General features: G+C 69.3%; 49 protein-coding genes and 1 pseudogene (1 of these 50 running past the window's edge). 30 read left to right on the top strand and 20 right to left on the bottom strand.

What is annotated here, in order from left to right; translation table 11 throughout:
- Together SPR02S_RS21905 and mshC are read left to right on the top strand one after the other, a co-directional pair.
- Positions 1-742, top strand: partial view of an SCO1664 family protein gene (locus SPR02S_RS21905; protein WP_174447561.1) — the 3' portion only. Its footprint begins 77 nt before the window's first position; only the last 742 of its 819 coding nucleotides appear in the window; its start codon lies off the left edge, out of view; its stop codon occupies positions 740-742.
- Positions 743-836: 94 nt separating this feature from the next.
- On the top strand, positions 837-2,066 hold the full coding sequence (gene mshC / locus SPR02S_RS21900) for a cysteine--1-D-myo-inosityl 2-amino-2-deoxy-alpha-D-glucopyranoside ligase (RefSeq protein WP_019059142.1): 1,230 nt from the start codon (positions 837-839) through the stop codon (positions 2,064-2,066).
- Between the two features lie 81 nt (positions 2,067-2,147).
- Here the strand turns inward: mshC and SPR02S_RS56075 are convergent, their stop codons facing one another.
- The 8 genes from SPR02S_RS56075 to SPR02S_RS21860 form a co-directional block, all read right to left on the bottom strand.
- Positions 2,148-3,176: a PAC2 family protein gene (locus SPR02S_RS56075; RefSeq protein ID WP_019059141.1), complete on the bottom strand. Its 1,029-nt coding sequence runs from the start codon at positions 3,174-3,176 to the stop codon at positions 2,148-2,150.
- A gap of 198 nt (positions 3,177-3,374) precedes the next feature.
- A complete protein-coding gene (locus tag SPR02S_RS21890) occupies positions 3,375-4,046 on the bottom strand; it encodes a FadR/GntR family transcriptional regulator (RefSeq protein WP_019059140.1) in 672 nt (223 codons plus the stop codon).
- An 85-nt stretch (positions 4,047-4,131) separates the two neighbouring features.
- Positions 4,132-5,427, bottom strand: coding sequence for an amidohydrolase (locus SPR02S_RS21885; RefSeq protein ID WP_019059139.1), 1,296 nt, complete (start codon positions 5,425-5,427; stop codon positions 4,132-4,134).
- Positions 5,424-6,182, bottom strand: a complete 759-nt coding sequence (locus SPR02S_RS21880; RefSeq protein ID WP_019059138.1) for a nucleoside phosphorylase — start codon at positions 6,180-6,182, stop codon at positions 5,424-5,426. The genes SPR02S_RS21885 and SPR02S_RS21880 overlap by 4 nt, the downstream gene beginning before the upstream one ends.
- On the bottom strand, positions 6,179-7,051 hold the full coding sequence (locus tag SPR02S_RS21875; protein WP_019059137.1) for an ABC transporter permease: 873 nt from the start codon (positions 7,049-7,051) through the stop codon (positions 6,179-6,181). Before SPR02S_RS21875 ends, SPR02S_RS21880 begins: the two co-directional genes overlap by 4 nt.
- Positions 7,051-8,136 (bottom strand): ABC transporter permease, encoded by a 1,086-nt coding sequence (locus SPR02S_RS21870; RefSeq protein ID WP_052347025.1) that lies wholly within the window; start codon positions 8,134-8,136, stop codon positions 7,051-7,053. The genes SPR02S_RS21875 and SPR02S_RS21870 overlap by 1 nt, the downstream gene beginning before the upstream one ends.
- 1 nt (position 8,137) lies before the next feature.
- The gene (locus tag SPR02S_RS21865) at positions 8,138-9,661 is read right to left on the bottom strand and encodes an ABC transporter ATP-binding protein (protein WP_019059135.1); all 1,524 of its coding nucleotides are present in this window, start codon (positions 9,659-9,661) and stop codon (positions 8,138-8,140) included.
- Complete coding sequence (locus SPR02S_RS21860) at positions 9,642-10,694, bottom strand: BMP family ABC transporter substrate-binding protein (RefSeq protein WP_019059134.1); 1,053 nt, start codon at positions 10,692-10,694, stop codon at positions 9,642-9,644. The genes SPR02S_RS21865 and SPR02S_RS21860 overlap by 20 nt, the downstream gene beginning before the upstream one ends.
- Before the next feature lie 309 nt (positions 10,695-11,003).
- Here SPR02S_RS21860 and mtnA point away from each other — a divergent pair, with 309 nt between their 5' ends.
- Positions 11,004-12,044, top strand: coding sequence for an S-methyl-5-thioribose-1-phosphate isomerase (gene mtnA, locus SPR02S_RS21855; RefSeq protein WP_019059133.1), 1,041 nt, complete (start codon positions 11,004-11,006; stop codon positions 12,042-12,044).
- A gap of 97 nt (positions 12,045-12,141) precedes the next feature.
- On the opposite strand, the gene mtnB is transcribed toward mtnA, so the two are convergent.
- The 3 genes from mtnB to SPR02S_RS21840 are packed head-to-tail and all read right to left on the bottom strand — an operon-like array spanning position 12,142 to position 14,080.
- Positions 12,142-12,762 (bottom strand): methylthioribulose 1-phosphate dehydratase, encoded by a 621-nt coding sequence (gene mtnB, locus SPR02S_RS21850; RefSeq protein ID WP_019059132.1) that lies wholly within the window; start codon positions 12,760-12,762, stop codon positions 12,142-12,144.
- Entirely contained in the window at positions 12,759-13,484 is a 726-nt protein-coding gene (gene mtnC, locus SPR02S_RS21845) for an acireductone synthase (RefSeq protein ID WP_019059131.1), read from the bottom strand. Before mtnC ends, mtnB begins: the two co-directional genes overlap by 4 nt.
- The gene (locus SPR02S_RS21840; RefSeq protein ID WP_019059130.1) at positions 13,481-14,080 is read right to left on the bottom strand and encodes a 1,2-dihydroxy-3-keto-5-methylthiopentene dioxygenase; all 600 of its coding nucleotides are present in this window, start codon (positions 14,078-14,080) and stop codon (positions 13,481-13,483) included. The genes mtnC and SPR02S_RS21840 overlap by 4 nt, the downstream gene beginning before the upstream one ends.
- A 541-nt stretch (positions 14,081-14,621) precedes the next feature.
- Between SPR02S_RS21840 and SPR02S_RS21835 the strand changes: the two genes are divergently transcribed.
- Genes SPR02S_RS21835 through mtnK form a run of 4 tightly spaced genes read left to right on the top strand, consistent with a single transcriptional unit; the run spans position 14,622 to position 19,505 of the window.
- Positions 14,622-15,719, top strand: coding sequence for a substrate-binding domain-containing protein (locus SPR02S_RS21835; protein WP_019059129.1), 1,098 nt, complete (start codon positions 14,622-14,624; stop codon positions 15,717-15,719).
- Positions 15,706-17,250 carry a sugar ABC transporter ATP-binding protein gene (locus SPR02S_RS21830; RefSeq protein ID WP_019059128.1) on the top strand — a complete coding sequence of 515 codons (1,545 nt, stop codon included), beginning with the start codon at positions 15,706-15,708 and terminating at the stop codon, positions 17,248-17,250. Before SPR02S_RS21835 ends, SPR02S_RS21830 begins: the two co-directional genes overlap by 14 nt.
- Before the next feature lie 25 nt (positions 17,251-17,275).
- Positions 17,276-18,322, top strand: a complete 1,047-nt coding sequence (locus SPR02S_RS21825; protein ID WP_019059127.1) for an ABC transporter permease — start codon at positions 17,276-17,278, stop codon at positions 18,320-18,322.
- Positions 18,323-18,344: 22 nt separating this feature from the next.
- The gene (mtnK, locus tag SPR02S_RS21820) at positions 18,345-19,505 is read left to right on the top strand and encodes an S-methyl-5-thioribose kinase (protein WP_019059126.1); all 1,161 of its coding nucleotides are present in this window, start codon (positions 18,345-18,347) and stop codon (positions 19,503-19,505) included.
- On the opposite strand, the gene SPR02S_RS21815 is transcribed toward mtnK, so the two are convergent.
- The 5 genes from SPR02S_RS21815 to SPR02S_RS21795 form a co-directional block, all read right to left on the bottom strand.
- Positions 19,476-20,006, bottom strand: coding sequence for a hypothetical protein (locus tag SPR02S_RS21815; protein ID WP_026150760.1), 531 nt, complete (start codon positions 20,004-20,006; stop codon positions 19,476-19,478). The two genes, mtnK and SPR02S_RS21815, sit on opposite strands and share 30 nt — an antisense overlap.
- A 132-nt stretch (positions 20,007-20,138) precedes the next feature.
- Positions 20,139-21,755 (bottom strand): glycerol-3-phosphate dehydrogenase/oxidase, encoded by a 1,617-nt coding sequence (locus SPR02S_RS21810; protein WP_019059124.1) that lies wholly within the window; start codon positions 21,753-21,755, stop codon positions 20,139-20,141.
- A gap of 9 nt (positions 21,756-21,764) precedes the next feature.
- On the bottom strand, positions 21,765-23,303 hold the full coding sequence (gene glpK, locus SPR02S_RS21805) for a glycerol kinase GlpK (RefSeq protein WP_019059123.1): 1,539 nt from the start codon (positions 23,301-23,303) through the stop codon (positions 21,765-21,767).
- A gap of 83 nt (positions 23,304-23,386) precedes the next feature.
- Complete coding sequence (locus SPR02S_RS21800) at positions 23,387-24,166, bottom strand: MIP/aquaporin family protein (protein WP_019059122.1); 780 nt, start codon at positions 24,164-24,166, stop codon at positions 23,387-23,389.
- A 410-nt stretch (positions 24,167-24,576) separates the two neighbouring features.
- On the bottom strand, positions 24,577-25,350 hold the full coding sequence (locus SPR02S_RS21795) for an IclR family transcriptional regulator (RefSeq protein WP_020684194.1): 774 nt from the start codon (positions 25,348-25,350) through the stop codon (positions 24,577-24,579).
- 341 nt (positions 25,351-25,691) lie between these two features.
- On the opposite strand from SPR02S_RS21795, the gene metH reads away from it, so the two are divergent.
- The 3 genes from metH (at position 25,692) to SPR02S_RS21780 (ending at position 32,088) form a co-directional block, all read left to right on the top strand.
- Positions 25,692-29,210 carry a methionine synthase gene (gene metH / locus SPR02S_RS21790; RefSeq protein WP_026150759.1) on the top strand — a complete coding sequence of 1,173 codons (3,519 nt, stop codon included), beginning with the start codon at positions 25,692-25,694 and terminating at the stop codon, positions 29,208-29,210.
- 150 nt (positions 29,211-29,360) lie between these two features.
- Positions 29,361-30,056 carry an HAD family hydrolase gene (locus tag SPR02S_RS21785; RefSeq protein ID WP_019059119.1) on the top strand — a complete coding sequence of 232 codons (696 nt, stop codon included), beginning with the start codon at positions 29,361-29,363 and terminating at the stop codon, positions 30,054-30,056.
- 427 nt (positions 30,057-30,483) lie between these two features.
- Positions 30,484-32,088, top strand: coding sequence for an ABC transporter substrate-binding protein (locus tag SPR02S_RS21780; protein WP_019059118.1), 1,605 nt, complete (start codon positions 30,484-30,486; stop codon positions 32,086-32,088).
- A 199-nt stretch (positions 32,089-32,287) separates the two neighbouring features.
- On the opposite strand, the gene SPR02S_RS21775 is transcribed toward SPR02S_RS21780, so the two are convergent.
- Positions 32,288-32,959: a response regulator gene (locus SPR02S_RS21775; protein WP_019059117.1), complete on the bottom strand. Its 672-nt coding sequence runs from the start codon at positions 32,957-32,959 to the stop codon at positions 32,288-32,290.
- A 609-nt stretch (positions 32,960-33,568) separates the two neighbouring features.
- Complete coding sequence (locus tag SPR02S_RS56070; RefSeq protein ID WP_019059116.1) at positions 33,569-34,678, bottom strand: RecB family exonuclease; 1,110 nt, start codon at positions 34,676-34,678, stop codon at positions 33,569-33,571.
- A 175-nt stretch (positions 34,679-34,853) separates the two neighbouring features.
- On the opposite strand from SPR02S_RS56070, the gene SPR02S_RS21765 reads away from it, so the two are divergent.
- The 3 genes from SPR02S_RS21765 (at position 34,854) to SPR02S_RS21755 (ending at position 38,383) form a co-directional block, all read left to right on the top strand.
- Entirely contained in the window at positions 34,854-36,608 is a 1,755-nt protein-coding gene (locus tag SPR02S_RS21765) for a site-2 protease family protein (protein ID WP_019059115.1), read from the top strand.
- A 50-nt stretch (positions 36,609-36,658) separates the two neighbouring features.
- Entirely contained in the window at positions 36,659-37,567 is a 909-nt protein-coding gene (locus SPR02S_RS21760; protein ID WP_019059114.1) for a tRNA (adenine-N1)-methyltransferase, read from the top strand.
- 234 nt (positions 37,568-37,801) lie between these two features.
- Positions 37,802-38,383 (top strand): hypothetical protein, encoded by a 582-nt coding sequence (locus SPR02S_RS21755; protein ID WP_019059113.1) that lies wholly within the window; start codon positions 37,802-37,804, stop codon positions 38,381-38,383.
- 17 nt (positions 38,384-38,400) lie between these two features.
- Here the strand turns inward: SPR02S_RS21755 and SPR02S_RS21750 are convergent, their stop codons facing one another.
- Complete coding sequence (locus SPR02S_RS21750) at positions 38,401-38,706, bottom strand: ferredoxin (protein ID WP_026150758.1); 306 nt, start codon at positions 38,704-38,706, stop codon at positions 38,401-38,403.
- 386 nt (positions 38,707-39,092) lie between these two features.
- Here SPR02S_RS21750 and arc point away from each other — a divergent pair, with 386 nt between their 5' ends.
- The 6 genes and pseudogenes from arc to prcA all read left to right on the top strand — a co-directional run bounded on the left by arc (position 39,093) and on the right by prcA (position 44,970).
- Entirely contained in the window at positions 39,093-40,859 is a 1,767-nt protein-coding gene (gene arc / locus SPR02S_RS21745) for a proteasome ATPase (protein ID WP_019059111.1), read from the top strand.
- A 243-nt stretch (positions 40,860-41,102) separates the two neighbouring features.
- Positions 41,103-42,614 carry a depupylase/deamidase Dop gene (dop, locus tag SPR02S_RS21740; protein WP_174447560.1) on the top strand — a complete coding sequence of 504 codons (1,512 nt, stop codon included), beginning with the start codon at positions 41,103-41,105 and terminating at the stop codon, positions 42,612-42,614.
- A gap of 155 nt (positions 42,615-42,769) precedes the next feature.
- A complete protein-coding gene (locus tag SPR02S_RS21735; RefSeq protein ID WP_019059109.1) occupies positions 42,770-42,988 on the top strand; it encodes a ubiquitin-like protein Pup in 219 nt (72 codons plus the stop codon).
- A 173-nt stretch (positions 42,989-43,161) separates the two neighbouring features.
- Positions 43,162-43,353, top strand: a pseudogene (locus tag SPR02S_RS62285) (endonuclease VII domain-containing protein); the annotation flags it as partial.
- Positions 43,305-44,150 carry a proteasome subunit beta gene (gene prcB, locus SPR02S_RS21725; RefSeq protein ID WP_026150757.1) on the top strand — a complete coding sequence of 282 codons (846 nt, stop codon included), beginning with the start codon at positions 43,305-43,307 and terminating at the stop codon, positions 44,148-44,150. The pseudogene SPR02S_RS62285 and the gene prcB, both read left to right, overlap by 49 nt.
- 70 nt (positions 44,151-44,220) lie before the next feature.
- Positions 44,221-44,970, top strand: coding sequence for a proteasome subunit alpha (gene prcA, locus SPR02S_RS21720; protein WP_019059107.1), 750 nt, complete (start codon positions 44,221-44,223; stop codon positions 44,968-44,970).
- Positions 44,971-45,040: 70 nt separating this feature from the next.
- On the opposite strand, the gene SPR02S_RS21715 is transcribed toward prcA, so the two are convergent.
- Positions 45,041-46,057 carry a LacI family DNA-binding transcriptional regulator gene (locus SPR02S_RS21715; RefSeq protein WP_019059106.1) on the bottom strand — a complete coding sequence of 339 codons (1,017 nt, stop codon included), beginning with the start codon at positions 46,055-46,057 and terminating at the stop codon, positions 45,041-45,043.
- A 135-nt stretch (positions 46,058-46,192) separates the two neighbouring features.
- On the opposite strand from SPR02S_RS21715, the gene SPR02S_RS21710 reads away from it, so the two are divergent.
- The 11 genes from SPR02S_RS21710 (at position 46,193) to SPR02S_RS21660 (ending at position 57,622) form a co-directional block, all read left to right on the top strand.
- Positions 46,193-47,446 carry an MFS transporter gene (locus SPR02S_RS21710; RefSeq protein ID WP_019059105.1) on the top strand — a complete coding sequence of 418 codons (1,254 nt, stop codon included), beginning with the start codon at positions 46,193-46,195 and terminating at the stop codon, positions 47,444-47,446.
- Positions 47,447-47,455: 9 nt separating this feature from the next.
- Complete coding sequence (pafA, locus tag SPR02S_RS21705) at positions 47,456-48,817, top strand: Pup--protein ligase (RefSeq protein WP_019059104.1); 1,362 nt, start codon at positions 47,456-47,458, stop codon at positions 48,815-48,817.
- A gap of 141 nt (positions 48,818-48,958) precedes the next feature.
- On the top strand, positions 48,959-49,978 hold the full coding sequence (locus SPR02S_RS21700) for an FKBP-type peptidyl-prolyl cis-trans isomerase (protein WP_026150756.1): 1,020 nt from the start codon (positions 48,959-48,961) through the stop codon (positions 49,976-49,978).
- 93 nt (positions 49,979-50,071) lie between these two features.
- Positions 50,072-50,452, top strand: a complete 381-nt coding sequence (locus SPR02S_RS21695; RefSeq protein WP_019059102.1) for an FKBP-type peptidyl-prolyl cis-trans isomerase — start codon at positions 50,072-50,074, stop codon at positions 50,450-50,452.
- 129 nt (positions 50,453-50,581) lie between these two features.
- Positions 50,582-51,535 (top strand): helix-turn-helix transcriptional regulator, encoded by a 954-nt coding sequence (locus SPR02S_RS21690; RefSeq protein WP_019059101.1) that lies wholly within the window; start codon positions 50,582-50,584, stop codon positions 51,533-51,535.
- A gap of 19 nt (positions 51,536-51,554) precedes the next feature.
- Entirely contained in the window at positions 51,555-52,580 is a 1,026-nt protein-coding gene (locus SPR02S_RS21685) for a helix-turn-helix transcriptional regulator (protein WP_019059100.1), read from the top strand.
- A gap of 11 nt (positions 52,581-52,591) precedes the next feature.
- The gene (locus SPR02S_RS21680) at positions 52,592-52,906 is read left to right on the top strand and encodes a hypothetical protein (protein ID WP_052347026.1); all 315 of its coding nucleotides are present in this window, start codon (positions 52,592-52,594) and stop codon (positions 52,904-52,906) included.
- Positions 52,907-52,925: 19 nt separating this feature from the next.
- On the top strand, positions 52,926-53,120 hold the full coding sequence (locus SPR02S_RS21675; RefSeq protein ID WP_019059098.1) for a hypothetical protein: 195 nt from the start codon (positions 52,926-52,928) through the stop codon (positions 53,118-53,120).
- Between the two features lie 259 nt (positions 53,121-53,379).
- Complete coding sequence (gene tatA, locus SPR02S_RS21670) at positions 53,380-53,661, top strand: Sec-independent protein translocase subunit TatA (protein WP_019059097.1); 282 nt, start codon at positions 53,380-53,382, stop codon at positions 53,659-53,661.
- 48 nt (positions 53,662-53,709) lie between these two features.
- The gene (gene tatC, locus SPR02S_RS21665) at positions 53,710-54,672 is read left to right on the top strand and encodes a twin-arginine translocase subunit TatC (protein WP_026150755.1); all 963 of its coding nucleotides are present in this window, start codon (positions 53,710-53,712) and stop codon (positions 54,670-54,672) included.
- A gap of 85 nt (positions 54,673-54,757) precedes the next feature.
- Positions 54,758-57,622: a DEAD/DEAH box helicase gene (locus tag SPR02S_RS21660; protein WP_019059095.1), complete on the top strand. Its 2,865-nt coding sequence runs from the start codon at positions 54,758-54,760 to the stop codon at positions 57,620-57,622.
- The last annotated feature ends 49 nt before the right edge of the window (positions 57,623-57,671 follow it).

The following is a 57,671-nucleotide window of genomic DNA, read 5'->3' as shown; positions in this document are numbered from 1 at the left end:
CGGACGCATCCGCGAGGCCTCGAACGCGGTGCTGTTCTGCTCCGTTACCTACGAGGGCCGCGAAGCGTCCTGCGTGTACAAACCCGTCGCCGGGGAGCGGCCGTTGTGGGACTTCCCGGACGGCAACCTCGCCCAGCGCGAGGTCGCCGCCTACGAGGTCTCCGAGGCGACCGGCTGGGGTCTCGTGCCGACCACCGTGCTGCGCGACGGGCCGCACGGCGAGGGCATGTGCCAGTTGTGGATCGAGACGGCGCCCGAGTCCGAACTGCTCGCCCTGGTCGACGCCGAGGAGCCCGAGCCGGGCTGGAAGGCCATCGGGTTCGCCGAGGTCGGCGAGGGGAAAACGGCCCTCCTGGTGCACGCCGACGACGAGCGGCTGCGGCGGCTCGCCGTCCTCGACGCGGTCATCAACAACGCCGACCGCAAGGGCGGCCATCTGCTGCCCGCCGACGAGGGGCGGCTTTACGGCATCGACCACGGTGTCACCTTCAACGCCGAGAACAAGCTGCGCACCCTCCTGTGGGGCTGGGCGGGCGAGCAGCTCACTCCGGAGGCGATCGACGTCCTCCAGGCGCTCAGGGAGGCGCTGAGGGACGGCGGCGGGCTCGCCGCGAAGCTCGCCGAGCTGATCACCGCCGTAGAACTCGATGCCACGCGCGCGCGGGTCGACGCGTTGCTCGCGGGCGGGAAGCATCCCGAGCCGAGTGGGGAGTGGCCGGCCATTCCGTGGCCGCCCGTGTAGCAGCACGGCGATCAAGGTTGCGCAAGAGCGCCTTACCGGTCATCCGGCCTGGTCCGGTTCGTATGCGAAACATCTGTCCGGTTACGCTCATGACATGTATGCCTGGCCCGCTTCTGAGGTCCCCGCCCTGCCCGGCAAGGGCCGCGACCTCCGGATCCACGACACCGCGACCGGCGGTCTGGTCACCCCTGACACCGGTCCCGTCGCCCGTATCTACGTGTGCGGCATCACGCCGTACGACGCCACCCACATGGGGCACGCGGCGACCTACAACGCGTTCGACCTCGTGCAGCGCGTGTGGCTCGACACCAAGCGGCAGGTTCACTACGTCCAGAACGTGACCGACGTCGACGACCCGCTCCTGGAGCGGGCCGAGCGTGACGGCGTCGACTGGGTCGCCCTCGCCGAGAAGGAGACCGCGCTCTTCCGCGAGGACATGACCGCCCTGCGCATGCTGCCCCCGAAGCAGTACATCGGCGCGGTCGAGGCGATACCCGGCATCGTGCCGCTCGTCGAGCGCCTCAGGGACGCCGGTGCCGCCTACGAACTCGAAGGCGACACCTACTTCTCCGTCGGGTCCGACCCCAACTTCGGGAAGGTCTCGAACCTCGACGCGGCCGCGATGCGGCTGCTGTCCGCCGAGCGCGGCGGCGACCCGGACCGCCCGGGCAAGAAGAACCCGCTCGACCCGATGCTCTGGATGGCCGCCCGCGAGGGCGAACCGAGCTGGGACGGCGGCTCGTTGGGACGGGGGCGTCCCGGCTGGCACATCGAGTGCGTGGCCATCGCCCTGGACCACCTCGGCATGGGCTTCGACGTGCAGGGCGGCGGCTCCGACCTCGCCTTCCCGCACCACGAGATGGGCGCCTCGCACGCCCAGGTGCTGACCGGCGAGTTCCCCATGGCCAAGGCGTACGTCCACGCCGGCATGGTCGGTCTCGACGGCGAGAAGATGTCGAAGTCCCGGGGCAACCTCGTCTTCGTCTCCGCGCTGCGCCGCGAGGGCGTCGACCCGGCCGCCATCCGGCTCGCCCTGCTCGCCCACCACTACCGCTCCGACTGGGAGTGGACCGACGGAGTGCTGACGGACGCCGTCGCCCGGCTGGGCCGGTGGCGTGCCGCCGTCTCCCGGCCCGACGGCCCGTCCGCGCTGAAGCTCGTCGAGGAGATGCGCGAAGCCCTCGCGAACGACCTGGACGCCCCGGCCGCGCTCGCCGCGGTCGACCGCTGGGCGGCCGTCCAGCGGGACCGGGGCGGCAGCGACGAAGGCGCCCCCGGAGTCGTCTCCCGCGCGGTGGACGCCTTGTTGGGCGTGGCCCTGTAGCGGTCCGATTCGGTCCGGTCGCCGAACACGGAGAAGGCGGTGCGCGTGTCGCGCACCGCCTTCTCTCACGCCTCGTACGCCTTACTCCTCGGAGGAGTCCCCGTCCTCGGAGTCGGACCCGAGATCCGGCCCGGCCTCGGGCTCCGCGTCGGTCTCCGGTTTCGCGGGTCTCTGCGGCTTCGTACGGCCGCCGCCGGGGTTGTCCCGGAGATACGACGCGCTGTCGCTGCCGTCGGCCGTGGCATGCCCACCGGGTGACGGGCCGGCGCCGCCGTCCCTGCGCCGGAGATAGCGCTCGAATTCGCGGGCGATCGCCTCGCCCGACGCCTCCGGCAGCTCCGCGGTGTCGCGGGCCTCCTCCAGCGTCTGGACGTACTCGGCGACCTCGCTGTCCTCGGCGGCCAGTTGGTCCACGCCGACCTGCCAGGCGCGCGCGTCCTCGGGCAGCTCGCCCAGCGGGATGCGGACGTCGATCAGGTCCTCCAGGCGGTTGAGCAGCGCCAGGGTGGCCTTCGGGTTGGGCGGCTGCGACACGTAGTGCGGCACCGCCGCCCACAGCGAGACGGCCGGTACGCCCGCGTGCGTGCACGCCTCCTGGAGGATGCCGACGATCCCGGTGGGACCCTCGTACTTGGTCTCCTCCAGGTCCATCCGCTGCGCCAGGTCGGAGTCCGACGTCGTCCCGCTGATCGGCACCGGACGCGTGTGCGGGGTGTCACCGAGCAGTGCGCCCAGGATCACCACCAGCTCCACGCCCAGCTCGTGCGCGAAGCCCAACAGCTCGTTGCAGAACGAGCGCCAGCGCATGGACGGTTCGATACCTCGGACGAGGACGAGATCGCGCGGCTTCTCGCCACCGACCCGGACCACCGAGAGGCGCGTTGTCGGCCATGTGATCTTTCGCACGCCGGCGTCCATCCACACGGTGGGCCGGTTGACCTGGAAGTCGTAGTAGTCCTCGGCGTCGAGCGCCGCGAACACCTCGCCCTTCCACTCTCTGTCCAAGTGCGCGACCGCGGTGGAGGCGGCGTCGCCGGCGTCGTTCCAGCCCTCGAACGCGGCCACCATCACTGGGTCGATCAGCTCGGGAACCCCCTCCAGCTCGATCACCCAGCGCCTCCTTCCGATCTGCCCTCGCGTACGCCCCAACCTTACGGCGTCCGACGGGGGCGCCCGCAGCCCCCTTGCACGGGGGAGTGCCCCCATGCCTGCCCCGTCCGGGACGGTCGAACACACAAGATCGCCATCCTGTGCGGACCCGTCCCGGCCGGTCACTCCTCCGATGGATCAGCGGGCCCGCTCACTCGATCACAGGGTCGAACGCAGCCACTGCTCCACGCTCGCGATGTGCACCGTCGCCCACGACCGCGCCGCCTCCGCGTCCCGGTCGCGCAGCGCGCCCAGGATCGCCCGGTGCTCGTGCAGGGTCCGGCTGACCGCGTCCTCCTGCGTCAGCCCGCGCCAGATCCGGGCCCGCGTGGTCGGCCCGGACAGACCGTCCAGAAGCGAGCACAGCACCGAGTTGCCGGAACTCTGCACGATTCCCCGGTGGAACTCCAGGTCGCACGCGACCAGTTCCTCGACCGAGGGAGCCCTGCCCAACGCATCCAACTGGGCGCTGAGCGCGTCCACTTGCTGCTCGCTGATCCGCAGCGCCGCCATCCCCGTCGCCGCCGGCTCCAGAATCCGCCGTACGGCCAGGAACTCCAGGACCGTGTCGTCGCGGTGGAAGTCGACGACGAAACTCAGTGCCTCCAGGAGGAGTTGAGGATCGAGACTCGTGACGTACGTGCCGTCGCCCTGCCGTACGTCCAGGATGCGGATCAGTGAGAGGGCGCGCACCGCCTCCCGCAGGGAGTTGCGGGACAGGCCCAGTTCGGCGGCGAGTTCGCTCTCCTTGGGCAGCCGGTCCCCGGGACGCAGCGCGCCGGAGACGATCATTCCCTTGATTTTCTCGATCGCCTCATCGGTGACTGCCATGGCCGGCCTTCCTGTTGCTCAGACGTCCGATGTATCAGGTGCATTATGCGGGTTCAGCAGGCTGAACGGGAGCGATATCCACAGCTCAGGCAAGTGCTTCGAGCTCCGCGAGCACTGCTTCCTCGTCCAGCGTGCCCAGTGTCCGGTTCCGCATCAGCACCCGGCCGTCCACCACCGTGTCCCGTACGTCCGCCGAGTGCGCGGCGTACGCGAGCGTCGACCACGGGTCGTGCAGCGGCCGCAGATGGGGCGCGTTCAGGTCGAGCACCACGAGATCGGCCCGCTTCCCGACCTCCAGCGAACCCAGGTGATCACCCAGGCCCAGCGCCCGCGCGCCCTCGATCGTCGCCATTCGCACGGCCTGTTCGGCACCGACCGCCGTGGGGTCGCCGCCCGCCTTGTGGACGAGAGCCGCCTGCCGTACGGCGCCCAGCACATCGAGCGTGTTGGAGCTGACGGCGCCGTCCGTGCCCAGGCCGACGGTGACGCCCGCGCTCAACAGCCGTGGCACCGGGGCGATTCCGCAGCCCAACTTCAGGTTCGACACCGGACAGTGGGCGACCGACGTGCCCGTGCGGGCCAGCGCCGCGATCTCCGGGCCGGTCAGGTCCACGGCGTGCGCGAGCAGCAGATCGGGACCGAGCAGCCCGAGCGAGTCGAGCAACTCCACAGGCCGTTTGCCGTACTTGACCTCGACGGTGGCGACCTCGGTCGGGTTCTCCGCGGCGTGGATGTGCAGCAGCGCGCCGAACTCCCGTGCCAGGGCGGCGATTTCGACGAGCTGGTCGGGGGCGAGGGTGTAGGTCGAGTGCGCGAACAGGATCGGGCGCAGGCCGGGGCATGCCTCTCCCCGCGCGGCCAAGTCCCTTCGCGCCCAGTCCAGTCGGTCCTCGTAGGCGATACGGTCCGGCGGTTCCGGTACGTCCATGAAGGTGGGCCCGGTGTGCAGTCGCCAGCCCGTCTCACGGGCCGCCTGCTCGGCCGCCTCGTGGAACCAGTACATGTCGAGCGCCGAGGTCACCCCGGCCCGCACGCTCTCCGCCACCGCGAGCCGCACCGCCGCCGCCACGTTCTTCGGCGTCAGCAGCTCGGCCTCCCACTTCAACACCCGCTCCAGGAAGCCCTGGAGGGTCACGTCGTCGACGCGACCGCGCAGCAGCGTCATCGCGAGATGCGTGTGCGTGTTGATCAGCCCGGGCAGCACGAGGCAGCCCGAGGCGTCAATGGACTCCGCCGCTGTGAACCGAGCTGTCACGCCCTCGGTCGTTCCTACGGCGATGATCTCGCCCTCGTGGACGGCAACTGCCCCGTCCCGCACGACAGTTCCGGCCTCGTCGACGGTGAGGACGTCACCGCCGTGCACCAACAGGTCGATGCTCACGCCGTGAACTCCTCGGCCTCGGCGAGCAGTCGGAGCGCCTCCAGCGAGACGATCGCGCCCCGCTCGACCCCGGCCGCGACGACCTCCCGATGCGGGTCGTACCCGCCGGTGGTCTCCGCGTCGACGAGCTCATCGGCGTTGGCGCCGTCGATGACCAGCACCCCGCCCGCGACAAGACCCCGCAGCGAGGCCGTCACCAGCAGCGCCGACAGCTCCATCTCGATCGCCGCGAGCCCGGCGCCGTCGTAGGAGAAGAGGGGGAGGAGGCCGGGCTGGAAGGCTGCGCGCGTCCAGACGATGCCGCGGTGGTGCGGGGCGTCGGTCTCGCGGGCCGCGCGCTGGAGGGCGAAGACGGCCTCGGGGGAGGAGACGGCCGGGTACTCCGGCGGGAGGAGTTGCTGGGTGACGCCGTCGTCCCGTACGGCCGCCTCGGCGATCACGAGGTCGCCGTCGCCGATGCCGGGCTTCATCGCGCCCGCCGTGCCGAAACGCAGGAAGGTGCGGACCCCCGCGTCCGCCAGCTCCTGGAACAGCAGGATCGCGCCCGGTCCGCCCACCCCGTGCGAGGCGACGGTGACCGGCAGGCCCTTCCAACTCCCGCTGAACACACGGTATTCGCGGTGGTACGACACCTCCTCGGCACCGTCCAGCAGCGCGGCGACGGCGGCGGCACGCGCCGGGTCGCCGACGACGACCGCGCGCGCCGGAAGTCCGGTGCGCGGTATGCGGGAGATGGGCAGCAGGTCCTGCGTCATGTGGTGGCTCCGGAAGGGGAGTTGGCGGTACGGCGACGGCGGCGGGCCGTCGAGAGGAAGAGGGCGACGAGCGTCACGACGTAGGGCGCGGCATCTGTGGCCTGTTGGGGCAGGCCGACGCCCTGGAGGCGGAAGCCGGCGGCCTCGGCGAGACCGAAGAGCAGCGCGGCGAGCAGCACACCGACGGGTGCCGCGCGGCCGAGCATCACCGCGACGACGGCGATCCAGCCCCGGCCCGCCGTCATGTTCTCGGAGAACAACGTGACGTTGCCGAGCGCGAGTTGGGCTCCCGCGAGCCCGCACAGGACCCCGGAGATCAGCACCGCCGCGTACTTGTACTTCGCCGGGCTCACCCCGAGCGTCGCCGCCGCGTCCGGCGCCTCACCGACCCCGCGCAGTCGCAGCCCCCACACATGCCGGGACAGCATCAGCGCGGCCACCGCGACCGCGACGAACGCCAGATACGCGAGCGGGGTGAAGCCACCGACCAACGGCAGCCCGGCGAGTGACGGATCGTCGAAAGTGCCCTGCACACCGAAGACCGTACGCAGCAGGAAGCTGGTCAGGCCAACTGCCAGGAGATTCATGGCGATTCCGAGAACCACCGCGTCCCCGCGCAGAGTTACCGCGCCGACGGCCAGGATGAGCGAGTAGGCGGCCGCTGCGAGGGCCGCCGCCAGGACGCCGAGCCAGGCGCTTCCGGTGAACCAACTCGTGGCCACCGACGTGAAGCAGCCCATCAGCATCATGCCTTCGAGGCCGATGTTGAAGACGCCCGCGCGTTCGCACAGGGCACCGCCGAGTGCGGCCAGCAGGATCGGGGTCAGCGCGCGCAGCGCCGACATCAGCAGATCGGAGTCGAAGAACATCACGCGGCCCCGATTTCCTGAGGGCTTTCTTGGGAGGTTGCCTGGGAACGTCTCCTGAACCACCCGCTGGGGAAGCGCAGTCGGGCCGCCAGGAACACGATCACGATGGCCTGGAGCACCTGTGTCAGCTCGCGCGGCACCTCGGTCGTCCGCTCCATCGCCAGCCCGCCGACCGCGAGGACGGCGAAGAAGAAGGAGGCGACGACGGTGCCGAGCGGGGCGGCCGCGGCGAGCAGGGCCGCCGTAAGTCCCGTCCAGGTGTAGCCGGGTGCGGTGAGCGAGCCGTCGACGAAGCGGTACGGGAAGCTCAACACACCTATGGCGCCCACGAGTCCGGCCAGGGCGCCCGAGACGGACATCAACTTGAGGGTCAGGCCCCGGCGTTCGACACCGGCGTAGGCGGCGAAGCGGGAGTTGAGGCCGGTCATGCGGATCTCGTAGCCGAACGCCGTGCGCTTGTCGGTGAACCAGTACGTGGCTGCCGCGAGGACGACGAGGAGGAGTCCGATGGTGACCGTCGAGTCGCCGAACGCGGGCAGTGCCACGCCGTTCGGCATCGCCCGGGTCTGCGGGAGGCTGGAGCCGGGTTCCTTGAGCGGGTAGCGCGCCAGGTAGGAGGCGAGGGAGACCGCCGGGTAGCTGAGCAGGAGGCTGCTGACCAGGAGCGGAACGCCGAGGCTGTTCTCGCACAGGGCGGCCAGGGCAGCGTATGCGGCGCCCGCCGCCATGCCCGCGAGCAGCGCGAGTGCGACGGTGAGGGGCGCGGGCAGCGGCGAGTACAGACCGGTCACGGCCGCCGTGATGCCGCCGAGGACCATCTGTCCGTCGCCGCCGAGGTTGATCAGCCCGGCGCGCAGCGGGATCGCCAGCGCGAGCGCCATGCCGAGCACGCTGGTGCCGGTGCTCAACGTGGAGCCGATGCCGTCGGCGCCGAGCGAGCCGGTGAGGACGGCGCCGTAGGCCGTGAAGGGGTCCGCGCCGGTGCCGACGAGGAACAGGGCGCCGATGACCAGGCCCGCGAGCACGGAGAAGGTGATGGGGGAGCGCAACACCCCTGATATGCGTGGTATCTGAGTGTGCGTCATGTCAGTCGACGGCCTCCGTCGGCGCTACGGCTCCGCCCGCCATGGCGAGTCCCAGTGCCTGTTCGTCCGCCTCGTCCTTCGTGTACGTCGCCGTGACCCGGCCCTCGTACATGACCAGGACCCGGTCCGCGAGGCCCCGGATCTCGCTCAGTTCGGCGGAGACGAGGAGGACGGCGTGACCGGCGTCGCGGTAGGCGACGATCTGGTCGTGGATGTTCTGGATGGCGCCGATGTCGACTCCGCGCGTGGGCTGCTCGACGAGCAACAGCGGTGCCTCGTGGGCGAGTTCGCGACCGATCAGCAGTTTCTGCAGATTGCCGCCGGACAGCGCGGAGGCGGGTACCTCGGGGGTGGCCGCCTTGATGCCGAAGCGCTCGATCAGCCGTCCGGCGTGGGTGCGTACGGTCGCAGGTGGCAGAAGTCCCTTGGCGGACAGGGAGGTTCGGTGGTGACCCATCGCGAGGTTGTCCGCGACGGACGCCGCCGGTGCCGTACCGACCGCGTGCCGGTCCTCCGGGACGTAGGCGAGGCCCTGTGCACGGCGTTCGGTGGCCGAGACGTGGGTGATGTCCCGGCCCTTCAGCGTGACCTGACCGGCGGTGACCGGCCGTAGCCCGGCCAGGGCCTCGACCAGCTCGCTCTGGCCGTTGCCCGCGACGCCCGCGATGCCGACGATCTCCCCGGCGTGGACGGTGAGTCCCACATCGTGGACGGCGTCTGTGGTGAGGCTGGTCACCTCCAAGACCGCGTCACCCGGTGTCCCCGGCGCGTGCACGCGGTCCAGGTCGACCGCGCGGCCGGTCATCGCGGCGGCGATCTCGTCGGCGGAGGTGTCCGCGGTGACCAGGCGGGCGACCACCCGGCCGTCCCGCAGCACGGTCACCTTGTCGCTGCCTTCGAGGACCTCGCGCAGCTTGTGGGTGACAAGGATCACCGTACGACCCTGCGCGGCCAGCGACTTGAGGACCGCGAACAGGGCGTCCGCCTCGGCCGGGGTGAGCACGGCGGTCGGCTCGTCGAGGATGAGGGTACGGGCGCCGCGGTGCAGCAGCTTCAGGATCTCCACGCGCTGGCGCAGGCCGACCGGCAGGTCGCCGACCCGGGCGTCCGGATCGACGGCGAGCCCGTGCTCCTCGGCCAGCTCCCGCACCCGGCGGCGGGCCGCGGCCCGGTCCAGCAGGCCGAAGCGGCGCGGTTCGGCGGCGTAGACGACGTTCTCGGCGACCGTCAGCGAGTCGAACAGCTTGAAGCTCTGGTGGACCATGCCGAGTCCGGCGGCCATGGCCGCGCTCGGGTCGCCGAAGGTCACCTCGCGGCCGTCGATCCGGATCGACCCGGCGTCGGCGCGCTCCATGCCGTAGAGGATCGACATGAGGGTGGACTTGCCGGCGCCGTTCTCGCCCATGAGGGCGTGGATCTCGCCGCGGTGGACGGTCAGGTCGACGGCGTCGTTGGCGAGCGTGCCGGGGAACCGCTTGGTGATTCCCCGGAGCTCGACGGTTGGGTCAACTGGCGGCCGGGTCATCGACCTTGAGCTTTCCGGAGACGATCTGGTCGCGCAGCGCCTTCACCTTCGTGAGGACGTCCTTGTGCTGGGCGATCACGCACTTCGACGAGTCGACGCCCGCCTCAAGGCCGGTGAGGCTGATGCCGCCCTCCTTCAGGCCGTACGACACGGAGGTGCCCGTCTTGCCCGCGAGGACCTGCTCGACGCCCTTCTCCACGGCGACGTCCGTCTTCTTGATCACGTTGTCGACGACCGTGCCGGGGGAGGAGACGCACTGGTTGACGTCGACGCCGTACGCGAACGCGCCCTTGGCCTTCGCGGCCTCGAAGACGCCGTAGTTGCCGGCCGCAGCGGCCGCCATGATCTGGTCGGTGCCCTTCGAGAGAAGGGAGTTGGCCTGCTCCTTGGCGCGCGCCGAGTCGTCGAACGGGGACTGGCCGCCGACGAAGCGCGTCGACGCGGACGTCTTGGCGGCGACCTTCTTGGCACCGGCCGCGAACGGGTCGCTGTAGCGCCGGAATTGGGGCGTGTCGAGCACGTCCACCGCGCCGACCTTGCCGCTCTTGCTGAGCAACCCGGCCTCGGCGCCCGCGAGATAGACACCCTCGTGCTCACGGAACACCGCGCAGGTGACGTTCGTGAACGTCTTCGTCGTGCACGCGTCGATCATCAGGAACTGCTGCTTCGGGTGCGCCTTCGCCTGCTGCGCGACGAGGTCCGCGAACTCGAAGCCGACCAGCACGATCACGTTCGGGCTCGCGTCCACGGCGGCCTGCACGTTCTGCTGCTGGGACGCGGTGTCCGTCGACTCGTAGACCTTCTCGGTCCCGTCGTGCGTCTTCGCCGCGGCCTTCACACCGGTGACGGCGAGCTTCAGGAACTCGTTCTGCCCGACCGCGTCCGGCGTGACCAGCGTGAACGACTTCCCGCTGCCGCCGCTCGCACTGTCCGAGGCGTCGGTCTTCGCGGCGGCGTTGCAGGCGGTGGCGGCGGTGACCATGAGCGTGGTGGCGGCGACGAGCTGCAGGGTGCGACGTGATCTGCGGAGCATGGGGACCTTCCGGGGTACGGCAAGGCGCGCTCCGGCGGGAGCGCGTGCGACCAGATGGTGAGACGGGAGGAGACGAGGAGTGGACGCGAGAGGGACAGGTCAGCGTCGACAGCAGTCGCTCGCGCAGCGGCCGTGATCGAGGAAACGGCGCATGGTCAGCAGCACACGCCCTCCTTCGTCTCGGCCTTCAGGCTGCGGGAGCTGGACTTTAACATTCGTTTTGAGACACCTGCTCGACTGTCTCGAACTGTGGTTCTTCCAGGTCATGTACGGTGTCCGACACCATCGGAACGGCAGGAGTGTCCCGTTATGCCCCAGGAACTTCGCGCGGTCGACTGGACCGGAACCGGTCTCGCGCTCATCGACCAGACCCTCCTCCCGCACCGCAACGAGACGATGACTGTCCACGATGTGGACACCCTGGTCGATGCGATCCAGCGCCTCGTGGTGCGCGGGGCACCCGCGATCGGGGCGGCCGGCGCGTACGGCGTCGCGCTCGCGCTCATCGAGGGCGAGCGGAAGGGCTGGACCGAGGCCGAGACGCGGGCGGCCGTCGCCCGCGTCCGCGAGGCCCGGCCCACCGCGGTCAACCTCATGGCGGGCGTGGACCGGGTCATGACCCGCTTCGACGGGGGCCTGGATGCCGTCCTCGAAGAGGCCGCCGCCGTCCAGCGCGAGGACGTCGCGGGCAACCGCGCGATGGGTGCGTTCGGCGCGGACTGGCTACTCGAAAGGCTCCAACAGGCGGGCGTGGACCGGCCGTTGAGGCTCCTGACGCACTGCAACACGGGCGCGCTGGCCACCGCCGGCTGGGGCACCGCACTCGGCGTCATCCGCGAACTGCACGCGCGTGGGCTGGTGGAGGTCGTCTACGCCGACGAGACGCGCCCCCTGCTCCAGGGATCGCGCCTGACCGCCTGGGAGTTGGTGCAGGAAGGCATCCCGCATTACGTCCAGGTTGACGGTGCCGCCGCAGGAACGATTCTGCGCGGCGAGGTCGACGCGGCCATCGTCGGCGCGGACCGCATCGCGGCCAACGGCGACACCGCGAACAAGGTCGGCACGGTGGGCGTCGCGCTGGCCTGCGCGGACGCGGGGATCCCGTTCCTGGTGGCGGCCCCGACGACCACGGTCGACCTCTCGACCCGGACCGGCGACGACATCCACATCGAACTCCGGGGCGAGGCCGAGGTGTTGGAGTGGTCGGGAGTACGGACGGCTCCGCCGGAGTCGCGCGGCCACAACCCCGCCTTCGACGTGACCCCGGGCCGCCTGGTGACCGGACTGGTCACGGAGCGGGGCGTGTTGGAAGTGTCGGCAGGCGAACTCCCGGGCGAGCGGCTGAAGTAGCGGCGAGTTGAAGTACCGGCGAGCCCCCGCGCCCCATCTTTTTTCTTCTAGGGGCGCGGGGAACTGCGCGACCAGCCCCCACCGGCCCGCGCTTTGACTACCGAGCTTCCCGAGGAGTGCTCAACTCCAACTCCAGCAACCACTCGACCACTTCAGTGTGATGCCGAGCCTGACGCGCATCCGCCCCCCACACATACAACCCATGGCCGGCGACAACAACGGCCGGCATCTGAGGATCCCGAGCCGCCTCCAGCCGATCGCCCAACACCTTCATGTCCTGGCTGTTGGCGATGACCGGCAGCGTCACCTCGACATCGTGCGCAGGCTGACCAACACCCTTGAGCATCTCGACGTCCTGGAACACAATCCCGCCTGGCGCACGCCGCCCCATCGCAACGGACGCCACCGTGTGCACATGGACCACCGCACCGGCCCCGGTCAACGCGGCAACACGGGCATGCAGTTCAGCCTCGGCGGACGGCTTCCCGCCCCGCACGGCCGCACCATCCCCGTCCACCAACACCACGTCGGCGGCCGTCAGTTCACCCTTGTCATGCCCGCTGGCCGTCACCGCCAGCCGCAGCGGATCCCGGCCCACGACGACAGACAAGTTTCCGGAAGTCCCCCTCATCCAGCCGAACGAGGCGAACCGAGCGGACTCGGCGGCGAGTTGAGCCCCCGCCTCCTTCAGGTCGAGGTCACTGATCTCGCTGCTCACGTGGTGCTCCTTGTACTGGTGATGCCGATCTCGTCGAACGCCCCCGCCTGCGCGTGGTCGCCGACGCCTTGCTCGAAATACGGTTCCCCGGGCCGCCGTACACCCACCGCGTGCCAGCCCGCGGCGACGGCCGCGTCCAACTCGCCGGGCCGGTCGGAGAGGAAAAGCAGCCGGGACGGGGCGATGCCGGTCGCGTCCGCGATACGGCGGTACGACTCCGGCTCCTGCTTGGGACCGGCGTTCTCCGTGTCGTAGAGACCGGAGACCAGCGGCAGGAGGTCGCCCTCAGGGCTGGACGTGAACCACGCGCGCTGCGCGGCCACCGAGCCGGACGAGTAGACGTACAGCCGCAGGCCCGCCGTGTGCCAGGCGCGCAGGGCCGGTACGACGTCGTCGTAAAAGTGGGAGACGAGGTCGCCGCGGGCGAAGCCTTCGGACCAGATGATGCCCTGGAGTGTCTTCAGGGGCGTGGCCTTGCGGTCCTCGTCCAGCCAGGTGTTGAGGGTTTTCTCGATCTGTACGGCGTCGGCGTCCACGTCGCCGGTCAGCTCGCGCACCTGCGCGACCGCCCGGGTCACCGCCGGATCGTCGCTCCGCTCGGCGAGCAGTGCGGCGAAGCGTGAGCGGGAGTACGGGTAGAGCACGTCGACGACGAAACCCGTGGCGCTCGTGGTGCCCTCGATGTCGAGCACCACGGCGTCCACGGCGAACTGCAAGGTCACGCGGCGGCCTTGTCCTGCTGGAAGCCCGCGTGGATCGTGTCGTAGTCGGGGAAGCGCGAGGCGATGGTCGAGCCGGTGAAGTTGCCGACCCAGCCGTCCTCCTCGTGGAAGAAGCGGATCGCGGTGAACGCGGGCCTGGTGCCCATGTCGAACCAGTGGGTGGTGCCGCGCGGGACGCCGATCAGGTCGCCCTTCTCGCAGTAGACGGCGTTCACTTCGCCGTTGACGTGCAGGTAGAAGATGCCCGAGCCGGAGACGAAGAAGCGGACCTCGTCATCGTCGTCGTGCGTGTGCTCCTGGAGGAACTTCGCGCGGGCGCCCGCCGCCTTCGCCGGGTACTCCGGGTCGTCGCTGGGGTGCAGGCCGAGCACGTCGACGGTGGTGAAGCCCTCTTCGGCGTTGAGTTTGTCGATCTCCGGGCCGTACGCGGCGAAGACGGTGTCGCTGTCGGCGTCGGCCGGGACGTCCTCGCGGATCGGCCACTGCTCGAAGCGCACGCCGATCGGGGCGAGCGCGGCGGCGATCTCGACGGGGTCGGCGGTACGGCGCACGAGGGTCTCGGGGCCGGACTCGGCCCAGGTGGTGAGCAGCGTCATGGGAACAACTCCGAAAGGTGGGAGGGATGTCCGGATGCTGGGACGAGCACCGGACGGGTGGGGGGAGCAGAAGAAGGGGCGGCGGAGCGACGGCGGCGGACAGCCGGTCAGCCCGGACACCTTGCGCCGGGACAGCACCGCGTGCAGCTCATGGGGGGTGTCGTCGCGCGAAGTGTCTTCATCGGGGCCTCACTGTGCCGGGTCGGGAGCCGGTTCCGTGATGGTAACCGCCGTCGGTGAACGGACCGTGTGTGACGTAGTCGTTGTCTCACTCTTTGAGAAACCGCTTCCATCCCTTTGACCAATGGCCGAAAACGTTCTCATGATCTCCTTATGAAGACGCTGCTGCTCGTGCGGCGGCTGTACGTGGACTTGCTCCGGTCGACCACAGCCAGCTGTCGCTGACCACATCCGGAGCCCCCGCGAGCCCTTGTGCCGTGGGCCCGTCACCCTGCCGTGGTGGCTGATTTCTTTCCCTCGCTCCGGGTCACGCACGCCCGTTCTTCACCCCTTCTGCACCACCTTGCACCAGGAGCCCCTCATGTCCCGTACCCGCGTCCCCCTCGCCGCGCTCTCGCTGGCCTCCGTCTCCGCCCTTCTCCTGGCGGGCTGCTCGCAGTCCACGGACGCCTCGAAGAGCAGCGACGACACCGCGGCCTCGGCCTCGGCCGCCACGGGCAAGAAGCCGGCCCCCTTCAGCAAGGGCACGGTCAAGGTGGCGCTGGTGCGGCAGAGCGGCGCCGGCGACTACTTCGAGCAGTGGGGCAACGGCGCGAAGGCGCAGGCCAAGGCGCTCGGCATCGACCTGACGGTGTACGACGCCCAGGCCGACAACGCCAAGCAGGCCACCGACCTGTCCTCGGCGATCAACTCCGGCGCGCAGGCGATCATCGTCGACCACGGCTTCCCGTCGACGATCCAGCCCGAGATCGACCAGGCCGTGAAGAAGGGCATCAAGGTCGTCGTCTACGACGTCGACCAGACCAACAAGTCCGTGATCAGCACCGAGCAGGACGACGCCAGCATGGCGAAGGCCGTCCTCGACGTGATGGCCAAGACGGTCGGCAAGAACGCCAAGGTCGGCTACGTCAATGTGGCCGGCTACGCGGCGCTCGACAAGCGCAACTCCGTCTGGAAGACCGCGGTCGACGCCAACGGCTGGAAGCAGCAGTTCAAGGTCGGCAAGGTCACCGACTCCACGGCCACGGACAACGTGCCGCTGGTCTCCGCCGCGCTGACCCAACACTCCGACGTGGCGGGCGTGTTCGCCCCCTACGACGAGCTGGCCAAGGGCACCGTCCTCGCCGTGCAGAACAAGAAGCTGCAGAGCAAGGTGAAGGTCTTCGGCGCGGACGTCTCCAACGCGGACATCCAGAACATGACCGCCGCGGGCAGCCCCTGGGTCGCCACGGCGGGCACCGACCCGTCGGCGGTCGGCGCGGCCGTCGTCCGTACGGCGGCACTTGAGCTGGCGGGCCAGTTGAACAAGACCACCGTCGACTTCCCGGCCGTCGCCATCACCCAGGACTTCCTGCGCAAGAACAAGATCGAGAACATGGACCAGCTGCGCGCGGCCCTGCCCGCGCTGAACCTCTCCAAGGTGAGCACCGCGGACTGGATCCCCAATGTCGCCCACTGACAAGGCAGTTGACGTGGCGGCCGTCGACGTCGCGGTCTCGCTCCGCGACGTCAGCATGGCCTTCGGCGGCAAGACGGTGCTGGCCTCCGTCTCGCTCGACATCGCACCGGGCAGCGTGGTCGCGCTGCTCGGCGCCAACGGCGCGGGCAAGTCCACGCTGATCAAGATTCTGTCGGGCGTGCACACGGACCACGGCGGGGAGGTGCGGGTCGCAGGGGAACCCGCAGCTCTCCAATCGCCGCTTGCCGCCCGGAAGTTGGGCATCCAGACGGTCCACCAGCGGATCGGCGAGGGCATCGTGCCCGGCCTCACGGTCGCCGAGAACCTGGTCTTCGAGGAGCTGGCCCAGAAGCGCGGCAACCCGTTCCTGAACGGCCGCCGCGTGCTGGCCCGCGCCCGTGAGATCCAGGCCGGTCTCGAACTGGACTGGAGCGACGCCCTGTTGCGCCGGGACGTCACCGAACTCGGCATCTCCGACCGCCAGTTGCTCATCCTGGCCCGCGCCCTCGCCACCCGCCCCCGGCTGCTCATCCTCGACGAACCGACCTCCGCGCTCTCCGCCACCGAGGCCGAGCGGCTCTTCGCCCTCGTCGAGAGGATGCGCGACGACGGCATCGCGGTCCTCTACGTCTCCCACCGCCTCGGCGAGATCGACGCCCTCGCCGATCGCCTGGTCGTCCTGCGAGACGGCGGTCTCACCGACGACCAGGTCAAGCCCTTCGACTGGGACAGCGCCCTGCGCGCGATGCTCGCCCAGGCCCACGAGGCGACGAGCGCCCGCCCACAGCGCAGCGGCGAGCACGGCGACGTCGTCCTCGGCCTGCACGGCGTCCACCTCTTCGAGGGCCGCGCCCCCCTCGACCTGGACCTGCGCGCCGGTGAAGTCACCGGTGTCGTAGGCCTGTTGGGCGCGGGCAAGACGGAACTCGCCCGAGGCCTCTTCGGCGCCGAACCCTTCCCCACCGGCAAGGTCGAACTCGACGGCAAGCCGTACGCGCCCCGCCGCCCGTCCGACGCGATCCGCGCCGGCGTCCACCTGGTCCCCGAGGACCGGCACGCCGACGCGCTCGTCCCCGGCTGGTCGGTGGCCCAGAACATCTCGCTGCCGTTCCTCAAGTCCCTGTCCCGGGCCGGGCTCGTGAACACGGCGAAGGAGGACGCCCTCGGCCGCGGGACCATCGACGCCCTCGGTGTCGTCGCCCGCGACGAGCACAGCACGGTCGAGGAGCTCTCCGGCGGCAACCAGCAGAAGGTCGTCGTCGGCCGCTGGCTCGCCGAGACCCCCCGCGTCCTCATCCTGGACGAACCGTTCCGAGGCGTGGACATCGGCGCGCGCCGGGACATCGGCCGCAGGGCGCGTGCGCTGGCCGCGGAGGGCGCGGCTGTGCTTGTCCTCTCCGCCGACGTGGACGAGGTCCTGGAGATCGCCGACCGGGTCGTCGTACTGGCGGCGGGCGAGGTCCATCTCGACGCGTACGGAGAAGACGCGGAACGCGACCGCGTGATCCAGACCATCTCGGCGTCCGTGTGATGCCGGCCCCTTCAGGAAGCACCCGATGACCACCACCCAGAGCTCCGAAGCCGCGCCGAAGGCACTGGCCCCGCCCGCCGTCTCCACCGCCGTGCTCGTCCAGAACGCCGTCATCAAGTACGGCTTCATCTTCGTCACGGTCGCGCTCTTCCTGTACTTCGCGCTGAGCGAGGGCTCTTTCCGCGAGTCGGCGACCATGCTCGACACCCTCCGGTACGTCTCCGTCGCCGCGATCCTCGGCCTCGGTGTCACCGTCACCATGGCCGTCGGCGGAATGGACATGTCCGTCGGCGCGGTCGCCGGGCTCGGGGTCACCGTCGCCGCGAAGACGATGGTGACGTACAACCAGGTCGGCACGGTCGCGATCCTCGCCGTGATCGCGGCGGGCGCGCTCGCCGGACTCCTCAACGCCCTACTGATCGTGGTCATGAAGATCCCCGACATGCTGGCCACCCTCGGCACCATGTTCGTCATCCAGGGCACCAAACTCATCCTGGTCGACGGCCAGTCGATCTCCGCCGGCATGACCGAGTCCGACGGCAGCACCGCCCCCGGCAAGTTCACCGCCGGCTTCCTGCGCATCGACCGCGGCACGATGCTCGGCATCCCCATCTCCGTACTGATCTTCGGCGCGCTGACGGTCATCGCCTGGGTCTTCCTGGCCCGCACCCGCTGGGGCCGCGTCCTGTACGCCATCGGCGCCAATCCCGAGGCCTCCCGCCTGGCCGGCATCCGCGTCGGCGCGTACCGGGCCCTCGCCTACGTCCTCTCCGGCGTCCTCGCCTCCATCGGCGGCCTGATCCTGGCGTCCCGGATCGGCCAGGGAGATGTGAGCGCCGGAACGTCGCAGCTGCTGGAGGCAGTTGCCGTAGCCCTCGTCGGCACATCGGTCCTCGGCAGGGGCCGCCCGAACGTCTGGGGCACGGCGCTCGGCGCCGTCCTCATCGGCATCATCACCACCGGTCTGACCATCAAGGGCCTGCCGTACTACACCCAGGACGTCGTCGAGGGCGCGGTCCTCATCCTCGCCCTGGTCTTCAGCTTCACCCTGTCCAAGCGCCGCACCGCATAAGGAAGTTCGAGGAGTTCGTACAATGGGCTACCGCATCCTGGAGACCGACGACATCCCGGCCTACCTGCACGAGCGCGGCCACTGGGCGGACGTGACCGACATCCACGTCCGTGAGGTGTCGGACGGCAACATGAACCGGGTGTTCCTCGCGTCGAACGCCGACGGCAGCCACAGCCTCGCCGTCAAGCAGGCGCTGCCCTGGGTGCGGGTCGCCGGTCCCTCCTGGCCGATGAGCCCCGAGCGCGCCGACGCCGAGGCGCGGGCCTACGAGCAGGTCGCCAAGGTCGCCCCGGACAAGATCCCGGCGATCCACGGCTACGACGCCGACAACTACGCCCTCGTCATGGAGGACATGTCCGACCTGGAGGTCCTGCGCACGGTCCTCAACGAGGGCGCGTCCTACGGCCCGGACGCCTCGGCCCGGATCGGCGAGTTCGTCGCCCAACTCACCTTCGCGACCAGTGACTTCGGCATGGACTCCGCCGACCGCAAGGCGCTGATCGCGGCCTCGGTGAGCCCCGAGCTGTGCAAGATCACCGAGGACGTGGTCCTCTCCGAGCCGTACATCGAGCACGAACACAACCACTGGCTCCCGGAGTTGGCCGACCTGGCCGCTTCCTTCCGCGCGGACGCACGCCTGCGTACAGAGGTCGCCGATCTCCGGTACACGTTCATGACCAGCGCGCAGGCCCTCCTCCACGGCGACCTGCACACCGGCAGCGTCATGGTCGGCAAGCGCGAAGGCGCCCCGGTGGTACGGGTCTTCGACCCCGAGTTCTCCTTCGTCGGCCCGATCGGCTACGACCTCGGCCTGTACTGGGCCAACGTGCTGGTGTCGGAGGAACGGGCCCGTGAGCTGGGCACGTCGACCGACCACGGTGACCAACTCCGGCTCTCCTGGGAGGCGTTCGAGACAGAGTTCCGCCGCCTCTGGCCCACCCGTGTCGACATCTTCTTCGACGACGCCTTCCTCGACCGCTTCCTCTCCCGCGTCTGGACCGACTCGGTCGGCTACGCCGGTACGGAGATCGTCCGCCGCATCATCGGCTTCGCCCACCTGACGGACCTGACGACGCTGCCGGATCCGGTACCGGCGTCTCGGCGCGCGTTGCTGTTGGGGCGTGAACTGATCGTGCGGCGCGAGGAGTTGACGTCACCGGAGCACATCAGGGCGCTTGTCTGACGCCGGGCGGATGACGATGGTGCTGACGGTGCCGTCGCCCCACAGGGTGGTGTTCATCATCATCCGGCCGTCCAGCGCCATCACGGTGAACTCCGGCACGAACCGCTCGCCCATGTAGAACCTCATCCACATCGGCAACGGGCCGTCGTCGCCACCGCCCAGATCCCACTCGTCGAGGAGCCGCACCCGGGCCCAGGCCCACTCGCGGTCCACGTCCTCGGGATCGGCGTAGTCCACCCCGAGCAGGAACTCGCGGTCGTCGTCGAGGAGTTCGTACTCGGTCGCCATCCAGAACCAGGTCTCCCTGACCTCGGCTGCCAGGTCAGGGTCGTCGATGTCGATCGCCGGCGAGTCGATCCGTCCGTGCTCGGGCAGGGCGCCGGCGGGACTGACATAGGGCGGCAGCAGGCGCGGAGGCTCTTCGTTCGAGCGCAGACGGCGAAGGAACAGGATCCCGGCGGGCGCCAGCAGCGCGGCCATCTCGGCATCGGTGATCGTCACCACCGCACGATAGACACGCCCCTGCTTCGGCGCCCCCGAATATCCGGCAAGCCAAAGGGGCGGCTCCCTCGACACGGAACCGCCCCTTTCACGCCGTAACGAATGACGCCGTAGCGAAAACCGTCGTAGCGCCTACTTCTTGTCGAGCAGGTCCTGGACCTTGCTCCGCACCTCGTCCGTGGCCAGACCCCGGATTGTCAGGGTCGTGCGGCGGCGCAGGACGTCGTCCTGGGTCTCGGCCCACTCGTGGTCGCGGGCGTAGACGACCTGGGCCCAGATCTCGGGGGCGTCGGGGTGGACGCGCTGGCCCAACTCCGGGTTCTCGTTGGCGAGTCGGGCGATGTCGAAGGCCAGGGAGCCGTAGTGCGTGGCCAGGTGCTTCGCCGTGTCCGCCGCCATGCGCGGGCCCGGCGCCGGGTTGTCGACCAGGAGGCGGTGGGCGACCGCGCGCGGGTTGGCGACGCCCGGCAGCGGGAGCTTCTTCGGGAGGGAGGAGATCGGCTCGAAGTCCTCGCCCAGCGGGCGGCCGGGCAGCGCCTCCAGCTTCTGCATGACCGTACGGCCGATGTGCCGGAACGTCGTCCACTTGCCGCCCGCGACGGACAGCATGCCGCCCTTGCCCTCGGTCACCACCGTCTCGCGCTTGGCCTTGGCGGTGCTGCCGGGGCCGCCCGGCAGCACGCGGAGGCCCGCGAAGGAGTACGTGATCAGGTCACGGGAGAGCTGCTGGTCGCGGACCGAGAACGCGGCCTCGTCCAGGATCTGGGATATGTCCTTCTCGGTGACCGAGACGTCCGCCGGGTCGCCCTCGTACTCCTCGTCGGTCGTGCCGAGCAGCAGCATGTCCTCCCAGGGGAGGGCGAAGGTGATGCGGTACTTGTCGATGGGGGTCGCCAGCGCGGCCTTCCACGGGGACGTGCGCTTCAGGACCAGGTGCGCGCCCTTGGACAGGCGGATGGAGGGGGCCGCGTTCGGGTCCTCCATCTTGCGCAGGTGGTCGACCCACGGGCCGGTCGCGTTGAGTACCAGGCGGGCGCTCACACCGAACTCGTCGCCGGAGGTGGTGTCGCGCAGCTCCGCGCCGGTCACCCGGCCCTGGGTGAAGCGCAGGCCGGTGACCTGGGCGTGGTTGAGGACGACCGCGCCCGCCTCGACGGCCGCGCGGACCGTCATCAGCGCCATGCGCGCGTCGTTCATCTGGTCGTCGCCGTACACGGCGACGGCCTTGAGGTTCTGGGTGCGCAGCTCGGGCACGTCCTGCGCCGCCTTGGCGGGGGACAGGAGGTGGCCGACGCCGTCGCCGAACGCGGAGAGCGCGGAGTAGGCGAAGACGCCCGCCCCGAGCTTCGCCGCACCGTGCGGACCGCCCTTGTACACGGGCAGGTAGAAGGTGAGCGGGTTCGCCAGGTGAGGAGCCACCTGGCGGGAGACCGCACGGCGTTCGAAGTGGTTCTCCGCCACCAGCTTCACCGCGCCGGTCTGCAGATAGCGCAGACCGCCGTGGAGAAGCTTGGAGGAGGCGGAAGAGGTGGCACCGGCGAAGTCGCCGGCGTCGACCAGGGCCACCCGCAGCCCGGACTGCGCGGCGTGCCAGGCGGTGGAGATGCCCAGGATGCCGCCGCCGATGACGAGGAGGTCGTACGTCGCCTTGGAGAGCTGCTCCCGGGTCTCGGCCCGGCTCGGGTTCGAGCCGGAGGCCGGGTGCGTACCGAGGGCAGGCACGGACTGCAGGGTGGACTTAACGGTCATGTGGGGTTCTTACTCCTCGTCGTCGAGCCAGCCCATGGTCCGCTCCACGGCTTTGAGCCAGCTCTTGTACTCACGGTCGCGCTTCTCCGCGGCCATGTTGGGGGTCCACTCGGCGGCCCGGCGCCAGTTGGCACGCAGGTCGTCGGTGCTGGTCCAGAAGCCGACGGCGAGACCGGCGGCGTAGGCGGCGCCGAGGCAGGTGGTCTCGGCGACCATCGGGCGCACCACGGGGGCGTCCACGAAGTCGGAGAGCGTCTGCATCAGCAGGTTGTTGGAGGTCATGCCGCCGTCGACCTTGATCGCCGCGAGCTCGACGCCGGAGTCCTTCGTCATGGCGTCGGTGATCTCACGGGTCTGCCAGGCCGTGGCCTCCAGGACGGCGCGCGCGAGGTGCGCCTTGGTGACGTACCGGGTCAGACCGGCGATCACACCGCGGGCGTCGGAGCGCCAGTACGGGGCGAACAGACCGGAGAAGGCCGGCACGAAGTAGGCGCCGCCGTTGTCCTCGACCGTGAGCGCGAGCGTCTCGATCTCGGCGGCGGTGGAGATGAGGCCCATCTGGTCGCGCATCCACTGCACCAGCGAACCGGTGACGGCGATCGAACCTTCGAGGGCGTAGACCGCCTTCTGGTCGCCGATGCGGTAACCGACCGTGGTGAGCAGGCCGTTGTACGAGTTGACGGGCTTCTCGCCGGTGTTCATCAGCAGGAAGGTGCCGGTGCCGTACGTCGACTTGGCCTCGCCCTCGGCGAAACAGGTCTGGCCGAACAGGGCCGCCTGCTGGTCGCCGAGCGCGGAGGCGACCGGGATGCCGCCGAGCACGTCGCCGAGGCGGCCGCCGGTGACCTCGCCGTAGACCTCGGCGGAGGAGCGGATCTCGGGCAGCATGTTCAGCGGGACGCCGATGGACTCGGCGATCTTCTCGTCCCACTCCATGGTGTGCAGGTTCATCAGCATGGTGCGGGAGGCGTTGGTGACGTCGGTGACGTGCCTGCCGCCGTTCACACCGCCCGTCAGGTTCCAGATGACCCAGCTGTCCATGGTGCCGAAGAGGATGTCGCCGGCCTCGGCGCGCTCGCGCAGCCCCTCGACGTTGTCGAGCAGCCAGCGGGCCTTGGGTCCGGCGAAGTAGCTCGCCAGCGGCAGGCCGGTCTCGCGGCGGAAGCGGTCCTGGCCGACGTTGCGGCCCAGTTCCTTGCAGAGCGCGTCGGTGCGGGTGTCCTGCCAGACGATGGCGTTGTGGACGGGCTCACCGGTGTTCTTGTCCCAGAGGAGAGTCGTCTCGCGCTGGTTGGTGATGCCGATGGCCTTGATGTCGTCGCGGGTGATCCCGGCCTTCTCGATGGCGGAGGCGACGACTTCCTGGACGTTGGTCCAGATCTCGGTGGCGTTGTGCTCGACCCAGCCCGGCTTCGGGAAGATCTGCTCGTGCTCCTTCTGGTCGACGGAGACGATACGGCCGTCCCGGTCGAAGACGATGCAGCGGCTGGAGGTCGTGCCCTGGTCGATGGCCGCGATGAACGGTCCGGCGGTGTGCGCGTCGGTCACTGTGTGCTCCTGAGGGGTTCCGTGGTCATGAGGACTGGTTCTACTGCTGCTTCAGTGCTCGGAGTTCCGGTTCTCATCCGGTTCTAAGCAAAGGCGAGGTTGTAGATACCCGCAGCGATCGCGCCGCCGATCAGCGGACCGACGACCGGGATCCAGGCGTAGCTCCAGTCGGAACCGCCCTTGTTCGGCAGCGGCAGGAGCGCGTGCACGATGCGCGGGCCCAGGTCACGGGCCGGGTTGATCGCGTAACCGGTCGGGCCGCCGAGCGACAGACCGATGGAGACGACCACGAACGCGGTGATCAGGGCGCCCAGGGTGCCGAGACCGTTGCCGTTGGCGTTCAGACCCTGCGTCAGGATGGCGAGGATCAGGACGACGGTGCCGATGATCTCCGTGGCGAGGTTCTGCACCACGTTGCGGACCTCGGGACCGGTGGAGAAGATGCCCAGGACCGGGCCCGCGCCCTTCTCCTCGGCCTCCACGGACTTGGCCGTCGGCTCGCCGACGATCTCCTTGTCCGTGAGATGGGCCTGGAACTGGCCGTAGTAGGCCACCCAGACCAGGGTCGCGCCGATCATGGCGCCGAGCAGCTGCCCGGCCCAGTAGATCGGGACGTTGTCCCAGCCACCGTCCTTGATCGCGAGTGCGAGCGTCACGGCCGGGTTGAGGTGGGCACCGGAGAGCGGTGCCGAGATGTACACGGCCGTCATGACGGCGAAACCCCACCCGAAGGCGATGGCGAGCCAGCCGGCGTTACGGGCCTTGGAGGCCTTCAGCGTGACGGCGGCGCAGACGCCACCGCCCAGCAGGATGAGCACGGCGGTACCTATGGTCTCGCCGATGAAGATGTCGGAGCTGGACACCCGCGACTCCTTTGTCCTTCGTCCAGGGAAGCCGAACCCCGGGTCCCGCCGGGGGTTCGTGCGCCCTCGGGGGTGAGAGCGATGCCGGCCTTTGGCGTTGCCACACTCTAGCGCGTATTGCCGGTAGGTGTTCGACAATGCCGACCGATGGACGGGAGTCTTGCTCCGGTGTTACAGGCGCGTCAAGAGTGCTGTTATCGAAAACACGATCGTTATTGATTGCTGTGGGCTATCGATCGCGTGATCGATGCGGACGGCAGTCAGGTGGACACCGTGTGTGGTGATTTGGCGTTTTGGCCGACTTTGTCGTCAAGGGTACGACTAAGACCGGAACGCCCCCCTGGGGCGTTCCGGTCTTTTTGCTGTGAATCCGGTGGGGTCCCGGTTGGGTCCGCTGGGGTCCGGCGGGGTCAGAACCGCCCGGCGCCCAGATCCCGCGACACCGCGCGGGCGCAGTCCCGTACCGCGGCGATCAGCTCGGGGCGCAGCGCACCCTCCTCGTCCGACCGGCACAGCCGCTCCACGGCCCCGGTGATGCCGACCGCGCCGACCGGCATGCGCCGCCGGTCGTGGATGGGGGCGGCGATGGACGCGACGCCCTCCCAGGTCTCCTCGACGTCGGCCGCGTACCCACGCGCGCGCGTGACGTCGAGGATGTGCTCGAAGTCGGCGAGCTCGGACACCGTGCGGTCGGTGAAGGGCTTGCGGTCGGCCTCCAGGGCCTCGCTGTGCGCGACCGGGTCGAAGGCCGACAGCACCTTGCCCAGGGCCGTCGAGTGCAGCGGCTGCATGGCCCCGATCTCCAGGACCTGCCGGCTGTCGTCGGGGCGGAAGACGTGGTGCACGATCAGGACGCCGTGCTGATGCAGCACTCCCAGGTGCACGCTTTCGCCGCTGGAGCGGGCCAGGTCGTCCGTCCACACCAGGGCGCGGGCCCGCAGCTCGTGGACGTCGAGGTAGGTGGTGCCCAGGCGCAGCAGTTCGGCGCCGAGCTGATAGCGCCCGGAGACGTCGTCCTGCTCGACGAAGCCCTCCTGCTGGAGGGTGCGCAGGATGCCGTGGGCCGTGCCCTTGGCGAGACCGAGCGACGAGGCGATGTCCGAGAGGCCGAGCCGTCGCTCGCCGCCCGCGAGCAGGCGCAGCATCGCGGCCGCCCGTTCGAGCGACTGGATGTTCCGTGCCATCGCCGTACTGCCTCCGTCCCGTTCGACCGTCGACGCGCGACGTCGCTGCCGCCGTTCGGCAATGTCGAACACTACCGGTCCATGCCGACCTCCCGCTAATGGTCGGCTGATTCCGGTCACGTCTCCTGTTGCGCCACTTGTCGCGAGAACCTAGACGGCGTCGACCCGCCCGTCACCTCGGTCCGCCGCTCCGTCACCCCGGTCCGTCCCATGGACGCTTCAAGCACGCTCCCGCCCGACCCCGTTACGCTGGCGACGTGCACGCTCCCCGGGGAGTTCCGTGAGAGGTTCCCGGGGAAGCCGCAAAGCCGACAGCCGTCGCACTCCAGGGAGCCCCTTTCATGGCCTCGTCGCCACTGACCCCTTCTGCTGACAGCCGGACCCGTGTGTCCGCGCTCCGAGAGGCACTCGCCACCCGCGTGGTGGTCGCCGACGGAGCCATGGGCACCATGCTCCAGGCACAGGACCCCACCATCGAGGACTTCGAGAACCTCGAAGGCTGCAACGAGATCCTGAACATCACCCGCCCGGACATCGTCCGCTCGGTCCACGAGGAGTACTTCGGCGTCGGCGTGGACTGCGTCGAGACGAACACCTTCGGCGCGAACCACTCCGCCATGGCCGAGTACGACATCCCCGAGCGCGTCCACGAACTCTCCGAGTCCGGCGCCCGCATCGCCCGCGAGACCGCCGACGACTTCACCGCCCGCGACGGCCGCCAGCGCTGGGTCCTCGGCTCCATCGGCCCCGGCACCAAGCTGCCCACCCTCGGCCACATCGGCTACGCCACCCTCCGCGACGGCTTCCAGGCGAACGCCGAGGGCCTGCTCGCCGGCGGCGCCGACGCCCTGATCGTCGAGACCACCCAGGACCTCCTCCAGACCAAGTCGTCGATCCTGGGCGCCCGCCGCGCCATGGAGGCGACCGGCGTCGACGTACCCCTGCTGGTCTCCATGGCCTTCGAGACCACCGGCACCATGCTCCTGGGCTCCGAGATCGGCGCCGCGCTGACCGCGCTCGAACCCCTCGGCATCGACATGATCGGCCTGAACTGCTCGACGGGCCCCGCCGAGATGAGCGAGCACCTGCGCTATCTCGCCCGCCACTCCCGCACCCCGCTGCTCTGCATGCCGAACGCGGGCCTGCCCATCCTCACCAAGGACGGCGCCCACTTCCCGCTCGACCCCGAGGGCCTGGCGGACGCCCAGCAGCACTTCGTCCACGACTACGGCCTGAACCTGGTCGGCGGCTGCTGCGGTACGACCCCCGAGCACCTGCGCCAGCTCGTCGAGCGCGTCCGCGAGGCCACGCCCACCGAGCGTCACCCCCAGCCCGAGCCGGGCGCCGCGTCGCTCTACCAGACGGTCCCGTTCCGCCAGGACACCGCCTACATGGCGATCGGCGAGCGTACGAACGCCAACGGCTCGAAGAAGTTCCGCGAGGCCATGCTGGACGCCCGCTGGGACGACTGCGTGGAGATGGCCCGCGACCAGATCCGCGAGGGCGCCCACATGCTGGACCTCTGCGTGGACTACGTCGGCCGCGACGGCGTCGCCGACATGGAGGAACTGGCCGGCCGCTTCGCCACCGCCTCCACCCTGCCGATCGTCCTGGACTCCACCGAAGTCCCGGTCATCCGGGCCGGGTTGGAGAAGATCGGTGGCCGCGCGGTCATCAACTCCGTCAACTACGAGGACGGCGACGGCCCCGAGTCCCGCTTCGCGAAGGTCACCAGGCTGGCGCAGGAACACGGCGCCGCCCTCATCGCGCTGACCATCGACGAGGAGGGCCAGGCCCGCACCCCGGAGCACAAGGTCGCCATCGCCGAGCGGCTGATCGAGGACCTCACGACGAACTGGGGCATCCACGAGTCGGACATCCTCATCGACACCCTGACCTTCACCATCTGCACCGGCCAGGAGGAGTCCCGCGGCGACGGCATCGCCACCATCGAGGCGATCCGCCGCCTCAAGGCCCGCCGCCCGGACGTGCAGACCACGCTGGGCCTGTCCAACATCTCCTTCGGCCTCAACCCGGCCGCCCGCGTCCTGCTCAACTCCGTCTTCCTCGACGAATGCGTCAAGGCGGGCCTCGACTCGGCGATCGTGCACGCCTCGAAGATCCTCCCGATCGCCCGCTTCACCGAGGAAGAGGTGCAGACGGCCCTCGACCTGGTCTACGACCGCCGCGCAGAGGGCTACGACCCGCTCCAGAAGCTGATGGCCCTCTTCGAGGGAGCCACCACCAAGTCCCGGACGGCGGGCCGCGCCGAGGAGCTGGCCGCCCTCCCGCTGGACGAGCGGCTCAAGCGGCGGATCATCGACGGCGAGAAGAACGGCCTGGAGACCGACCTGGCCGAGGCGTTGGAGACCCGTCCCGCTCTCGACATCGTCAACGCGACACTCCTGGACGGCATGAAGGTCGTCGGCGAACTGTTCGGCTCCGGCCAGATGCAGCTGCCGTTCGTGCTCCAGTCCGCCGAGGTCATGAAGACCGCGGTCGCCTATCTCGAACCGCACATGGAGAAGTCGGACGCCGAGGGCAAGGGCACCATCGTGCTCGCCACGGTGCGCGGCGACGTCCACGACATCGGCAAGAACCTCGTCGACATCATCCTGTCCAACAACGGCTACAACGTCGTCAACCTCGGCATCAAGCAGCCGGTTTCCGCGATCCTGGAAGCCGCCGAGGAGCACCGCGCGGACGTCATCGGCATGTCCGGCCTCCTGGTCAAGTCCACGGTGATCATGAAGGAGAACCTCCAGGAGCTCAACCAGCGCAAGATGGCCGCCGACTACCCGGTCATCCTGGGCGGCGCCGCGCTGACCCGCGCCTACGTCGAGCAGGACCTGCACGAGATCTACGAGGGCGAAGTCCGTTACGCCCGCGACGCGTTCGAGGGCCTGCGCCTGATGGACGCCCTGATCGGCGTCAAGCGCGGTGTGCCCGGCGCGAAGCTGCCCGAGCTCAAGCAGCGCAGGGTGCGGGCGACGGCGGCCGTCACAGAGGTCGAGGAGCGCCCCGAGGAGGGCCACGTCCGCTCCGACGTGTCCATCGACAACCCGATCCCCGAGGCGCCGTTCCGCGGCACCCGGGTCATCAAGGGCATCCAGCTCAAGGAGTACGCGTCCTGGCTGGACGAGGGCGCCCTCTTCAAGGGCCAGTGGGGCCTCAAGCAGGCCCGCACGGGCGACGGACCGACCTACGAGGAACTCGTCGAGACCGAGGGCCGCCCCCGCCTGCGCGGCCTGCTGGACAAGCTCCAGACCGACAACCTGCTCGAAGCGGCCGTCGTCTACGGCTACTTCCCCTGCGTGTCCAAGGACGACGACCTGATCATCCTGGACGACGAGGGCAACGAGCGCACCCGCTTCACCTTCCCGCGCCAGCGCCGCGGCCGCCGTCTCTGCCTGGCCGACTTCTTCCGCCCGGAGGAGTCCGGCGAGACCGACGTCGTCGGCTTCCAGATCGTCACCATGGGCAACCGCATCGGCGAGGAGACCGCGAAGCTCTTCGAGGCGAACTCCTACCGCGACTACCTCGAACTGCACGGCCTGTCCGTCCAGTTGGCCGAGGCGCTCGCCGAGTACTGGCACGCGCGCGTGCGGTCCGAACTCGGCTTCGCCGGCGAGGACCCCACCGACGTCGAGGACATGTTCGCCCTCAAGTACCGCGGCGCCCGCTTCTCCCTCGGCTACGGCGCCTGCCCCGACCTGGAGGACCGCGCGAAGATCGCCGCCATGCTGGAGCCGGAGCGCATCGGCGTCCACCTCTCGGAGGAGTTCCAGCTGCACCCGGAGCAGTCCACGGACGCGATCGTCATCCACCACCCGGAGGCGAAGTACTTCAACGCGCGCTGAGCGACCTCCGAGCGCTGAATCCACAGGCGCACGGAACGGACGAGCACACTGATCGGATAAGTCGTACACTGGTCGGTCCACCGCAGGCCGGTCGCCCTTGTAGGTATCAGGGGCGGCCGGCCTGATCGTCCCTCAAGGAGGTGCGCCAGGATGACCAGCACGGTCCCCGCGCTCGGAACCCGTACGGCCGAAGGCTCAGCACTCCAGGCCGTACTCCTCGACATGGACGGCACCCTGGTGGACACCGAGGGCTTCTGGTGGGACGTCGAGGTCGAGGTCTTCGCCGCCCTCGGACACACCCTCGACGACTCCTGGCGCCATGTCGTGGTCGGCGGCCCCATGACCCGCAGCGCCGGCTTCCTGATCGAGGCCACCGGCGCCGACATCGCCCTCGCCGAACTGTCCGTCCTGCTCAACGCGGGCTTCGAGGACCGCATCGGGCGGGCCCTGCCGCTGATGCCGGGCGCCGCCAGACTCCTGGCCGAGCTGGCGGAGTACGAGATCCCCACGGCCCTGGTCTCCGCCTCGCACCGGCGCATCATCGACCGCGTCCTGACCGCGCTCGGCCCCCAGCACTTCGCGCTGACGGTGGCCGGCGACGAGGTGGCGCGTACCAAGCCGTACCCCGACCCGTATCTGCTGGCCGCCGCCGGACTCGGCGTCGACCCGGCCCGCTGTGCCGTCGTGGAGGACACCGCGACCGGTGTCGCGGCGGCGGAGGCGGCGGGCTGCCTGGTGGTGGCCGTGCCGTCCGTGGCGCCCATCGCCCCGGCCGTCCGGCGCACCGTCGTGACCTCGCTGGAAGTCGTCGACCTGGCATTTCTGCGCGGACTGATGGCCGACTGATGACGGAAATGCGCCAGCTGTTCACCGAGCGTGCAAAGTCCAATGGTGCCAATGGGAAAGGAATTCGGACCCGGCCGACCGGCCGAATTCCGTTGCTCTCCAACCGAGTTGAAGCGTGTGAGGTTCCCCACGTGCCGGAGGGTCGACATCGTCGTCGCCCTGTGCTGTTCACCCCATTTCCGAGGCCGATCACGCACCCTTGTGTCCCGATTGGTGAAACCCTGCACTAATCCTTCCCTCGACGGGTTTTCGGTCTGTCCACAGCCGGTTCCGCTGCGTGATGGGAACTCAACTACGGTGACCGTGAACCCCCGTGCGGGTCCGGACTAATCTCAACGCGAGAACATCGCCCTTACCCCCGTGATCGACATCACCACCCCATGTATGTCGGGTACACGGACTCGAACAGCTCTGGAGAAACTCCCGCATGAACCGCAAGACTTTGGTGCTGCCGGCCGTCGTCGGCCTGCTCGCGCCGGTGCTCGCCGCGTGTGGCGGCTCCGGCAGCGGGAGTTCCAGCGACGATGCGATCATCGTCGGCACCACGGACCGGTTCGAGGCGACGAAGGACGCTCCGGCGCCGCTCGACCCCGCCTACGCCTACGACGTCGGCACCTGGAACATCCTGCGCCAGACCGTGCAGACCCTGATGATCCAGCCCAAGGGCGAGGGCGACCCGGTGCCCGAGGCCGCCGAGAAGTGCGGCTTCACCGACACCGGCAACGAGCGCTACGCCTGCACCCTGCGCGAGGGTCTGAAGTTCGCCAACGGCGACAAGATCACCGCGGAAGATGTGAAGTACTCCGTCGACCGCGCGATGCGCATCAAGGCCGACAGCGGTGTGTTCGCCCTGCTGTCCACCGTCGACACCGTCGAGACCCAGGGCGACCGCGAAGTCATCTTCCACCTGAAGACGGCCGACGCCACGTTCCCGTACAAGCTGTCCACTCCCGTCGCCGGCATCGTGAATCCGGACGACTACCAGAAGGACAAGCTGCGCGACGGTTTCGACATCGACGGCTCCGGCCCGTACACCCTCTCGGTCGCGAAGAAGGACGACGCGATCACCACGGCCACGTTCACCAAGAACCCCAATTACAAGGGTGCTTTGAAGGTGAACAACACCAAGGTCGAGATGCGTACCTTCGCGGACGCCGACGCCATGGGCAGCGCCATCAACAAGGGCGACATCGACGTCATGACGCGCACCATGACGCCGGAGCAGATCCAGAAGCTCAGCGACGACACGGACGGCGACGTCGACCTCGTCGAGATGCCCGGCCTCGAAATCCGCTACCTGGGCTTCAACACCAACGCCCCGACCGTGAAGACCAAGGCCGTACGCGAGGCGATGGCCCAGATCATCGACCGCGGCGAACTCGTCTCCAAGGTCTACGGCACCGAGGCCGAGCCGCTCTACTCCATGGTCCCGGCGACCATCACGGGCCACTCGAACTCGTTCTTCAACAAGTACGGCGACCCGAGCGTCTCCAAGGCCAAGACGCTGATGGAAGCGGCCAACATCACCACTCCGGTGAAGCTGACCCTGAACTACACGACCGACCACTACGGCTCGGCCACCAAGGAAGAGTTCGAGCAGCTCCAGAAGCAGCTCAACGACAGCGGCCTGTTCGACGTCAGCATCAAGGGCACCCCCTGGGCGACGTTCCGCCCGGCCGAGCAGAAGGGCAAGTACGACGTCTACGGGATGGGCTGGTTCCCGGACTTCCCCGACGCCGACAACTACCTCGCGCCCTTCCTCGACAAGGACAACACCCTCGGCTCGCCGTACGTCAGCACCAAGATCAGGAGCACCCTGATCCCGGAGTCCCGCCGCGAGGCCGACCGGCTCGCCGCGTCCAAGAGCCTCACGGCCATTCAGGACATCGTCGCCACCGACGTCCCGCTGATCCCGCTGTGGCAGGGCAAGCAGTACGTCGCCGCCCGCGACGACGTCACGGGCACCGCATACGTGCTCAACTCCTCCTCGACCCTCCAGCTCTGGGAGCTGGGCCGCGGCGTGGGCAACTGACGCTCCGACCGGCACACGCAGTACTCAAGCTCGACCAGTGGCCAGCCCCGCCGACTCCGGCGGGACTGGCCACCGGCCTGTGGACCGGACACGGCAGCAGCTGACCCGGGCCCGCACACACAGAAGAGGGCGCCCTGTCAGGAAGGGGCGCCCTCTTCGTACATACGGCTGCCTGCTGCGACTACGACGGCTACTGCGGCTACTGCGCGCCGGGACGCACCAGACCACTCTCGTACGCGTACACCGCGGCCTGCACCCGGTCCCGCAGGCCCAGTTTGGTGAGGACGTGCCCCACGTGCGTCTTGACGGTGGTCTCGCTGACGAAGAGATCGGCGGCGATCTCGGCGTTCGACAGCCCGCGCGCCACCAGCTTCAGCACCTCGACCTCACGCTCGGTCAACGTGTGCAGGGCGTCCGGGACGGGCTCGTCACCCGACGGCAGATGGCTGGCGTACTTGTCGAGCAGCCGCCGCGTGATGCTGGGCGCGAGCATGGCCTCACCGGAGGCCACCACCCGGATCGCCTGCACGAGTTCGTTCGCCGGCGCGTCCTTGAGCAGGAAGCCACTGGCACCGGCCCGCAACGCCTCCACGACGTACTCGTCGAGGTCGAACGTGGTCAGCACCAGCACCTTCGCCGGACCGTCCCGCCCGGGACCGGTGATCTGCCGGGTCGCCTCCACCCCGTCCATCCGCGGCATACGGATGTCCATCAGCACCACATCGGGCTGCAGAGCCCGCACCTGGTCGAGCGCCTGCAGTCCGTCACCGGCCTCGCCGACGACCGCGAGATCCTGCTCCGCCTCCAGAATCATCCGGAACCCGGTTCGCAGCAGCGGCTGGTCATCAACCAGTAGGACGCGGATGGCCACGTGAATCTCCTTCGCTAGCCCGGCCCCATTCTGCCCTGCGCACCGCCACTCGACTCGACCGGCCTTGCGGGCGGCTACGGGGTGGCCCGGTGGGGGACGGGGCCGACTTCAGGATGGAACGCGGTTCGCGGTGTCAGGGCTTCTGAAGGGGACGCGGTTTACTACGGCCCCCGGCGCGAGGTTCGTCCGTCCCCCGTGACTCCCCGGCAGAGAGATCGTCCGAAGCCTCCAACTCCCCGATGAGGACGGCGTGCGGCACCTCGGGCTCCCCACCCGGGGATATGCGCGGCGCCTCCGCCCCTCCGGCGGAAACACCGCCCTGCGTCTCTGGACGCGCGGCGGAAACCCCCTCGGGCGCTTCGCACCCGTGCCGGAGGTCCGGAAATACCGACCGCGATCTCCGGACCTCCAACGGAAGTACCGCCCGCCGCCCTGGCGCCCCCGTCCGCCCCGTCGCCCCCGGCCCAGGGCGGTGACACGGTTGGCAACCCAGCCCCGTGCCTTGAGGGATCGTCCGCAGCCACCGGCCCCTGGAAGAGACCGCTGGGTGCCTCGCACCGAGACGCAGTCCCCTCCGTACAGACACCAGGTGAAGAGTCCGTCCGTCGCCTAAGACCCCGTGCCGGAGAGGCCGTCCGCAGCTCCCGGCCCGCTGGCGGGAACGCCACCTACACCCTTGGCCTCCCCGGCAGAAACACCGTCCACCACCTCCGGACCTGCAGCGGAAGCACCGCCGACCACCTCCACACCTTCAGCGGAAACGCCCGCCCCCGAACCCCCGCCAGAACCCCCGTCAGCCCTCCGTACCGGCAACGGATACGGCGGGGGAGTGCCGCCGAACTCCGGGCACACCGACTGGTGGTCGCACCAGCCGCACAGCTTGGTCGGGCGCGGGCGCCACTCGCCGGTCTCCGTGGCCAGCCGGATCGCCTCCCACAGGGCCAGCAGCTTGCGCTCCACCCGCTCCAGGTCGGCGATGACGGGGTCGTACGTCACGACGTCCCCACTGCCCAGATACACCAGCTGGAGCCGACGCGGAACGACCTGCTTCAGCCGCCAGACCACCAGGGCGTAGAACTTCATCTGGAACAGCGCACCCTCGGCATACTCGGGCCGAGGCGCCTTGCCCGTCTTGTAGTCGACGATCCGCACATCACCCGTGGGCGCCACATCGACCCGGTCGATGATCCCGCGCAGCTTCAGTCCCGAATCCAGCTCGGCCTCGACGAACATCTCCCGCTCGGCGGGCTCCAGCCGTGTCGGATCCTCCAGCGAGAACCACCGCTCGACCAGCCGCTCCGCCTCCCCGAGCCAGCGCGCCAGCCGTTCGCCCTCCGGATCATCGGCGAACAGCTCCACGACCTCCGGCCGGGACTCCCGCAACCGGTCCCACTGCCCGGGGATCAGCGACTTGGCCCGCGGCGCCGTGCGCTCGGCCGCCGGCGCGTCGAAGAGCCGCTCCAGCACCGAGTGCACCAGGGTCCCCCTGGTCGCCGCCTCGCTGGGCTTCTCGGGCAGCCGGTCGATCACCCGGAACCGGTACAACAACGGGCACTGCATGAAGTCACTGGCACGCGAGGGCGACAACGAGGCGGGCGCTATGGCCACGCGCCCGACCACGCCCACCGTCCCCGTCTCCACCGTCACCGCCGCGGTCGGCCCCGCCGCCGCGCCCTCGTCGCCGACTGTCCCCGCGACGCCCTCCGCACTGGTCTCCATGCCCACGAACCTTACGGCCCGCCACTGACAGTGACCCGATCCCGCCCGACGCACCCGCGACGGCCGGGGAAACGCGGGGGGTGCCGGGGCGGAACGCGTCGCGACCGCCGCATACCATCGACCCGAGACCCCTCCGCCCGGCTGGCGCGGAGGATGCTTCGAACGAGGGGACACCGTGGACGAGAGCGGCGGGAGCGGGCAGCCGCGGTCCGGCACCAACGAGCCGACCGAACACGCCCCGGGTGCCACGACCCCGACCACCGACCCCGGCACTCCCGAACCGAAACCGGACGACTCCGCCCACCAGAACCCCGACTCATCGCCCCAGGAACACGGGACCGCGAAGCCATCGTCCGGGGAGCCCGGGGAGGCGAGCACGTCGATCGAGCACACCGATCGGGACGACAGCTCGGAGCAGGTCACACCGCTCGCGCCCGCAGCAGGGCCCAGTACGGAGCCGGGAACACCGTCCGAGTCCTCCGAGTCCGCCGAGAACAGCGCTGCCGAGACGCCGACGCCCTCAGGGTCCACCGACCCCGCCACACCCCAGCACACGGCGCCCGAGGCGACCGCACAGGACCATGGCCGGCCCAACACGCCGCCCGCTCACCTGAACGGCGAGCCGAAACGTGACGGCACGCCCACGGGCAACGAGCACGGCGCCGACCAGCCGAGCCACCCCAACCTCCCCTACGCCCACACAGACCCCCACGCCCGACCCGAATCCACCTCCACCCCCAGCCCCATCGCCAAGGGCCGCCCCCCACAGCGCCCCAAGGAGCCCGGCGGCGGCCTGCTGATGGGGCGGCCCTTCGGCGTGCCCGTCTACGTGGCCCCCAGCTGGTTCCTCGTAGCCGCGCTCATCACCTGGGTGTTCGGCGGCCAACTCGATCGCGTGCTGCCCGAACTCGGCGCCGCCCGCTACCTCGTGGCCCTCTTCTTCGCGGTCGCCTTCTACGGCTCGGTCCTGGTGCACGAACTCGCCCACACCGTCGCCGCGCTCCGCTTCAAACTCCCGGTCCGCCGCATCCAGTTGCAGTTCTTCGGCGGTGTCTCCGAGATCGAGAAGGAGGCCGAGACCCCCGGCAGGGAGTTCGTGCTGGCCTTCGTCGGCCCGCTGCTCTCGCTGATCCTCTCGGGCGTCTTCTACCTGGCCATGCTGCCCGTCGAACCCGGCACCGTCCCGGGCGTCCTGCTGGCCGGCCTGATGGTCTCCAACCTCATCGTGGCCGCCTTCAACCTCCTGCCCGGCCTGCCCCTCGACGGCGGCCGCATGCTCCGCGCGGTCGTCTGGAAGATCACCGGCAGGCCCATGAGCGGCACCATCGCCGCCGCCTGGGTCGGCCGCGCCCTCGCCGTCTCCGTCCTGATCGGCCTGCCGCTGCTCACCCAGACCGGCGCCCTCGGTACCAACACCGAGGACATCAGCGGCATGGACACCGTCACCGACGCCCTGCTCGCCGCGATCCTCGCCGCGATCATCTGGACCGGCGCCGGCAACAGCCTCCGTATGGCCCGACTGCGCGAGCACCTCCCGGAACTGCGCGCCCGCAACCTCACCCGCCGCGCGGTCCCCGTCGAGACCAACACCCCGCTCTCCGAGGCCCTGCGCCGCGCCAATGCCGCCGGCGCCCGCGCCCTGGTCGTCGTCGACGCCGACGGCCAGCCCCTCTCCCTCGTCCGCGAGGCCGCCATCGTCGGCGTCCCCGAACACCGCCGCCCCTGGGTCGTCGTCAGCGGCCTCGCCCAGGACCTCACGGACGGCATGCGCGTCTCCGCGGAGCTCGCCGGAGAGGACCTCCTGGACGCCCTGCGCGCCACCCCCGCCACCGAGTACCTCGTGGTCGAGGAGACCGGCGAGATCTACGGCGTCCTGTCCGCCGCCGACGTCGAGCGCGCCTTCGTGAAGGCCATGGCCCGCCCCAACTGAGGCACGCGCGCGTGGTCGGCGGCCCCCACAAACGCCGGTACGCTGGTCACATGTCCGAACCGACCGGTGCCGCCCGCAGGCGCGGGCCCTTCAAGGTCGGGGACCAGGTTCAGCTGACCGACCCCAAGGGCCGCCACTACACGTTCACGCTCGAAGCCGGGAAGAATTTCCACACCCACAAGGGTTCCTTCCCGCACGACGAACTGATCGGTGCTCCCGAGGGCAGCGTTGTCCGCACCACCGGAAACGTCGCCTACCTCGCGCTGCGCCCCCTGCTCCCCGACTACGTCCTGTCCATGCCCCGCGGCGCCGCCGTGGTCTACCCCAAGGACGCGGGGCAGATCCTGGCCTTCGCGGACATCTTCCCCGGCGCCCGCGTCGTGGAAGCAGGCGTGGGCTCCGGCTCGCTCAGCAGCTTCCTGCTGCGCGCCATCGGCGACCAGGGCATGCTGCACTCCTACGAGCGCCGCGAGGACTTCGCCGAGATCGCCCAGCAGAACGTGGAGCGCTACTTCGGCGGCCCGCACCCCGCCTGGCAGCTCACCGTCGGCGACCTCCAGGACAACCTGTCCGACCTGGACGTGGACCGCGTCATCCTCGACATGCTCGCCCCCTGGGAGTGCCTGGAGGCCGTCTCCAAGGCCCTCGTGCCCGGCGGCATCCTGTGCTGCTACGTCGCGACCACCACCCAGCTCGCGCGGACCGTCGAGTCCATCCGCGAGATCGGCTCCTTCAACGAGCCGACCGCCTGGGAGACGATGCTCCGCAACTGGCACGTCGAGGGCCTGGCCGTCCGCCCCGACCACCGGATGATCGGCCACACCGGCTTCCTCCTCACCGCCCGCCGCCTCGCGGACGGCGTCGAGCCGCCGATGCGCCGACGCCGCCCTTCCAAGGGTGCCTACGGCGACGACTACACCGGCCCGAACGCCGACGGTGGCGGCGCGGCCGGCCGCTGAGCCGCACGCAAGGGCGGCCCTGTGCCGCACTCAACGCACGAACGCCGTGGCTGAGTTCCCGAAAGTCTCCGGGAACTCAGCCACGGCGTCTTCGTTCTGACGTACCGACACCCCGCCGGACTCTCCCGTGTGACCGGGCGAACGAACTGTCGACCCCGCCGTTCCCCCGCACCGTGCCGTGTGGCAGCATGCAGGCCACCCCCACCGGCACAGCCCTCACAGGAGACACTCCTAGTGCAGCACTCCGCCGTCCCGGAACTGGAACTGGCACACACGAACACCCGCCCCATCCACTGGGTCGCCACCGCCACGGCTCTCGCCGGTGTCGTGGCCCTCTCCTCGGGCCTGCAGCCCGACTCCGCGCACGCCGCCCAGGCCGCCGGCCCGCAGACCAAGTCCGCGCCCGCCGCCGCGGCCCCCGCGACCACAGGAGTTGCCTTCCCCCTCGACTGCGGCCCCGTGAAGGCCGTCGTACAGAAGAAGGCATCCGGAGACCTCGACGGCGACGGCCGGCCGGAGACGGTCGCCGTGGTCCACTGCGACGCGGGCATGGGCACCCCGCCCGACGGCGTCTACGTCCTCACCCGGGGCGCCGGAGCCGCCAAGCCGCGCGTCGTCGCCACCCTGGTCGCCCCGAAGGCTCGCGAGACCGTCACCACCTTCGCCGTACGCGACGGCGCGGTCCTCGCGACACTGCTCGGCTACTCGACGGCGGACGTGCCCAGTTGCTGCCCCGACGTGAAAGAAACCGCCAAGTGGCAGTGGCAGAACGGCAAGTTCGTCCGCTCCACCCCCGGCAACGCCCAGAACGTCTGACGACGACCCGCTGAACCTCAGGCCGCGTCGGGCCCGTACACCTCGACCCGGTCCGCGACCCGGCGCACATGGATGCAGTCACCGGGGCACTCCTTGGCGGAGTCCACGACATCGACCAACAGCGGCAGCGGTACGAGCGTGGTGGCGCCCTTGTCCTGCAACAGCTCGTCGTCCGGGCTCTTCACATAGGCCAGACCGTCGATGTCCAGCTCGAAGACCTCGGGGGCGTACTGGACGCAGATCCCGTCGCCGGTACAGAGGTCCTGGTCGATCCAGACCTCCAGCGCCTCGCCGTCGGCCGCGGCCTCGTCCTGCACGGTGATGTCTCCTGTTTCCGCCGGGTGTTGAACATCTTCGACCCTACCTCCGACCGCCCGAACGACCTTTCTCCGCGATCTCAGGTTTTACGCCACCGCATGACGGACACTGTCCGCATGGACACTCTCCGTCAGGAGCACCATGGCCGGTTTCCATCGGGCGTCGAACCCGTCCGCACGGCAACTCACGTCCGCCGTGAAGGTTTTTGACCAACCCGGCCTTGGAACAGTCCGCTTCTGAATCACGTTGAGTGGGTATCCACACGGCGTGAGGGAGAGCGCTGGGTGACCGACGACACACCTTGACAGTCTTTGTGATCTAGGGGTTTCAATCGACACCCACCCAGGTAGGGTCTGGAAGCGTCCAGCTCCCCTTGGAGGAGGTGAGGACCGTGGCAGCCCACGACGACGACATGAACCGCGGCATCCGCCCGGGACGAGGGTCCGACGACCCGTCCGGGCAGATTGCCTACCTTGAGCAGGAGATCGCCGTCCTGCGACGTAAGCTCGCCGACTCTCCGCGACACACGAGGATTCTCGAAGAGCGGATCGTCGAGCTGCAGACCAATCTGGCCGGGGTGTCCGCCCAGAACGAGCGACTCGCCAACACGCTCCGTGAGGCCCGCGACCAGATCGTGGCCCTCAAGGAAGAAGTCGACCGGCTCGCACAGCCGCCGGCCGGCTTCGGTGTCTTCCTCGTGGCCAACGAGGACGGCACAGCGGACATCTTCACCGGCGGTCGCAAACTCCGGGTGAACGTCAGCCCAAGCGTGGAACTCGAAGAGCTCCGCCGCGGCCAGGAAGTAATGCTCAACGAAGCGCTCAACGTGGTCGAGGCCATGGAGTACGAGAGCGTCGGCGACATCGTCACCCTCAAGGAGATCCTCGAGGACGGCGAACGCGCCCTCGTGCAGGGGCACACCGACGAGGAACGGGTGGTACGGCTCGCCGAGCCGCTCCTGGACGTCGTCATCCGCCCCGGCGATGCCCTGCTGCTGGAACCTCGTTCCGGCTATGTCTACGAGGTCGTACCGAAGAGCGAGGTCGAGGAACTCGTCCTCGAAGAGGTCCCCGACATCGGCTACGAGCAGATCGGCGGTCTGGGCGGCCAGATCGAGATGATCCGCGACGCGGTCGAACTGCCGTACCTCTACCCCGACCTCTTCAAGGAGCACGAACTGCGGCCGCCCAAGGGCGTCCTGCTGTACGGGCCCCCCGGATGCGGCAAGACGCTCATCGCCAAGGCCGTCGCCAACTCGCTGGCCAAAAAGGTCGCCGAGGTCACCGGCCAGGCCACCGGCAAGAGCTTCTTCCTCAACATCAAGGGCCCCGAGCTCCTCAACAAGTACGTCGGTGAGACGGAGCGGCAGATCCGCCTCGTCTTCCAGCGTGCACGTGAGAAGGCCAGCGAAGGCACTCCCGTCATCGTCTTCTTCGACGAGATGGAGTCCCTCTTCCGCACCCGTGGTTCCGGTGTCAGCTCGGACGTGGAGAACACCATCGTCCCCCAGCTGCTCGCCGAGATCGACGGCGTGGAAGGCCTGCAGAACGTGGTCGTCATCGGCGCCTCGAACCGCGAGGACATGATCGACCCCGCCATCCTGCGCCCCGGCCGCCTGGACGTGAAGATCAAGATCGAACGTCCCGACGCCGAGGCCGCCAAGGACATCTTCGCCAAGTACCTCACCGAGCGCCTCCCGCTCCACCCCGACGACGTCGGAGAGCACAGCGGCGACAAGACCACCACCGTCCAGAGCATGATCCAGACGGCCGTGGAGCACATGTACACGGAATCCGAGGAGAACCGCTTCCTGGAGGTCACCTACGCCAACGGTGACAAGGAAGTCCTCTACTTCAAGGACTTCAACTCCGGCGCCATGATCGAGAACATCGTGGGCCGGGCCAAGAAGATGGCCATCAAGGACTTCCTCGACCAGAAGCAGAAGGGCATCCGCGTCTCGCACCTCCTCCAGGCGTGTGTGGACGAGTTCAAGGAGAACGAGGACCTGCCCAACACCACCAACCCCGACGACTGGGCCCGGATCTCCGGAAAGAAGGGCGAACGGATCGTCTACATCCGTACGCTCATCACCGGGAAGCAGGGCGCCGACACCGGACGCTCCATCGACACGGTGGCGAACACCGGTCAGTACCTGTAAGAACAGGGCGGCTGCGGGTGCCCTCGGCGGGTACCCGCAGCCGACTGTTTTTCAGGCCATGACCGAACAAGGGGCGCGCGAGGCAATGACGCAAATGATCTCCCCACCAGCGCAAAGCCGTTCTAGGCTCTTCGGTACCGCCGAGTCGCGCAGTGCGGGGACGGGCACCGCACACGCACCGGAGCGCCAGCGGTACTTGAGCGGTGCCCCCGACCGAGGGCGCCGCCGGGCAAGGAGGGCCGCATGACCGTACGGCGAGTAATGGGCATCGAGACGGAGTACGGGATCTCCGTCCCCGGCCACCCCAACGCCAATGCCATGCTCACCTCGTCCCAGATCGTCAACGCCTACGCGGCGGCGATGCACCGGGCCAGGCGGGCCCGCTGGGACTTCGAGGAGGAGAATCCGCTGCGGGACGCGCGAGGCTTCGACCTCGCCCGGGAGGCCGCCGACTCCAGCCAGCTCACCGACGAGGACATCGGCCTGGCCAATGTCATCCTCACCAACGGCGCACGGCTCTACGTCGACCACGCGCACCCGGAGTACAGCTCCCCCGAGGTCACCAACCCCATGGACGCCGTCCTGTGGGACAAGGCCGGCGAGCGCATCATGGCGGAGGCCGCGGAGCGCGCGGCCCAACTCCCGGGCGCCCAGCCGATCCATCTCTACAAGAACAACACCGACAACAAGGGCGCCTCCTACGGCACGCACGAGAACTATCTGATGAAGCGGGAGACCCCCTTCTCGGACATCGTGCGCCATCTGACACCCTTCTTCGTCTCGCGCCAGGTCGTCACCGGAGCGGGCCGCGTCGGCATCGGCCAGGACGGGCACGAGCACGGCTTCCAGCTCAGCCAGCGCGCCGACTACTTCGAGGTCGAGGTCGGTCTGGAGACCACCCTCAAGCGCCCGATCATCAACACCCGCGACGAACCGCACGCGGACGCCGAGAAGTACCGCCGCCTGCACGTGATCATCGGCGACGCGAACCTCTCCGAGATCTCGACGTATCTGAAGCTCGGCACCACGGCCCTCGTCCTCTCCATGATCGAGGACGGCTTCATCGCCGTCGACCTGGCCGTGGACCAACCCGTCCGCACCCTCCACCAGGTCTCCCACGACCCCACTCTCAAGCGCCTGGTCACCCTCCGCAGCGGCCGGACCCTCACCGCGGTCCAGCTGCAGATGGAGTACTTCGAGCTCTCCCGCAAATACGTCGAGGAGCGCTACGGCTCCGACGCGGACGACCAGACCAAGGACGTGCTGGCCCGCTGGGAGGACACGCTCAACCGGCTGGAGAACGACCCGATGAGCCTGGCCGGCGAACTGGACTGGGTCGCCAAGCGCGAGCTCATGGAGGGCTACCGGCGCCGCGACGGCCTCGACTGGGACGCGGCCCGGCTGCAGCTGGTCGACCTCCAGTACGCGGACGTACGGGCCGAGAAGGGCCTCTACAACCGCCTGGTGGCCCGCGGCCGCATCAAGCGCCTGCTGGACGAGGACACGGTCGAGCGGGCGCGTACGACGCCTCCGGAGGACACGCGCGCGTACTTCCGCGGACGCTGCCTGGAGCAGTACGCCGACGACGTCGCGGCGGCCTCCTGGGACTCCGTGATCTTCGACCTCCCGGGCCGGGACTCGCTCCAGCGCGTCCCAACCCTGGAACCGCTTCGCGGAACGCGTAATCACGTCAAGGAGCTCCTTGACCGCTGCCGAACCGCGGAAGACCTGGTCAGGGTCCTGTCGGGCGGCTGACAGGACCCTCGGGTTCCGGGCGCCGGGCAGGGTGGAATGTCCGGTGGCCGGGAATCATCGAGATGGCCGCCGTACGTTGTAGGAACTGCGGGGCCGATGTCAGTCCCTGCAAGTAGGGTCTGATCAAGAACGTCGAACCGAGCGGGGTGAGGGTTATGGCGACCAAGGACACCGGCGGCGGACAGCAGAAGGCGACGCGCTCTACCGAGGAGGTCGAGGAGCAGGCCGTTGAGACGGAGGCTTCCGATGAACTCAAGGAGCGCCACGAGAAGCTGAGCGACGATGTCGACTCGGTTCTGGACGAGATCGACGACGTACTCGAAGAGAACGCCGAGGACTTCGTGCGCTCCTTCGTTCAGAAGGGCGGCCAGTAGGCCGCTCTACCCTTCGATTCGAAGGTGAACGGGGTGGCGTGGTGGCAGGCGAGTCGAAGATGAAGTGCTGCGTGCGGTGTGGCGAGTCCAAGCCGCACGCAGTCTTCGCATCCGAGTGCACGAATCGCGTGCGATTCGGGGTGAGCCAGCCGAGTTCACAGGGGCATCGGAATGCCTCCGCCGTTCATGTGGATCACTGCCACCAGACGGGTAGGGTCCGAGGCGTACTGTGCTTCAACTGCAATTCCGGCATCGGCCTGTTGAGGGATGACCCCGCAGCTGTGTACCGAGCTGCCGACTACCTGGAAGGAAACGCGTGGAAGCCAACACTCGTAGCACCGGGCGTCTACCAGCTGCCTTCCTGACGCCTGGGTCGTCGTCCTTCATGGACTTCCTCTCCGACCATCAGCCGGAGATGCTCCCGGGCAACCGGCAACTGCCGCCCACCCAGGGCGTCATCGAGGCTCCGCACGGCACGACGATCGTCGCTGTCACGTTCCCCGGTGGCGTGGTGCTCGCCGGTGACCGGCGGGCCACCATGGGCAATGTCATCGCGCAGCGGGACATCGAGAAGGTGTTCCCCGCGGACGAGTACTCGGCTGTTGGCATCGCCGGCACCGCCGGTCTCGCCGTCGAGATGGTCAAGCTCTTCCAGTTGGAGCTGGAGCACTTCGAGAAGGTCGAAGGCGCCCAACTCTCCCTGGAGGGCAAGGCGAACCGACTGTCCACCATGATCCGTTCCAACCTCGGCATGGCCATGCAGGGCCTTGCCGTGGTCCCGCTCTTCGCCGGCTTCGACGTGGACCGCGGCATCGGCCGCATCTTCTCCTACGACGTGACGGGCGGCCGTTCCCAGGAGCTCGGCTACGCGGCCACCGGCTCCGGTTCGGTGTTCGCGCGGGGCGCCATGAAGAAGCTCTTCCACGACGGACTGACCGAGGCCGAGGCCACGACCCTCGTGGTCCAGGCGCTCTACGACGCGGCTGACGACGACTCGGCGACCGGTGGTCCCGATGTCGCCCGCCGGATCTACCCGATCGTCACCGTGATCACCGAGGACGGCTTCCGCCGGCTCACCGACGACGAGTCCTCCGAGATCGCCCGCTCGATCCTGGAACGGCGACTGCAGCAGCCCGACGGCCCGCGCGCCGCGCTGCTCTGACCGAGGGCCCGTTCTCATTCAAGGTGATCCAGTGACTTCGACGGAACTTTAAAGAGAGGGACGGATACCGGTGTCGACGCCGTTCTATGTCTCACCCCAGCAGGCGATGGCCGACCGGGCGGAGTACGCCCGCAAGGGCATCGCCCGTGGCCGCAGCCTGGTCGTGCTGCAGTTCGCCGACGGCATTGTCTTCGTCGGCGAGAACCCGTCCCGTGCGCTGCACAAGTTCAGCGAGATCTACGACCGGATCGGGTTCGCGGCCGCCGGAAAATACAACGAGTACGAGAACCTGCGGATCGGCGGCGTCAGGTACGCCGACATGCGCGGTTACACCTACGACCGTGCGGATGTGACCGCGCGCGGTCTCGCCAACGTCTACGCCCAGACGCTCGGCACGATCTTCTCCAGTGCGGCCGAGAAGCCGTACGAGGTGGAGCTGGTCGTCGCGGAGGTCGGGGACACGACGGACGGTGACCAGATCTATCGGCTGCCGCACGACGGTTCGATCGTGGACGAGCACGGCTCGGTCGCGGTCGGTGGCAACGCCGAGACGATCAGCAGCTATCTGGACCAGCGCCACCGCGACGGCATGACCCTCGCGGAGGCGCTCAAGCTGGCCGTGCAGGCCCTGTCCCGTGACACGAACGGCAGCGAGCGGGAGATCCCCGCCGAGCGCCTTGAGGTCGCGGTGCTGGACCGTACGCGTCCGCAGGCCCGCAAGTTCAAGCGGATCGTCGGCCGTCAGCTGGCCCGCCTGCTGGAGGGCGAGAACCCGGACACCTCGTCGGACGGCGACGACGAGCCCGACGACGAGAAGTGAGCCGGCAGCAATCAGGTTCCTCGTGTGCCCCGGCCGGTGATCGGCCGGGGCACACGTCGTAGCAGCCGCCTCAGGCGGCGCCTGGTGGCCCCGTAGACCCTCGTACGACCAGTTCCACCGGGATGTCCCCCTCCTCCGGTACGCGGCCGTCCAGGACCGCCAGGAGGGCGCGCATGCCGTGTTCTCCGAAGAGTTCGGCGTCGAGGCGGACGGTGGTCAGTTCCGGGTCGATGGCGGTGGCGAGGGCGAGGTCGTCGAGGCCGGTGATGGAGAGGTCGTCGGGGATGCGCAGGCCCAGGCGGCGGGCCGCCTTGTAGGCGCCGGCGGCGAGTTTGTCGTCGTCGCAGACCAGGGCGGTCACCCGCGACCCCGGGTCGGCGAGGGCGGCTTCGGCGGCGGCCTGGGCGCCCTCGATCGAGATGGGGGCGCGGGTCGTTCGTACCGAGGTGCCTGCCACGGAGCCCACCCGTGCGGCGAGTTCACGCGCGCGTACCTCGAAGGTCCAGGACGGGACGTCGGCGGCCAGGTGCAGGAAGTCGCGGTGGCCCAGGCCCAGCAGGTGCTCGGCGACCTGGCGGACGCCGTCGGCGATGTCCAGGTTGACCGTGGCCGCGCCGAGGCTGCCCTCGGGGTCGCTGTCGAGCATCACCAGGGGGAGCTGGTCGCCGCGGATCGCGGTGAGGGCGTCGGCGGCCATGGAGGAGGCGATCACGCCGTCGAGGGCGGCCTGGGCGGAGGCGAAGGGGTCGCGGGCGGGGCCGATGCCCTCGGGGGAGGGGTAGAGGACGACGCCGAAGCCGTGTTCGGCGGCGACCCGGGCGGCGCCCGTGTAGACGCCGGCGAAGAACTCCGTCGTCAGCACCGGGACCACGAGCAGGACGGTGCGGGTGCGGCCGAGGCGGAGGTTGCGGGCGGCGAGGTTGGGGCGGTAGCCCAGGTCGCGGGCGGCCTCGCGGACGCGTTCGGCGGTCGTGGCCGAGACCCGGCCGCGCCACTTGTCGCCGAGCACCAGGGAGACCGCGGCCTGGGAGACGCCGGCGGCCTGCGCGACGTCGCGGCTCGTGGGGCGGGTGCTGGCTGGTGCCACCGTCGGACTACTCCTTGATGAGGACCCCGTAGGGACTCCGTATGGACTCGCGAACAGCGCACATGGTACGTATGACAGAGGACGTTATACGTAAAACCTCATGCGTGACGGTGAGGGGGAGGGCGGTACGAGGCCGTGGGATATCTGGAGATCCTCAGGGCGAGGCACGCCACCCGGCTGCTGGTGGGCACGCTGGTGGGGCGGTTGCCGAACGCCACCGCCGCGATCGCGATCGTGCTGTTCATCCGCGCGGAGGGTGGCACCTACAGCCTCGCGGGGGCGCTGGCGGCCGTCTACGGCATCGCCAACGCGGTCGGGCAGCCCCTCCTGGGGCGGCTGGTGGACGTCCACGGGCAGCCGCGTGTGCAGCTGCCCGCCGCGGTCCTGTCGGCGCTCTCGATGGCCGTCTTCGCCTTCTGGGGCACCGATCCGCTGCCCCTCTCCTACGTCGCCGTAGCGGCCGCCGGTCTCTTCGCGCCGCCCCTGGAGGGCGGTCTGCGGGCGCTGTGGCCGGCGGTGCTGCGCCGGGAGGACCAGGTGCACACGGCGTACGCCATGGACGCGGTCGCCCAGGAAGTCATGTTCACCGTCGGGCCGTTGCTCGTCACGGTGTTCGTGGCGCTGTGGTCCGCCCCCGTGGCGCTGCTCGTGCTGAACGTCATCGGGGTGCTGGGCGCCCTCTCCGTAGTCGTGTCGCCGCCCTCGCGCGCGTGGCGCTCGGCGCCGCGCGAGGCGCACTGGCTGGGCGCCTTGCGTTCGCCGGGGCTGCTGGCGCTCCTCGGCGCGTTCCTGTTCGTCGGGATGGCGCTCGGGTCCATCACGGTCGCGTCCGTGCCGTACGCCGACGGGCACGGCGGTGACGTGGTCTACGGCTGGCTGATGGCGGCGATCGGTCTCGGCGCGCTGCTGGGCGGCACGGTCTACGGGGCGCGGCAGTGGAGCGGGGTGCCGGAGCGGCGACTGCGAGTCCTGGTGGGGCTGCTGGCGGCGTGTTACCTGCCGCTGATGCTGATGCCGGGCGCGGTGGCCATGGTGCTGCTGACCGTGCTCGCCGGGGTGTTCCTGGCGCCCGCCCTCGCCTGCGCGTTCATCATCGTCGACCGGCACGCGCCCAAGGGGACGGTCACCGAGGCTTTCTCGTGGCTTGTGACCACGTTCACCGTGGGGGCGTCGGTCGGAACGGGCGTCGCGGGGCCGGTCGTACAGGCCGGTGGGGCGCTGTGGGGGTTCGCCGTGCCGGGGGTCGCGGGGGCCGTGTCGTTGCTGGTTCTGCTGACCACCGGGCGGGTCCTCGCAGCTCCCGCCGTGGGTGCGGTCGTTGCGGCTTCATCGGAAAATGATCCAAACCGTGCTGCCGAACCCCGTTTCAGCACAGGCGATCGGGCGTAATGTTCAGTCATGGACCGCCGCATTTTCGGGCTGGAGAACGAGTACGGCGTCACGTGTACGTTCAGGGGACAGCGGCGTCTGTCTCCCGACGAAGTGGCTCGGTACCTCTTCCGCCGTGTCGTGTCATGGGGCCGCAGCAGCAATGTCTTTCTGCGAAACGGCGCCCGGCTCTATCTCGACGTGGGCTCACATCCGGAATACGCGACCCCCGAATGTGACAACGTGACCGAACTGGTCACCCACGACAAAGCCGGCGAGCGCATTCTCGAAGGACTCCTGGTGGACGCCGAACGACGCCTGCACGAGGAGGGAATCGCGGGCGACGTCTACCTCTTCAAGAACAACACCGACTCGGCGGGCAACTCGTACGGCTGCCACGAGAATTACCTGGTGGCACGGCACGGCGAGTTCTCCCGGCTCGCGGACATCCTCATCCCGTTCCTGGTCACGCGTCAGCTTCTGTGCGGCGCGGGCAAGGTGCTCCAGACTCCGCGCGGCGCCGTGTACTGCGTCAGCCAGCGCGCCGAACACATCTGGGAGGGCGTCTCCTCGGCGACGACGCGTTCCCGGCCCATCATCAACACCCGGGACGAACCGCACGCGGACGCCGAGCGCTACCGCCGTCTCCACGTCATCGTGGGCGACTCGAACATGTCCGAGACGACCATGCTGCTCAAGGTCGGCGCCACCGACCTGGTGCTGCGCATGATCGAGGCGGGCACGGTGATGCGCGACCTGACCCTGGAGAACCCGATCCGGGCGATCCGCGAGGTCAGCCACGACCTCACGGGCCGGCGCAAGGTGCGTCTGGCCAGCGGACGCGAGGCCTCCGCGATCGAGGTGCAGCGCGAGTACTACGAGAAGGCCGTGGACTTCGTCGAGCGCCGCGGCATCCGCACCGGCACCGTCGAGCAGGTCCTCGAACTGTGGGGCCGGGTGCTGGACTCGATCGAGGCCGAGGACCTCGACCGGATCGGGACCGAGATCGACTGGGTCATGAAGTACCAGCTGATCGAGCGGTACCGGGCCAAGCACAACATGACGATGTCCCACCCGCGGGTCGCGCAGATCGACCTCGCCTACCACGACATCCACCGTCGCCGAGGGCTCTACTACCTCCTGGAGAGGAAGGGCCAAGCCGCCCGGATCTGCAACGACTTGAAGATCTTCGAGGGCAAGTCCGTTCCGCCGCAGACCACTCGGGCACGGCTGCGCGGCGACTTCATCCGCAGGGCCCAGGAACAGCGGCGGGACTTCACCGTCGACTGGGTCCATCTCAAGCTCAACGACCAGGCCCAGCGCACGGTGTTGTGCAAGGACCCGTTCCGTTCCGTGGACGACAGGGTGGAGAAACTGATCGCCGGAATGTAGGCGAACGTATCCGGATATCCACCTCCGGATGCATATTCGGTACGCCACACGGGCCCCGTACGTTTCACGTACGGGGCCCGTGCCACGCCGTAGAGTTGCGCGCACGCCATCAACAAGATCGACCGATACGAGGCCTTCATCGTGCGCCGACGCTCCGTTCTCATCGCTGTTCCCGCAGGACTTGTGACGCTCGCGGGGTGTGGTGACAGCGATTCCTCCTCAAGCAAGGCCAGTGCGTCGCCGTCGCCCACGCCCTCGCCGTCCTCCTCGGCCTCGGCCGTGCCGCCGCCGAAGCTCGTGGACGGCCCGCTGCCGGCGATCACCGCGGGCACGAAGTTCGACGAGAAGCCGACCGTCGCCAAGGGCACCGGCACTCCGTCGAAGGACCTCGCGGTGAAGACGGTGATCGCGGGCGGCGGGAAGGCCGTGGCGGAGGGCGACTTCATCCAGGTCAACTACCTGGGCCAGATCTGGTCGACGGCGAAGGTCTTCGACAACTCCTACGACCGCAATACCTCGTTGGTCATCCAGCTCGCGCAGGGCGGCATCATCGACGGCTGGCGCTACGGCCTGGCGGGCAAGAAGGTCGGCAGTCGCGTCCAGATGGCCATCCCGCCGACCTGGGGATACGGCACGGCGGGCAGCGCCCAGGCGGGCATCAAGGGCACCGACACGCTGGTGTTCGTGATCGACATCCAGGGCGCCTTCAACGCCAAGAGCTCCGTCAAGGGCACGGTCGTCGCGCAGTCCGACGCCGATCTGCCCAAGGTCGGCACGAACACCGACGGCAAGGCCCCTTCGGTCACGATCCCCAAGGCGGACCCGCCGAAGAAGCTGGTGTCGAACTACGTCCTGGAGGGCGACGGAGCCGTCGTCAAGGAGGCCGAGTCGATCCTCTGCCAGTTCAAGGGCGTGATCTGGCGCACCGGCAAGGAGTTCGAATCGACGTACTCCCAGGGGCGGTTGAGCCAGTTCGCGATCAAGGACATGGAGTCGGTCGTCAAGGGCCTGGCCCAGGGCCTCGTCGGCAAGAAGATCGGCAGCCGCGTGATGATCGTCGCGCCCGCGGACCTCGCCTACGGCGACACCCCGCCGACCGGCGGTGTCATCAAGAAGGGCGACACCCTGGTGTTCTCCGTGGACATCCTGGCGGCCATGTGACCGCTGCGGGGGTGGGCCTGGCCGGAGCGCCACCCCGGCCGGGATGCGAGACTGTCCGAGTTGCCTTGTCGTACACAAGCAGGAGCTAGAGACGTGAGCATCGAGAAGCCCGAGATCGACTTCCCGGGCGGCGAGCCCCCGGCGGACCTCGAGATCAAGGACCTTTGGGAGGGCGACGGCGAGGTCGCCCAGGCCGGAGACTTCGTCAAGGTCCACTACGTGGGCGTGGCGTTCTCCACCGGCGAGGAGTTCGACGCCTCCTGGAACCGCGGTACCCCGCTGGACTTCCAGCTCGGTGTCAAGCAGGTCATCCAGGGCTGGGACCAGGGCGTGCAGGGCATGAAGGTCGGCGGTCGCCGCCAGCTGGTCATCCCCGCGCACCTCGCCTACGGCGACCGCGGAGCCGGTGGCCGGATCGGTCCCGGCGAGACGCTGATCTTCGTGTGTGACCTGGTGGGCGTCGGCAAGCGCTGATCGTTCCTGGTCGAACGAGGGCCCATGCTGTCCGCATGGGCCTTCACCTTTTGGTCCGGCTTTTGCCACGGCACCGCGGAGCGGTACGGTCATCGGTCGGAAGCATCATCAGAAAGGCGAAGGGCGTCGATGGCCATTGCCAAGGCCGAGCGGCTGATGAACCTCGCGCTGTGTCTGCTCGGGACACGGCGGCCGCTCAGCAAGCGTGAGCTGCGGGAATCCATCGAGGCCTACCTCGAAGCAGGTAGCGACGACTCCTTCAACCGGATGTTCGAGCGCGACAAGGACGATCTGCGCGAACTCGGGCTCGTCATCGAGACGGTGGAGAACCTGGACGGCGAGGTCGGCTATCTCGCCCGCCGCGACAGCAACCGCCTCCCGCCCATCACCCTCGACGCCGAAGAGGCAGCCGCGCTCGGTCTCGCCGCCAAGGTCTGGCAGCAGGCCCGGCTCGCCGGTGCCGCCAGTGGTGCGCTGCAGAAGCTGCGCGCGGCCGGGATGCCCGAGGACCTCGACCCGTACGAGCCGCACGGCGCCCTGGAACCACGCATTCCGGTGCACGAGGCGTCGTTCGAGCCGCTGATGCTGGCCTGCCGCGACCGCCGGCCCGTCGTCTTCGAGTACCGCAAGGCCACCGCCTCCCGACCCGAGACGCGAAGCGTCGAGCCGTGGGCGCTGGAGTGCTGGCGCGGCCACTGGTACCTCGCCGGCTGGGACCGGGACCGCGGGGCCGAGCGGGTCTTCCGGCTGTCCCGGATCACCGGCAAGGTGCGCTCGCGCAACGGGCTGTTCACCGCGGACATCCCCGACGTCGTCACCGTGCGCGAGACCGTCGCGAGCTGGGCGGGAGAGACCGCCGACCGCTCCGCGCTGATCCGGCTGCGCACGGGCTCCGGGTACCCCTTGCGGGCGAAAGCCGCCGCGGTTCGGGAACTCGGGGACGGCTGGGACGAGTTGGAGATTCCGTACGGCCACGGGCTGGACGCCTGGCTGGTGGAGTTCGGGCCCGACGTCGTCGTCCTGGAGCCCGCCGAGCTGCGGGCCGACGTGGTGGACCGGCTGCGCGCCGTGGCCAAGGGCTGAGGGGGAGCGGAAGAGAACTGTGGCAGGCAAACCGGTCAGGCCCGTCAACGCCATCGACCAGACCCGGCGGATGCTCTCCCTGGTGACCTATCTGAAGGAGCGCCCCGGGGCACGTATCGAGGACGTGGCCCGTGCCTTCGGGATCACCGAGGACGAGCTGGTCTCCGACCTCGACGTGCTGCCCATGTGCGGGACCAGCTTCCGGGGCGGCGACCTGCTCGACATCGACACCGACGGCGACCGCATCTGGTGGCACAACCCGGACGACGTCGCCGAACCGCTCCGGCTCGCCGCCGACGAGGCGACCGCCCTCCTGGTGGCCGCCCGCGCGGTATCGACCCTCCCGGGTCTGCGCGAGAGCGACCGGCAGGCGCTGCTGCGGGCCAACGCCAAGGTGGAGGCGGCGGCCGGTGAGGCGGCCGGGGCCAGCGCACGGTTGTCGGTGACCTTCGAGTCCGAGGGAGGGGTCTTCGCGGACGTCGACCGCGCGATCTCGGAGCGCCGCCGCCTGTGGATCCGCTACTACTCGCCGGCGCGCGACGAGTTGAGCGAGCGCGAGATCGACCCCATCCGGCTGGTCAGCGTCGGGCACACGTACGTGGAGGCCTGGTGCCGCCGCTCCGAGGCGCGCCGCACCTTCCGCCTCGACCGGGTCGCCGAGATCAAGATCCTCGACGAGCCGTCCGCACCCCCCGAGATCGAACTGCGGGACCTGTCGGAGGCGCTGGTGCAGCCCGCCGCCGAGGACCCCGAGGTCGTCGTCGAGGTCGGCCCGGGCGGCCGCTGGGTCGCCGAGTACTACCCGCACGACAGTGCCGATGAGCTTCCCGACGGCGGGCTGCGTATTACCTTGCGCACCCCCGACCCGACGTCCCTGAGACGCCTGGCCCTACGGCTCGGGCGGGACGGCCGGATCGTCTCCCCGAGCGACCTCGCCGACAGCGCCCGCCGGGCCGCCCGCGAGGCGTTGGCGGCGTACGACGGCCCGCAGGGTGTTGTTGACGCAGTGCACGGTGTTGACGAGAGGCAGGAGCAGGGGCTGTGAGCGAGTCGACGATGACTGGTGTCCCAGGCGTCTCTGGTGACCAGGGGGTCTCCGGTGGTCCGGAGATGACGGTGGCCGCCGCGTTCGCCGGGATGAAGAGCGTGGTCCCCGTGATGTTCAGAGCGGGCTGCCCGGACTGCCGGGGCAACTTCGAACTGGCGGCGAGTGCCCTGCGCCTCGCCATCGGCGCCACCAGCCGCACCACCTTCTACTCCTTCACCTGCCCCGACTGCGGCGCGGCGGTACGCAAGCCCGCGGGCGAGCGGATCGTCGAACTGCTCACCGGCGGCGGGGTCAGGACCCTGCGGCTGACCTCCGTCGGGTAGCAGGGTCTAGGCTCGCCCCATGTTCTGGGCGATGGTCGCGGTAGCTGTGGGTTTCCTGGGTCTCGCCGTGCTCGGCGTGCTCGCCGTCCGGGTCTTCCTGGAGGCGCGGCGGCTCGGACTCCAGGTCACGGACGCCGCGCACCGCATCAACCGGGCGGCCGAGGACCTGGAGCGCGCGGCCGTTGCGACGGCCCGTTCCGCCGACGCACTGTGAGTCACGTATGCGTGGGGTGTGAGTTGCGCGCCTCATGCGCTTCGCGTCACTTTGCCCTGTCACGTTGTCCGTGGGGGCGGGTAGTCTGCTGATCGCGGTCCGGATAACGAGGCCCGGAGCGCGGACCGGGAGTACGCACGGGGATTGCCTCACGTTTACCCCTGAGCGTTACGATCGCTGGCAGCACGAAGGTCGGACAGATGTCCGACCGATCGGACAGCACCCCACCCCAGCCGCCTCGGTGAGAAGGTAAAGACTTATGTTCGGAAGGCTCGGAGCTCCCGAGATCATTCTCATCCTCGTCGTCATCGTGCTCCTGTTCGGCGCGAAGAAGCTTCCGGACATGGCCCGCTCGCTCGGCAAGTCCGCCCGCATCCTCAAGAGCGAAGCCAAGGCGATGAAGGAAGAGGGCAGCACCACGCCCACCCCCGCCGGCCCGCCGAACACCGACGAGTCCGTGCAGCGCACCATCCAGGCGGCCCCCGGTGACGTGACCAGTGCGCGTCCCGTCACCGAGCCGTCGGACACGACCAAGCGCTGACGCAGGGCCGGGACCCCCTCGGCCTGCCGCACGAGATGAGGACGTGGGTTGCCTAAGTCTGCCCGCACGAAGGAGAAGGACCCCGAGGGGCGGATGCCCCTCGCGGACCATCTGCGCGAGCTGCGCAACCGGCTCGCGAAGGCGATGCTCGCCATCATCGTGGTGACCTGCGTGGCCGCCTTCTTCTACAACGACATCGTCAACATCATCACCAAGCCGGTGCTGGACTCGGTCGGTTGCGCCTCCACCTTCGAGGAACTGCAGAAGGCCGGTGACAAGACCCACCAGTGTGCGCAGATCACGATCAACGGTCTGCTGACGCCGTTCACGCTGGCGTTGAAGGTGTCCCTGATGGCCGGTGTCGTCCTGGCGTCCCCGGTCTGGCTGTACCAGCTCTGGGGCTTCATCGCCCCGGGCCTGCACAAGAACGAGAAGAAGTACGCGCTCTCCTTTGTCGGCACGGGTGTTCCGCTGTTCCTCGGCGGCGCCTACTTCGCCTACAAGGTGCTGCCCACCACGGCGAAGGTGCTGATCGGCTTCACGCCGAAGGACGTCAACAACCTGCTGCCGCTGGACGACCTGCTCGACCTGGTCACGCGCATGGTGCTCGTCTTCGGCCTCTCCTTCGAGCTGCCGCTGCTGCTGATCATGCTGAACCTCACCGGCGCGCTGACGGGCACGCGGATGCTCGGCTGGTGGCGGGCCATGATCCTCGGCATCACCGTCTTCGCCGCCGTCGCCACCCCCAGCACCGACCCGCTGACCATGCTGGCCCTGGCCGGGCCGATCTGGGTGCTGTACTTCGGCGCCGTCGTCTTCTCGCTGCTCAACGACCGGCGCAAGCGCCGCCGCGAGGCGGAGGGACCGGACGACGACGAGGCCTCGGACCTGGACCTCACCCCCGAGGACATCGGCGACATCGAAGCCGTCTCGGCCGGCCGGGCAACTCTGCCCGAGCAGGCGAGCGGCACCGGTTCCGACCGGGTCAACGGGTATGACGACGTGACCTGATCACCTCCCGAACTCCGCCGAGACCGGCCGTTCCCCCAGCGGGGGCGGCCGGTCTCCGTGTGTGGAGGACTCATGGGAACGGATAATGATCGTCCTGTTGTCAGTGGCGCCCGGTACGCTCGAAAGCACGATGACAGAGGACCTCTCCCCGGCCGAGCGGTACGCGGCAGCCCGCCTGCGGGCAGCCGAGCAGGCCACCGCGCTCGCGGACTTCCGCGAGATGTACGACTTCGGTCTCGACCCCTTCCAGATCGAGGCCTGCCAGGCGCTCGAAGCGGGGAAGGGCGTGCTGGTCGCGGCGCCCACCGGCTCCGGCAAGACGATCGTCGGCGAGTTCGCCGTCCACCTCGCCCTCCAGCAGGGCAAGAAGTGCTTCTACACGACCCCGATCAAGGCACTGTCGAACCAGAAGTACGCCGACCTGTGCCGCCGTTACGGCGCGGACAAGGTCGGCCTGCTCACCGGCGACAACAGCGTCAACTCCGAAGCCCCGGTGGTCGTCATGACCACCGAGGTGCTGCGCAACATGCTGTACGCCGGTTCGCAGACCCTCCTCGGCCTCGGCTATGTGGTCATGGACGAGGTGCACTACCTCTCCGACCGCTTCCGCGGCGCCGTATGGGAAGAGGTGATCATCCACCTCCCCGAGTCGGTGACCCTGGTCTCGCTGTCGGCGACCGTGTCGAACGCCGAGGAGTTCGGCGACTGGCTCGACACCGTCCGCGGGCACACCGAGGTGATCGTCTCCGAGCACCGGCCCGTGCCGCTCTTCCAGCACGTGCTCGCCGGGCGGCGGATGTACGACCTCTTCGAGGAGGGCGAGGGCAGCAAGAAGGCCGTCAACCCCGACCTCACCCGCCTGGCCCGCATGGAGGCCCAGCGCCCCTCGTACCAGGACCGCAAGCGCGGCCGTGCCATGCGCGAGGCCGACCGGGAGCGGGAGCGCAGATCGCGTTCGCGGGTGTGGACACCGGGCCGCCCCGAGGTCATCGAGCGGCTGGACAACGAAGACCTGCTGCCCGCCATCACGTTCATCTTCAGCCGAGCCGCCTGCGAGGCCGCCGTACAGCAGTGTTTGTACGCCGGGCTGCGGCTCAACGACGACGAGGCGCGGGAGAAGGTGCGGGCGCTCGTCGAGGAGCGCACGGCGTCCATTCCGAACGAGGACCTGCATGTCCTCGGGTACTACGAGTGGCTGGAAGGCCTGGAGCGCGGCATCGCGGCCCACCACGCGGGCATGCTGCCGACGTTCAAGGAGGTCGTGGAGGAGCTGTTCCTGCGCGGGCTCGTGAAGGCCGTGTTCGCCACGGAGACCCTGGCGCTGGGCATCAACATGCCCGCGCGCTCGGTGGTGTTGGAGAAGCTCGTCAAGTGGAACGGCGAGCAGCACGCCGACATCACCCCCGGCGAGTACACCCAGTTGACCGGTCGGGCCGGCCGTCGCGGTATCGACGTCGAGGGCCACGCCGTCGTGCTGTGGCAGCGGGGGATCAGCCCCGAGCACCTCGCGGGACTGGCCGGCACGCGCACGTATCCGCTGCGCTCCAGCTTCAAGCCGTCGTACAACATGGCGGTCAACCTCGTCGAGCAGTTCGGGCGGCATCGGTCGCGGGAGCTGCTGGAGACGTCCTTCGCGCAGTTCCAGGCGGACAGGTCGGTCGTCGGGATCTCGCGGCAGGTGCAGAGGAACGAGGAGGGCCTGGAGGGCTACAAGGACTCCATGACCTGCCACCTGGGCGACTTCGACGACTACATGCGGCTCCGCCGCGAGCTCAAGGACCGGGAGACCGAGCTGGCCCGGCAGGGCGTGGCACAGCGCCGCGCCGAGGCCGCCGTGGCGCTGGAGAAGCTCAAGCCGGGTGACGTCATCCATGTCCCGACCGGCAAGTACGCGGGTCTGGCACTGGTGCTGGACCCGGGACTGCCCGCCGGGCGGTCCAATGGCCATCGCGGCTTCGAGCAGCACGACGGGCCGCGTCCGCTGGTCCTGACCGTGGAGCGGCAGGTCAAGCGGCTCGCGTCGATGGACTTCCCCGTCCCCGTCGAGGCGTTGGACCGGATGCGGATCCCCAAGTCCTTCAACGCCCGTTCCCCGCAGTCCCGTCGGGACCTGGCGTCCGCGCTGCGCACCAAGGCCGGGCACATTCCGCCGGAGCGGGCCCGCAAGCAGCGCTCACAGGCCGCGGACGACCGGGAGATCGCGCAGTTGCGTACGGCGATCCGGGCGCATCCGTGTCATGGGTGCAACGACCGTGAGGATCACGCGCGTTGGGCAGAGCGGTATCACCGGTTGCAGCGGGACACCACGCAGTTGGAGCGGCGGATCGAGGGGCGGACGAACACGATCGCCCGGACCTTCGACCGGATCGTCGCGTTGCTGACCGACCTTGATTATCTGCGGGGCAACGAGGTCACCGAGCACGGGAAGCGGTTGGCGCGGCTGTACGGCGAGCTTGATCTGCTGGCCAGTGAGTGTCTGCGGGAGGGGGTTTGGGAGGGGCTTGCTCCTGCCGAACTCGCCGCGTGTGTCTCGGCGTTGGTGTTCGAGGCTCGGGTCAGTGACGACGCGACTGTTCCCAAGGTGCCGTCGGGTGCGGCCAAGGCCGCGCTGGGGGAGATGGTGCGGATCTGGGGGCGGCTTGATGCCCTTGAGGAGGATTTCCGGATCACCCAGACCGAGGGGGTTGGGCAGCGGGAGCCTGATCTTGGGTTTGCCTGGGCCGCGTATATGTGGGCCAGTGGGAAGGGGTTGGACGAGGTTCTGCGGGAGGTGGAGATGCCGGCCGGGGACTTTGTTCGGTGGTGTAAGCAGGTGATCGATGTGTTGGGGCAGATTTCTGCTGCGGCGCCGGTTACTGGGGGCGAGGCGTCTTCCACTGTGGCGAAGAATGCGCGGAAGGCTGTTGAGTTGTTGCTGCGGGGGGTTGTGGCCTACTCGTCTGTGGGGTGAGGGTTCGCTGGCGGGTGCGGGGGCGTTGTGGCTGGTCGCGCCCACGCGG

Origin of the sequence: Streptomyces prunicolor NBRC 13075 (assembly GCF_000367365.1) — a bacterium.
GTDB classification, from domain to species: Bacteria; Actinomycetota; Actinomycetes; order Streptomycetales; family Streptomycetaceae; genus Streptomyces; species Streptomyces prunicolor.
This window is presented reverse-complemented; position numbering and strand designations above follow the sequence as displayed.

Excerpts from the sequence above, each read along its gene's own strand:
- SPR02S_RS21865 (WP_019059135.1), bottom strand. The coding sequence starts at position 9,661 with ATGACCCGGCCGCCAGTTGACCCAACCGTCGAGCTCCGGGGAATCACC.
- mshC (WP_019059142.1), top strand. The coding sequence starts at position 837 with ATGTATGCCTGGCCCGCTTCTGAGGTCCCCGCCCTGCCCGGCAAGGGC.
- SPR02S_RS21795 (WP_020684194.1), bottom strand. The coding sequence starts at position 25,350 with ATGGCACGGAACATCCAGTCGCTCGAACGGGCGGCCGCGATGCTGCGC.
- SPR02S_RS21875 (WP_019059137.1), bottom strand. The coding sequence starts at position 7,051 with ATGTTCTTCGACTCCGATCTGCTGATGTCGGCGCTGCGCGCGCTGACC.
- SPR02S_RS21680 (WP_052347026.1), top strand. The coding sequence starts at position 52,592 with ATGACTGGTGTCCCAGGCGTCTCTGGTGACCAGGGGGTCTCCGGTGGT.
- SPR02S_RS21735 (WP_019059109.1), top strand. The coding sequence starts at position 42,770 with ATGGCGACCAAGGACACCGGCGGCGGACAGCAGAAGGCGACGCGCTCT.
- SPR02S_RS21870 (WP_052347025.1), bottom strand. The coding sequence starts at position 8,136 with ATGACGCACACTCAGATACCACGCATATCAGGGGTGTTGCGCTCCCCC.
- SPR02S_RS21660 (WP_019059095.1), top strand. The coding sequence starts at position 54,758 with ATGATCGTCCTGTTGTCAGTGGCGCCCGGTACGCTCGAAAGCACGATG.
- SPR02S_RS21780 (WP_019059118.1), top strand. The coding sequence starts at position 30,484 with ATGAACCGCAAGACTTTGGTGCTGCCGGCCGTCGTCGGCCTGCTCGCG.
- SPR02S_RS21840 (WP_019059130.1), bottom strand. The coding sequence starts at position 14,080 with ATGACGCTGCTCACCACCTGGGCCGAGTCCGGCCCCGAGACCCTCGTG.
- pafA (WP_019059104.1), top strand. The coding sequence starts at position 47,456 with ATGGACCGCCGCATTTTCGGGCTGGAGAACGAGTACGGCGTCACGTGT.
- SPR02S_RS21785 (WP_019059119.1), top strand. The coding sequence starts at position 29,361 with ATGACCAGCACGGTCCCCGCGCTCGGAACCCGTACGGCCGAAGGCTCA.
- SPR02S_RS56070 (WP_019059116.1), bottom strand. The coding sequence starts at position 34,678 with ATGGAGACCAGTGCGGAGGGCGTCGCGGGGACAGTCGGCGACGAGGGC.
- SPR02S_RS21880 (WP_019059138.1), bottom strand. The coding sequence starts at position 6,182 with ATGACGCAGGACCTGCTGCCCATCTCCCGCATACCGCGCACCGGACTT.
- SPR02S_RS21830 (WP_019059128.1), top strand. The coding sequence starts at position 15,706 with ATGTCGCCCACTGACAAGGCAGTTGACGTGGCGGCCGTCGACGTCGCG.
- tatA (WP_019059097.1), top strand. The coding sequence starts at position 53,380 with ATGTTCGGAAGGCTCGGAGCTCCCGAGATCATTCTCATCCTCGTCGTC.
- mtnA (WP_019059133.1), top strand. The coding sequence starts at position 11,004 with ATGCCCCAGGAACTTCGCGCGGTCGACTGGACCGGAACCGGTCTCGCG.
- mtnK (WP_019059126.1), top strand. The coding sequence starts at position 18,345 with ATGGGCTACCGCATCCTGGAGACCGACGACATCCCGGCCTACCTGCAC.
- SPR02S_RS21835 (WP_019059129.1), top strand. The coding sequence starts at position 14,622 with ATGTCCCGTACCCGCGTCCCCCTCGCCGCGCTCTCGCTGGCCTCCGTC.
- SPR02S_RS21825 (WP_019059127.1), top strand. The coding sequence starts at position 17,276 with ATGACCACCACCCAGAGCTCCGAAGCCGCGCCGAAGGCACTGGCCCCG.
- SPR02S_RS21890 (WP_019059140.1), bottom strand. The coding sequence starts at position 4,046 with ATGGCAGTCACCGATGAGGCGATCGAGAAAATCAAGGGAATGATCGTC.
- dop (WP_174447560.1), top strand. The coding sequence starts at position 41,103 with ATGACCGTACGGCGAGTAATGGGCATCGAGACGGAGTACGGGATCTCC.
- SPR02S_RS21760 (WP_019059114.1), top strand. The coding sequence starts at position 36,659 with ATGTCCGAACCGACCGGTGCCGCCCGCAGGCGCGGGCCCTTCAAGGTC.
- SPR02S_RS21860 (WP_019059134.1), bottom strand. The coding sequence starts at position 10,694 with ATGCTCCGCAGATCACGTCGCACCCTGCAGCTCGTCGCCGCCACCACG.
- SPR02S_RS21690 (WP_019059101.1), top strand. The coding sequence starts at position 50,582 with ATGGCCATTGCCAAGGCCGAGCGGCTGATGAACCTCGCGCTGTGTCTG.
- metH (WP_026150759.1), top strand. The coding sequence starts at position 25,692 with ATGGCCTCGTCGCCACTGACCCCTTCTGCTGACAGCCGGACCCGTGTG.
- SPR02S_RS21810 (WP_019059124.1), bottom strand. The coding sequence starts at position 21,755 with ATGACCGTTAAGTCCACCCTGCAGTCCGTGCCTGCCCTCGGTACGCAC.
- SPR02S_RS21675 (WP_019059098.1), top strand. The coding sequence starts at position 52,926 with ATGTTCTGGGCGATGGTCGCGGTAGCTGTGGGTTTCCTGGGTCTCGCC.